This window comes from Streptomyces sp. NPDC002467 (assembly GCF_042889825.1).
GTDB lineage: Bacteria > Actinomycetota > Actinomycetes > Streptomycetales > Streptomycetaceae > Streptomyces.
Genome location: NZ_JBIARJ010000002.1, coordinates 452,066 through 507,398 on the forward strand (window position 1 = coordinate 452,066; position 55,333 = coordinate 507,398).

Here is a 55,333-nt window from a genome sequence, read left to right on the forward strand (position 1 = left end):
CGATGGTGCTGGTGGCACCTATCGCGTCGTACGAAACGAGTGGTGGACGCAAGATGTCAGACGCATGCCCCGGTATGGAAGTACCTTTTACAGCAGTACGGTTCGCACGCCGGTGGCTGAAATTCGACTATTTCAAGCGGTGTCGGAAGATGACGGGGCCGACCGGGCTGGGCACCGTGGGGGCGAACCCTGCCCGGCCGGCCCGTACGGGCGTGCCGGCTAGGCCGGAACGCCGTCCTTGGGACCGCCCGCCGGCTGCGGCACCGCGGCCACCGGCTCCCCGGTCACCGGCTCCGCGGCCGGGTCGCCCCGGTCCGCGGGGGTCGTCACGTGCGCGTCGTCGATGAGCGTGCTCTCGTCGAAGGGCAGCCGTCCCGCGAGGACTTCACCGGCCCGCGCGCGGTCGAACTCCTTCGTCCACGTCCCGATGAGCACCGTCGCGATGGCGTTGCCCGCGAAGTTGGTCAGCGCCCGCGCCTCGCTCATGAACCGGTCGATGCCCACGATCAGGCCGACTCCGTCGACGAGTTCCGGCCGGTGCGACTGGAGCCCGCCCGCCAGCGTGGCCAGACCCGCGCCGGTGACCCCGGCCGCGCCCTTCGAGGCGATGACCATGAAGAGCAGCAGCGAGATCTGCTCGCCCAGCGCGAGCGGCTTGCCCATCGCCTCGGCGATGAACAGCGAGGACATGGTCAGGTAGATCGCGGTCCCGTCCAGGTTGAAGGAGTACCCGGTCGGCACCGTGATCCCCGTGACGGGACGCGAGACGCCCAGGTGCTCCATCTTCGCGATCAGTCGCGGCAGCGCCGACTCCGACGAGGAGGTCGACAGGATCAGCAGGAACTCGCGGCCCAGGTAGCGCAGGAGGGCGAAGACGCTGACCCCCGTGCACACCCGCAGCAGCGTGCCCAGCACCACGAACACGAACAGCAGACAGGTCGTGTAGAAGCCGATCATGATGACGGCCAGGGATTTGAGCGCGTCCATGCCCGTCGCCCCGACGACGGCCGCGATCGCGCCGAAGGCACCCACCGGCGCCGCCCACATGATCATCGCGAGCACCCGGAACACCAGCTTCTGCACGTGCCCGATCCCGCGCAGCACCGGCTCGCCCGCCGAGCCCATGGCCTGCAGCGCGAACCCGCACAGCAGCGCCACCAGCAGCGTCTGCAGCACCTGCCCGCCGGTGAACGCGGACACCAGCGTGGTCGGGATGATCCCGAGCAGGAACTCCGGAGTGCTCTGCGCCCCGCCGGCCTTGGCCTGCGCCTCGCCCGCGTGCTTCACGGCCTCGGTCAGGTGCAGCCCACTGCCCGGTTCCAGGAGGTTCCCGACCAGCAGTCCGATCGCCAGCGCGACCGTGGACATCACCATGAAGTAGCCGAGGGCGAGCCCGCCCACCGCCCCCACCTTGGCGGCCTTGCGGACGGAGCCGATGCCCAGCACGATCGTGCAGAAGATCACCGGCGAGATCATCATCTTGATGAGGTTGACGAAGCCGGTGCCCAGCGGCTTGAGCTCCACGGCGACGCCGGGGGCGGCGAAGCCGACGACGATGCCGAGCAGCACCGCGGCGATCACCGCGATGTAGAGATAGTGCGTTCTGTCGCGCCTGGCGGCCACGATGCCTCCTGGTGGTGAAGTCGTTCCGGGAGACCATCGCCCAGCGCTGTGACCCCGGTCACCCTTGCGTTCATTGAGTTCACGACCCGGTGCACACTGAGCGCCATGTTCCGCTTCCCCCGGCCCCCGCGCAGCCTCGCCGGCCAGCTCTTCGCCATGCAGGTGCTGCTGGTCGCCGTGGTCGTCGCCGGGTGCGCCGTCTTCGCGTACGCCACCGCGCGCGGCCAGGCCGAGGACGCCGCCCGGCGCCAGGCCGGGGCCGTGGCCCACGCGGTCGCCGACTCTCCGTCCGTACGCGAGGCCGTACGGGGGGCCGCGAGCGGAACCGACCCCTCGGCCGCCCTCCAGCCGTACGCGGAGAAGGTCCGCACCGACTCCGGCGTGGACTTCGTGACGATCATGGCCCCCGACGGGCGGCGCTGGACCCACCCGGACCCGAGGCGCATCGGCGAGCCCTACCTCGGCAACACCGCCCCCGCCTTGCGGGGCGAGACCTTCGGCGAGACCTACACCGGCACCCTCGGCCCCTCCATCCGCGTGATCACCCCGGTCACCGACGGCGGCCGGATCGTCGGCCTCGTCAGCTCCGGGATCACCGTCCGGGCGATCAGCGACCGGCTCGCCGCGCAGCTCTCGGCGCTCGCCTGGGTCGCCGGCGGTGCGCTCGCCCTCGGGGGCCTGGGCACCTACGTGGTCAACGCCCGGTTGCGCCGTCACACGCACGGCATGAACGCGGCCGAGTTGAGCCGGATGTACGACTACCACCAGGCGGCCCTGCACGGGGTCCGCGAAGGGCTGTTGCTGCTCGACGGGCAGCGCAGGATCACCCTGATCAACGATGCCGGTCGCGAACTCCTGGGCCTGCTGGGCGAGATGACCGGCACGGCCGTCGCCGATCTGGGGCTGCCCGCACCCCTGACCGGCGCGCTGCTCGCCGACCGACCCCGGGTGGACGAGGTGCACCTGACCGCCGACCGGGTGCTCGTCGTCAACAGCTCGCCCGTGGCGGGCGGCGGCCGCCGCGGCACCGTCGTCACCTTGCGCGACCACACCGAACTCCAGGCGCTGACCGGCGAGCTGGACCAGGAACGGGGATTCACGCAGGCCCTGCGCTCCCAGGCCCACGAGGCGGCCAACCGGCTGCACACCGTGGTCTCGCTGATCGAACTCGGCCGCGCCGACGAGGCGGTGGAGTTCGCCACCGCCGAACTGGAGCTCGCGCAGGCGCTGACCGACCAGGTCATCGCCGCGGTCGGGGAGCCCGTGCTCGTCGCGTTGCTGCTGGGCAAGGCCGCCCAGGCGCACGAGCGGGGCGTGGAGCTGGTCGTCACGCCCGACAGTCGCAGCCTCGCCGAGGGGGGCGATCTGCCGCCGGCCCGCGACCTCGTCACCGTGCTGGGCAACCTCATCGACAACGCGGCCGACGCCGTCACCTGCGTCCCCGGCGCGCGGATCGCGGTGACCCTGCGGCCCGACGGGGACGAACTGCTGCTGCGGGTCGCCGACAACGGCCCCGGGCTGCCGGAGGGCGTCGACGTGTTCCGCCGGGGCTGGTCCGGCAAGGGGGAGGGGCGGGGCCTGGGTCTCGCGCTGGTGCGGCAGGTGGCGCAGCGGTACGGGGGTAGCGTGACCGCCGCCCAGGGCCCGGCCGGGGGAGCCGAGTTCACCGTACGGCTGCCGGCCCCGGGCGGTGCCCGGTGAGCGCGGGCGAGGTGCGGGTGCTGATCGTCGAGGACGACCCGGTGGCCGCCGACGCGCACGCGCTGTACGTCGGGCGGGTGCCCGGATTCACGGCGGTCGGGATCGCCCACTCGCTCGCCGAGGCCACCCGGCACCTGGAACGGACCCGGGTCGACCTGCTGCTGCTCGACCTCGCCCTGCCCGACGGGCACGGACTGCGCTTCGCGCGCGGGCTGCGGGCGGCCGGGCACCCCGTCGACGTGATCGCGGTGACCTCCGCCCGGGACCTGGCCGTGGTCCGCGAGAGCGTCTCCCTCGGTGTGGTCCAGTACGTACTGAAGCCCTTCGCCTTCCCGACCCTGCGCGAACGGCTCCTGCGCTACGCCGAGTTCCGCCAGACGGCGGGCGAGGCGGCGGGCCAGGACGACGTGGACCGGGCGATGGCCGCCCTGCGCGCACCCCGCCCGGCCCAGCTCCCCAAGGGGCTGAGCGCGCCGACCCTGGACCGGGTCGCCGCCCTGCTGAGGGCGGCGACCGAGGGGCTGACGGCTGCGGGGGCGGCCGAGGCGGCCGGGATCTCCCGGATCACCGCCCGCCGCTACCTGGAGCACCTGGTGGACACCGGTCGCGCGGACCGGACCCCCCGGTACGGCCAGGTCGGCCGCCCCGAACTGCACTACCGCTGGCTGGCGGCTCCTCAGGCGTCGAACGTGTAGAACTTCCGGTGGTCCAGCATGTCCGCCGGGGTGACGTCGTTCCACGGCCGCATGGTGTCGTGCAGGTCCACCACGTTCGGGGTCCCCGCCGCCGGCAGGTACGCGGACTGCGGGTGGAGGGCCTGCCAGTCGGCCCACAGCTTGTCCACGAAGGCGTGGTGCATCCAGAAGACCGGGTCGTTCGGGGACACCCCGGTCGACATCTGCCCGCCGACCCACACGTGCACCCGGTTGTGGAGGTTGGCGCCCCGCCAGCCCTCCAGGCTGTTGCGGAAGCCGCTCGAAGCGCTGTTCCAGGGGGCCGCGTCGTACAGGGGGATGGCCAGTACGGCGTCCACCTCCGCCCGCGTCGGCAGCTCGGCGACGCCGGTGCCGAGGGCCCGGCGCAGGTACGCGCGCCCGTCCACCCGTACGTTCACGGCCCACTTGCCGCCCGCGTGGGCGAACGGTCCGTCGAGCACCTGGCCGTCCCGGGCGCGGCCGGTGCCTCCGAGGAAGTCAGCGGCCCAGAGCGAGGAGCGCGAGGTGCGGTCGGCGGTCCAGTCCCAGTAGGGGATCGAGACGTTCTTGTCGACCTTCTGCAGCTCCGCCTCGAACTCCAGCAGGAAGCGGCGGTGCCAGGGCAGGAAGGACGGGGAGCGGTGACCGACGCGGTCGCCGGAGTCCGTGTCGGACATGATGAAGCCGTTGTGGGTGGTCACGAAGCGGTCGTACGTGCCGGTGCGCTTGAGCTCCAGCAGGGCCGCGGTGAAGGCGCGCTTCTCCTCGGCGGTGAGCACGGCCTGGTTCTTGCGGACGGTCATGCCGCACCCCCGAACGGGGCGAGCTCGGAGCCCTGGAGGTCGCGGACAGCGGCGCGGGCGAGGGAGAGCGGATCGGCGAAGGTCTCGTAGTGGTTGACCACGCTGATCCAGGTGCCGTCGGCGTTGCGCATCACGTGCAGTTCGCGGCCGTCTATCCGGACGGTCGGCAGCCCGGCGCCGTGGTGGCCGCCGTGGTGGCCGCCCCCGTCCTGGGTTATCCGGATGCGGCGGCCCTGGTAGACCTCTTCGGTGGCCGTGCCCGAGGTCGTCGGGGTGGTGGCCGGGGTGGCGTTCGCGGCGGTGGCCGCCACGCCCAACGCGGTGAGTGCGCCGGCAGTGGTGCCTGCCAAGGCCTGTCGGCGGGTGATCTTGTTCATGGCGGAAGAGGTATCAGGGCGAAGAAGGCCGATGGCCGATATCCGGACATCAGTGGATAAGTTGCCCATAGAACAAGTTGGATGATCTTCCCGTTCGGACCGGCTCCAGTGGCCCGAACGGGAAGACCTACGGGTAAAACCCTACTGGACGGTAAATCCTCCGGCCGAACCGGCGGGCCATGAAGAAGGTCACATCGCCGAGTCGGCCGGAAGCGGCGGTGCGCGCCGGCCGGCCGACGCCGAGATTCCTTGCCTTCTGTCCCATATAGTCCCGATATGCCTCTTCATGAGACGAAAGACGAAGGCGCACCCGACGCCGGGACGGATGTGTTCGCGTCCGCGCTGAGCAGCCAGATCCTCCCCAAGTACCGGATCCCGGAAGAGCACTCGCCCACCGAGGTGGTCTACCAACTCCTCCACAACGAGCTCCTCCTCGACGGCAACGCCGCCCAGAACCTGGCCACCTTCTGCACCACCTGGTCGGACGACGGCGTGCACCGCCTGATGAACGAGTGCCTCGACAAGAACATGATCGACAAGGACGAGTACCCGCAGACCGCCGAGATCGAGGCGCGCTGCGTCAACATCCTCGCCGACCTGTGGAACGCCCCCGCCGGAACCACCGCCACCGGCTGCTCCACCACCGGCTCCAGCGAGGCCGCCATGCTCGGCGGACTCGCCCTCAAGTTCCGCTGGCGCGAGCGCCGCCGCGCCCAGGGCCTGCCCGTCGACCGCCCCAACCTGGTGTGCGGCCCGGTCCAGATCTGCTGGGAGAAGTTCGCCCGCTACTTCGACGTCGAACTGCGCCCGGTCCCCCTGGAGCCCGGAGCCACCGGCCTGCGCGCCCACCAGCTCGCCGACTACGTGGACGAGAACACCATCGGCGTCGTCGCCATCATGGGCGTGACCTACACCTGCGACTACGAGCCCGTCGCCGAGTTCTCCGCCGCCCTCGACGCGATCCAGGCCGAGCACGGCTGGGACGTCCCCATCCACGTCGACGGCGCGAGCGGCGGCTTCGTCGCGCCCTTCCTCCACCCCGACGTGGTGTGGGACTTCCGGCTGCCGCGCGTGGCCTCGATCAACACCTCCGGGCACAAGTACGGACTCGCGCCCCTCGGCGTCGGCTGGATCGTGTGGCGCACCGCCGACCTGCTCCCCGCCGACCTCGTCTTCAACGTGGACTACCTCGGCGGCGACATGCCGACCTTCGCCCTCAACTTCTCCCGCCCCGGCGGCGAGGTCATCGCCCAGTACTACCTCTTCCTGCGCCTGGGCCGCGGCGGCTACCGGCGCGTCCAGCAGGCCTGCGCCGACACCGCCCAGTACCTCGCCGGCGAGATCGCCGCCATGGGCCCCTTCACCCTCCTCTACGACGGCCAGGGCGGCCTCCCCGCCGTCTCCTACACGCTCACCGACCCGGCGGGATCCCCCTTCACCCTGTACGACCTCTCCGACCGGCTGCGCATGCGCGGCTGGCAGGTGCCCTCGTACCCGCTGCCGCCCGCCCGCGACGACACCGTGATCCAGCGGGTGCTCATCCGGCACGGCGTGACCCGCGACCAGATCGCCCTCCTCGTCGCCGACCTGCGCCGGGCCGTCGAACACCTCACCGCCACGCCCCCGCCCGCACCCGCGGCCGAACCCCGGTCGGGCTTCCACCACTGAGGCCCCGTACCGGCGGCCGGGCCGCCCTCCAGGACGGCTACCAGCGCATGTCCAGCGCGTCGAGCGCCGCCACCCGCTCCGGGGTGAGCGAGCCCGCGCGGGAGCGCTGGTTGGCGATCCAGGCCCCCAGCCGCAACTCCTGGTCCCCGACGAGCTCCACGTGCTTGCGCGGCACCCTCAGGTGCCGCTCGCGCAGGTGGAACTGCCGCGCCGCCTCCAGGTGGTCCGCCCACGCCTCGGCGTGGCTGCGGCGCGGCGCCGGACGCTCCGCCTCGCTCGCCGGGGTCGCGCCGAGCGCGTGCTCCAGCAGCCAGCGCTGCGCCCACGACAGCCGCTCCCAGTTCAGCCGCTGGGCACGGACCCACACGCCCAGGTCCTCGCCCTGGACCAGCACCTCGCCCGGGGCGAGCGGCAACCGGCCGCCCGCGTCCAGGTGCGTCCGGGTCAGGTGGAAGGCGCGCTGCCAGGAGATCTCCCAGTCCGGGCACCAGGAGGCGTCGATGGCCTCCAGCGCCTCGCGCCGCTCCTGCGACAGCGCCCCCGGCCCCTCCCGACGGGCCGCCGCCCGCTGGTTCTTCACCCACACCCCGACCGGGGCGCCGCCCCAGGTGGCGTCCGCCGGCGGCAGCAGGTGCCCGTGCTCCGCCGCCCAGGCGCGGGCCGCCGAGAGCCCTTCCGCGAAGGCCACGTCGAAGTGGCTCCACACCATGCCCAGCGCGTCGAGCTCGGCCGCCCGCTCCCGGCCGAGCGCGCCCCTGCGGTAGGTGCGCCGTACGTCCGCGATCCACTGGCCGAGCGGGAACCGGGCGAGCCCGGGCGGCCAGGCCTCTTCGCCCGCCGGCGCCTTGAAGCCGAACGGGACCTTCAGGTCCCCGGCCGCGGCGGCGTAGATGCGGGCGGCCTCGACCCCGCGCCGCCAGTGCTCGTGCTCCGGGTTCAGGACGCGCAGCCGGACGAAGGCGGCCAGCAGCGCCGGATCCCGGGGCGTGGAGAAGCTCAACAGCCCCTCGGCGCCGCCGCCGGGGCCGCCCGGCGCCGCCGAGACGCCCTGGGTCCCGCCCGGCACCTGCGGCTGGGCCAGAGACTCCACGAGCCGGGTGTCGTGCGCGCGCAGCGCCTCCAGCAGCCGCGCCAGATCCCCGTACGCCCGGGAGGTCAGCATCTCCGCCGGGCTCTCGCCGGGCCCCAGCAGCACCGGCACCACCAGCGAGGCGACCTTCCCCTCCCCGGGGCGGACCCGCAGCGCCCGCCCGACGGCCTGGACCAGGTCGGGCATGGAGCCCCGTACGTCGGCCCAGAAGACGGAGTCGCACTCCTTGGTGTCCACCCCCTCGCCGAGCACCCGGACGCTGCCGAGGAACGCCTTCTCGGCGATCCGCGGATCGGCGAAGGCGCCCAGCACCCGCCGCCGGTGCGCGGCCGAGTGCTGCCCGCACAGCCAGTCCGCCCACACCCGACGGGGGTACACCGGGCGCGGGCTGCGGCTCGTCAGCCGCAGCCGCGCGGCCACCGCCGGCAGGCCGGCCGCGAACGCCTCGGCCTCCTTGGTCAGGTGGTGGAAGACCAGCGTCCGCCGGAACCCCTGGTGGACCGCGGCCTTCACGAGCGCCGTCTGCAGCGCGGCGAGCCGGGCCCCGCGCACCTCGTCCGAGCGCCCGTCACGGCCCATCAGCACGGCCGCCTGAAACCCCGGATCGGTCACGTCCACGCACACCACCCGGTACGGGGCGCAGATCCCCCGGTCGATGGCCTCGGACAGCGAGAGCGTGTAGCAGCGGGCTCCGAACGGCCCCCGCGGGTCGTCCTCCATCGAGGCGACCAGTTCGCCGCCCCCCTTGGCGCCGCTGCCGCCGCGCTCCTCTTCCTCGCTCTCCTCGCCGTCCTGCCAGACCCGTGGCGTGGCCGTCAGGTAGAGCCGGCGGAGCGCGGGGATCCGCGTGTTGTCGTGGACCACCGCCCAGGGCTTGCCGATCCGCCCGGAGGTGCGGTGCGCCTCGTCGACCACGACCAGGTCCCAGCCGGGCAGCCCCGCCAGGTGTGCCCGCTCGACGATGCCGAGACCGAGCGAGGCGTACGTGGCGAACACGGTCACCCGGTCCACCGAAGGGCCGCACCAGCGGGCCAGCTCCACCGGATCGGTGGTCGTGGGCACCCCCGCGTCCTCCCCGCGCAGCGAGCACACGGCGAGGGAGCGCCCGGTGCGGCCGCCGTCCCGCCAGGCCGCGGCCGTCTGCACCAGCAGGTCCAGCGAGGGCACCAGTACGAGGACCCGCCCGGCCCGCAACTCCTCGGCCGAGCGGACGGCGACGAGGGACTTCCCCGACCCCGTCGCCATGATCACCTGGGTGCGCAGCCCGGCCTCCGGGACCCGGCCACCGGCGGGCAGCTCCAAGGCCCGCACCACCGCGTCGACGGCCTCACGCTGGTGCGGGCGCAGCTGCTTCCTCGCCACCTGCCTCACCCCACCCCTGTGATCTGCTGATTCGTCTCCAGCTCCTATCCTGCCCTGATTTTGACGCACGCGCCGCGAGGTGCGTGACACGGCTCACACCAGAGAGCGTCAAGTCCGGTCGGCTTCTCTTGTCCCATGGACATGAACGAGACCAAGAACGTACTGCTGGCCGGGGCGAGCGGAGTCCTGGGACGCCACATCACCGAGGCGCTCACCCGCGACGGATACACGGTGGTCGGCCTCGGCCGGGGCGCGGGCGCCGACGTCCGGGCCGACCTGATGGACCGTGACGGGCTGCTGCGCGCGGTCGACGGCCTCAAGGTCGACACCGTCGTGCACGCCGCGACCGCCCTGCGCGAGGCCCCGATGCGGCACAAGGACGTGTTCGCCACCGACGACCTGCGGCTCACCGGCACCAAGTACCTGATGGAGGCCGCCCGCATCGTCGGCGCCCGCCGAGTCATCTCCGAGTCGATGGTCTTCGGCTACGGCTACCGCGACTTCGGCGACCACGTCATCACCGAGGAGGCCGACCCCTACGCTCCGATCGGCGACCCGGCCGTGGAACGCCACCTCGAAGGGATGCGGGTCAAGGAGCAACTGATCCTCGGCGACCCGGACATCGAGGGGATCGCGCTGCGCTTCGGCCTCTTCTACGGCGCCGGCGGCACCGAATCGTTCGTCGAGCTGCTGCGCAAGCGGAAGATCCCCGCGGTCGCCGACCAGGGCAGGGTGCTGCCGTGGGTCGACCTCGCCGACGCCGGCCGCGCCGTGGCCCTCGCCGTCGAAGGCGGCCGCGCGGGGGAGGCGTACAACATCGTCGACGACACCCCGATGGGCTTCGGCGGGTACGTGAAGAAGGTCGCCGAGGCCTTCGGGACCCCGAAGCCGCTGACCGTGCCCGCCTGGCTGATGCGCCCCGTCTCCTACGTCCACCGGGTCGTCAACACGAACATGCGCGTCTCCAACGCCAAGGCGAGGGCCGGTCTCGGATGGGCGCCGAGCCACCCCGGATGCACCGAAACCCTGCGGGCGCTCGCGGCGAAGTGAGCCGGAAAGCGAGACGGACGCCGGCCGGACCTTGATCGTCCGGCCGGGTGGTGCCACCGTGTCGATCATGACTGACCCCTTCGAGGAGCACCGGCGCCTGCTGTTCGCGGCCGCCTACCGCATGCTGGGCAGCGTCGCCGACGCCGAGGACATCGTGCAGGACGCCTGGCTGGCCTGGCACCGCGCCGACCGGGCGTCCGTCGCGAACCCCAGGGCGTACCTGGTGCGCACCGTCACCAACCTCAGCCTCAACCGGCTGGGGTCGGCCCGCGTCGTCCGCGAGGCGTACGTGGGGCCCTGGCTCCCCGAACCCCTCCTCACCACGCCCGACATAGCGGAGGAGGCCGAACTGGCCGACAGCGTCTCGATGGCGGTCCTGGTCGTCCTGGAAACCCTGAACCCCACCGAGCGGGCCGTGTTCGTGCTCCGCGAGGTGTTCGGCTACTCCTACGCGGAGATCGCCGAGGTCGTCGGGAAGTCCGAGGCGGCCGTCGGCCAATGCGCGCACCGGGCCCGCGAGCACGTACGCACCCGCCGCCCCCGCTTCACCGCCGACGCAGCCGAACAGCGCGCGATCGCCGAGAAGTTCCGCGCCGCGTGCGCAGGCGGAGACCTCGGCGAGGTGCTCGCGCTCCTCGCCCCCGACGTCGTCTCCTGGTCGGACGGCGGCGGCGTCGTCACGGCCGCCCGCCGCCCGCTGCACGGCCCGGACCACGTCGCCCGCTGGTTCCTCGGCGTCCTGGCCAAACCCGAGGTCCAGGGCGTCGAGATGCACCCCGCCGAGATCAACGGCGAGCCGGGCCTGCTGCTGGTGTACGGCGGCGTGAACGCCGGCGCCCTCACCTTCGACGCCGCCGACGGCCGGATCACCGGGCTGCGCCTCGCCCTCAACCCGGAGAAACTGCGCGGTATCCAGGCCTGAGGCCCGCGGCTACCGGGCGCCGAAGTTCTGCGTCCACCAGGGTCCGCCCGCACCCTGGTGGATGCCCACCCCGATGTCCTTGAAGGAGCAGTTGAGGATGTTCGCCCGGTGGCCCGGGCTGTTCATCCAGGAGTCCATGACCGACTTCGCCGTCTGCTGGCCCCGCGCGATGTTCTCCCCGTAGGTCGACCAGCGGTACCCGGCAGCGGTCGTCCGGTCGCCCGGGTCCTTGCCGTCGGGGTTGGTGTGGTCGAAGAAGTTCCGCGCCGCCATGTCGTCGGAGTGCCCCTGGGCGGCCGCCCGCAGCTGCGAGTCCTCCTTCAGCGGGCCGCAGCCGGCCGCCGCCCGCTCGGAGTTCACCAGGGCTATCACCTGCCCGGCCATGCCCTGCGGAGCCGGCGCCGGCGGGGGAGCGGAGGTCTTCTTGGCCGGGGAGGCCGAGGTCTTCGCCGGGGTGGGGCTCGGGCTCGGGCTCGCCGAGGCGGACGCCGAAGCCGAGGGGGAGGGCGAAGCCGAGGCGGAGGCCGACGGGGAGGGCAGCGCGGCGGCGGACTCGGTCGCCGAGAGCGCGGCCAGCGGGGCGGGCGCGTCCGCGTCCTTCTCGCCGCCGGAACCGGGAAGCGTGCCCAGGTACACCAGGCCGCCGCCCGCCACGCACGCCGCGATCACCGCGGCGCCGACGACCCGGCGGCGCTGCCGGCGCCGCTTGCGCAGCCGGCCCCGACCGCCGTCCCCCGTACCGCCGTCTCCCGTACCGCCGGCCGTGGCGCCCACCTGGGCGAGCTCGCCCGGGCCCGCGTCGTAGGCGGCGGCGGTGGGGGCGAAACCGGTCGCCCCGGCCGTACGGGTCCACGCGAGCAGCGCCGCCGAAAGCGGTACGAGCGCCAGCCCGGCCAGCAGCCCCTCCGCCGGGACCAGACCGCTCCACAGCCCGGAGCACCGGACGCACTCGCGCGCGTGGCGGGCTATTCGCTTGCGCCACAGCGCGGACGGCTCCCCGTCCCAGGTCCCCACCACGGCCCGCAGTTCCTCGCACCGCGGCTGTGCGTCCAGCGCCCGCTCGACCACCCGCGCCGACTCCAACTGGGCCTTCATCCGCTGCACCCGCACCGCCGCGTGCTGCGTCGGCAGTTCCAGGGCGGTGGCCACCTCGGCCCGGGTCAGCTCCCCGGCGCACTCCAGCCACCACAGCGACAGCAGCGCCCGGTCGTCGGGCTCCAGCCAGCGCGTGGCGCGGGCCGTCTCGCGCCGCTGGCCCGACAGGTTCAGGCGCGCGACGGTCAGGTCGACGAAGTCGGCCCCCGGGTCGGCCACGTCGTCGGCCGCGTCCAGGGCGGCACTCTGGCCGAAGCCGCTCTGCCGGTCCTGCCAGTGCGCCCGGACCCGGTTCATCGCGATCGCCACCAGCCAGGACCGGAAGCTGTCGTCCGAGCGCAGGCCGCCGAGCCCGTCGAGGGCGCGCAGCATGGTGTCCTGGACCACGTCGTCCACGTCGACGGACCCGTTCAGGGCCCGCCCGACGATGTTGTAGACCAGCGGCAGATGGGTGGCGACGAGCTCGTCCTGCGCCCGCGGATCGCCCGCGCGGGCCGCTGCCACCAGCGCTGCCGTCTGCTGAGTACTCATGTGATGTCCCTGTCCGTACCGGCGGTCGATGATGCCCAATACCTGGGAGACCGTCGAGAGGGGCCCCGATAACAGTTATCCGGAATCTTTTTTCTCCCGACATCCAGGAACCGCCAAAAGGTGCAAATGGGCTAAATCGCCCAATCAACTCCCTTCCTGTCATATGACCCTTGAGGCTGTGTCAGCGGCAATCGTGCGAGGCATAATCGGACCCGTAGCTTCCGGAAGTAGTGGATCCATGGGGGCACGGACCGATCCCCCAGGCGGACTTCCGCACCGACCGACCCCCAAGGCCCTCGTAGATGCCCCTGCCCAGCCGCCCCCGCCTCGCGGCCCTGCTCGCCGCGATCACCGTCGGCGTCGCCGGGACGACGGCCTGGGCCTACGGACACGTGACCGGTCGACAGGCGGACGGCCCTGAGGCGTTCGTCACACCGAGCGTGACCCAGGGCTCCGCGCTCCAGGTCGTCGCACACCCCGACGACGACCTCTTCTTCATGAACCCCGACCTGAGCCGCTCCATATCGACGGGCATCAAGGTCACCACCGTCTACCTGACCTCCGGCGAGTCCGACGGCAGGAACGAGGCCCACAGCCCGCACCTCCAGGACGCCGCCGGCCCCGCCGACCGCGCCGCCTACGCCGAGGCCCGGCAGAACGGCATACGGGCCGCATACGCGGAAATGGCCACCGGCGAACGCACCAGCGCCTGGCGGCGCAGGTCCATACCCACCGCCGGCGGGGGCAGCGCCGAGGTCGACGTGCTCGTCGCCAGGCCCGAGGTCAACCTGGTGTGGATGCAGCTCCGTGAGGCCCGCAGCATCTCCGGGGACAACCCGGACAGCCTGCGCGGACTGTGGGACGGCAAAGTGCCCGCTCTGGGGGCGCAGCTGACCTCCGGGACGCCGGTCAAGCCCTGGTTCTCGTACACCAAGGACCAGGCGGTGGCAGCCATCGCGGACGTGTTCGCGCGGTACGAGCCGACCACGATACGGACGCAGGACCCGACCCCCGGCAGGACCGCGGCCGGCACCTTCCTCGACCACCAGGACCACGTGTACGGCGCCCGCTTCGTGCAGGCGGCCGCCGAGCGCTACGCGAAGTCCGCGGACCGGCCGCACTTCTCGCTCCAGAACTACGTGAGCTACCCGAACAGCTCGCTGCCCCCGACGCTCGACCCGCAGGCCGCCGAGGAGAAGCTCGGCTACCTCAAGACCTACGCCTGGATGGACCACCAGGACTGGTGCGGCAGCCCCGCCGGCTGCGGAGACCGCAAGACCGCGACCCGGCCCACCGGCGCGGGCTGGAGCCAGACCATCCGCTACAGCCGGGGCGACGGCACGTCCTGGCTGACCGAAGGCCCCACGGGCCGGCTGTGGGCCTTCGCGGTACTGGACGGCCGGATGGCGTACTGGTCGCGCACCGGCGCGCAGGCCCCCTGGCAGGGCCCCCGGTTCCTTCCCGGCACCGGCCCCGGCACCGTCGTCGACGCCGGTGCCAAGGCAGTGCGGCTGCCCGACGGCAGGATCGCCGTGTTCGCCACCCGCACGACCCTGGGCACGACGCCCCAGGACTACGGCAGGGACGTCGTGTACGCCGTCCAGGCCGCGGCCGGCGGGACGTTCGGCCCGTGGCGCTCCCTGGGCACCCCCGACACCGCCGACATATCCGGCACCTCGGCCATCGGCGGGCCGGCGGTCGCGGTCGATCCGGCGGGCCGGATGACGGTGTACGTACGCGATTCCGCGCGCACGCTGCGCGCCCGGACGCAGGAGGCCGCGGGCGGCTCGTTCGGAGCCTGGGAGGAACTGGGCGGCGCCGGCCTCCAGGGCGATCCGGTCACCGCGACCGACGGGTCGGGGCGGCGGCACGTGTACGCGGCGACCACCGGGTCCGTCCTGGCCTGGGTACGGCCGGCAGCGGGCGACCCGGGCGACCCGGTCGAGGGCCCGTTCGCGACCGGACTGCCGCAGACCACGGGCGTGCTCACGGCGAGCCCGGAAGGCGCCGGCGTCCGGCTGTTCTTCCGCCGGCCCGGCACGGGCAACATCGGTACGAGCCTGGCCGGCCCGGGCGAACCCGCGCCGGAGTTCTCCCCGGTCGCCGAGGAGGGCGGTCTGGGCGGTTACGGCGCGGTCGGCGTCGCGGGCCATCTGCTCGTGGGCCGTGCGGACTCGGGTACGGCCGGAGCGGCGGTCACGGACGGTCCGCGCTCCTGGCAGCAGTCCCAGATGCTCTACACGGGGGCACCGGCGGCCGTGGCCGAAGCGTCCGGAACGACCGTCGCGGCGGTCCTCGGCCTGGACGCCGAACTCCACCTCGTCAGCGAGCCCCCGCCGGCCGAGCAGCACGGCGGCCGCACCTCCTCCCCGTGGCACAGGGCGGTCCCGCCCCGGCCGCAGGCGCAGGACGGGAGCGCCGATCGCACCGTCGCCGGGGGACCCCCGCTGCGGTGACGGTCTAGGACCGCAGGGGCGGTGTCGGGAGGGCGCCGTCGTCGAGCGCGACCAGGGAGAGGACCAGGAGCGAGCCGGTCCACGCCAGGGGTGCCACCGACGAGGGCCTGCCCTCCCGGTCGACCTTCTCGGGGAGTTCGCCGAGCGTGTTCCGCTTGGCGAGGAGCCATTCCAGGACCTTCCCGGCTTCCGCCGGCCTCCCCGTGCCGGCCCGGGCGAGGGCGAAGAGCGAGGTGCTCGGCGTCCAGGCGTTCCCACCCCAGGGCGCCGTCGGGTCGTTTCCGGGAGTGAGGCCCCCCTGGGGCAGGAGCAGGGCCTCGTACGTGGCGTCGAGCGCGCGGGGCAGGTCGGCCGGGGCCGCGTTGAAGGGCGGCGCCATGAAGGTGACCGCGCTGTCGCGGCCGTGCAGGCCGTCGACGGTGCGCTGGTACCCCAGCGGGGCGAAGCTCCTCGCGATCCCGGCGGAGAGCCGCTGCGCGGCGCCGGACCAGCGTGCCGCGTCGACCGGCCGGTCCAGCTCCCGGGCGAGGTCCGCGGCGGCGTTGAGCCCGGCGAGCAGGGGCGCCGCCGTTCCGATGTTCGTCGTGGTCGTCATCAGCTCCCAGTAGTCCGGCGAGGCCGGGGGCAGCCCGTCCTTTCCCAGGGAGGCCGCCGCGCGGTCGGCCGCCTTGCGGATCATCGGGTAGAGGGTCTCCAGCCGGGCGTGGCGGGTGTTCCGCGGCGCCGTCCGGTACCACTGCCAGGTCGCCCAGGGGACCCAGCCGTTGGCGTCGAGCTGCCACCGCCTGCCGTCCGGCGGACCGGAGCCGTCGAGTTTCGTCCGCGCGTCCCAGGTACCGTCCCTCCGCTGGGTCGCGACGCTGTAGCGCAGGATCCGGTAGGCCTCGGCCTCGTGGCCGGTGTGGGCGAACGCGGCGGAGGCGAAGGCGGCGTCGCGCGGCCAGGAGTACATCCAGCCGGGTGTCCACCCCGCCGCCAAGGCCCCGTTGGGCCGGAGCAGGGCGCGCATGGACAGCAGGGCCCGCTCGGCCGCCGCGCGCTGTGCCGGTGACCTGCCCGGCACCCGGCCGGCGGCCAGCCAGGCGCGGCTCCGCTCGATCTGCCGCCAGGCCTCCGGATCGCCGGCGGGGACCATGACCGAGGCCGTCCGGTCGGCGGGCACGTACCGCCACCGGCCCGACGGCAGCCGCAGCACGTTGCTCCGCTCGACGTACCGCGCGTCCTTGGCGAGTGGCGCCGTGATGCCCTCGACGACGGTCGCGCTGGCCAGGAGGCCGACCGTGGGGGCGGCGAGGAGCGACAGCGGCGCGTAGCCGCCCTCGGCCTCACCGTGGCTCTGGTGTCCCAGGGCCCTGACGAAGAACACCTGCCGCTTCTCGGCGGCGGGCCGGGCCACGGGGATCGCCGCGACGCACACGGGAAGCACGACGCTCGCGAGGGCCGCGGTGACGACCACCCAGCGAACCAGCGGGACAGCAGGCACGACCGCTCCTTCCGCAGGGCTCTCCCCGGCCTCCGGCTCTTCCGGCCTCCGGTCGTTCCGGCCTCCGGCCCTTCCGGGCACGCGGCCCCCCGGAAGGCCCATCGTCGGGCAGGAGCGCTCGGCCCGCCACGACATGACCGCCGCCCGGGTGATCGGGCCGGGCCCGGATGCCGGTCGGCGGCGGACTGTGCACATTGGTGTGATCGGGCCCGCCCTGAGGTGACCGCCGTCGGCAGGCACACCGGCCGTCGGCCCGGCCGGGAGCCGTCGTTGCGGAGGACTGCCGAATGATCACTGCTCCGACCGAGAGCGGGACCGAGGACGAGGACGGGGGCCGCCAGGGGCATTCCTCCGTGGCGGGCCGGGAGAGCGGCCGACGCCACCTCGTCCGCACGATGCTGCGGGGCGCCGGCGCGACCGTGCTCGCCGCGGCCGGAGCCCTGGTCGCCGTGGGGTGCTTCCTCGGGCTCTACCTGCGGCCCACCTCCGATGACTGGTGCGCCGCCTGGAAGGCCCGTGACCTGGGCGTCCTCGGCATCACATCCGACTTCTACATGACCCAGAACGGCCGGATCGCCAACGCCTTCCTGAGCGGCGTCGTCTACGGCGGGGGACTCGGCGGGGGACTCGGCGGGATCAAGATCCTCCCGACCGTCATCACGATCGCCTTCACGGTCGGTCTGGTCCTGCTGGGGAGCCGGTTCGTCCGCCTCCTCGGCGGAAGACCCGGGGTCGTGACGCTGACCGCCTGCGCCCTGGTGATCCAGGCGGTGCTCTACTTCGCCGGCACGCGCAGCTACCAGGTCCTGCTGTGGGCTCCCGCCACGATTTCCCACACGATCCCGAGCGTCATCGGAGTGTGGGCCTTCCTGCTGGCCATCTGGACCATCCGCAGTCCCCGTCCCGGCGCACGCGCGACCGGTTTCGCCGCGGCGTTCGTCATCGGGTTCGCGCTCGGCACCCTGAGCGAGCCGTTCGCGCTCGTCAGCGGTCTCCTCGCGGCGGGAGCGGGGCTGCTGGCGCTGCCCCGCCTGGGGTTGGCACGGACCTGGCGCCCGTTCACCTGGTGCCTGCTCTGGTGCTCCGGGCTCCTCTGCGGCCTGATCGTGCTCTACACGTCACCCGGCGCCCGATGGCGCCGCGCCCAGCAGCCCGAGAAGGAGTCCCCGCTCTCCCCGGGCGAACTCCGGGCGACCTTCCAGGACTGGTTGAACATGTGGGAGTCCGTGACCGGGCAGTGGGCCTACCTCGGTGCCGTCGCCGTGGGCGTCCTCCTCGGTCTGGCGGCGGGGCTGCGCGTCCCGGCCACGCGGCTCGGCCGGCACGATCGGATCCGCGCCGTGCCGCGGGCCACACTGGTCGCGGCGCTGTTGCTCCCGGTGCCGGTGGTGGTGCTGGGCTCGTTCGCGGTGGTGCTGGGCCTGCGCAGCGGCTACGGCCCGAGCGGCTGGACGTACGCCCGTACATGGACGAACTACCTCGTACCGATGGAACTGGCGCTGTGTGCCTACGGTGCGCTGCTCGGGGCGTGGGCCCGCAGGCTCCCGGCACGCGGCCGGACCGCCACGCTCGCCCTGCCCGCCGGCATCGTGGCCGCCGGCGGCCTCGCGCTGGCGGCACTGGCCGCGCTCGTCCCGAGCGTCCAGCAGCTCACCACCACCACGGTGACGCGCGCCGCGGCCTGGGACGCCCAGAACTCCCGCATCCGGAACCAGGCCGCACGCGGCGCCACCGACATCGGATACCGCCCCCTGCACATCGGAAGCCTGGCCGAGCCCTTCTACACGTCCGTCTACGACAAGGACTGGGTCGCCGCGTGCGTGTCGAAGTGGTACGGAATCGAGCGCATCCACCGCCTCTGACGGATCGTCCGGGTAGGGTCTAGACCACATCGTTCTCGCACGACGATACGGCGTTCCCCCGCGTGGAACGCAGGGGAGGGATCCTTGTCCTGCCACCCTTACGAGGTGTTGGCCGCCCAGCGCCTGCTCCCGGTGCTGCGCCACGCCGACGCCGACGAAGCCGTACGAGCCACCCGCGCCCTGCTCGCCGCCGGATGCCGGGCCGTGGAACTGACCACCACCACACCGGGCTGGGCCGAGGCCCTCACCCGTACGGTCCCGCTCGTCGACGCCCACGGCCGCCCCGCCCTCATGGGCGTCGGCACCGTCACCACGGCCGCGCAGGCCGAGACGGCCCTGGACGCGGGCGCCGCCTTCCTGATCTCCCCGTACCCGGCTCCCGAAGTCCGCGGAGTCGCCGCCCGCCGCGGAGCCGTGTTCGTCGAGGGCGGGTTCACCCCCGGCGAGATCGCCGCCGCGGTCCGGTCCTCGGGAGCCGCGAAGGTGTTCCCGGCGCACGTGGGCGGTCCGGGGTTCATCCGTTCCCTCAGGGCCGTCCTCCCCGGCGCGGTGATCATCCCGACCGGCGGGATCGGGCCCGCCGAGGTCGACGAGTGGATCGCCGCGGGGGCCAGCGCCGTCGGCGTCGGCGGCGCGCTGCCCGCCGATCCGGGGGAGCTGGCGGCCCTGTTCGCGGGCACGGCCGGGCCGTGCCGCGCGGACTGCCCAAGCTGCTCGGACCGCTCCGGTCGCTCGGAGGGGCGGTGAGCGGCGGCGGGCGCGGTGGCTACGACGTCCTGGTCCTCGGGGAGGTGCTCGTCGAGATCCACGCCGACACCGCCCTGCGGGAGGCCGCGGACGGCACCCCGGCCCGTATCTCCTACTCCGGGGACGCCCTCAACGCGGCCGCCGCGGCGGCCGCCGCCGGGGCCCGGACCGCGCTGCTCGCCGTGGTCGGCGACGACGAGCTCAGCGTGCCGCTGCTGCGGGGGGCCGCCGAACTCGGCGTCGACGTCTCCCACGTACGCCGCGCCCCGCGCCCCAATGGCGCGTACCTGCTCTCCGCCGACCCTGACGGCGAGCGCGAGTTCGTCTACTGGCGCACTGGCAGCGCCGGTTCCACCCTGGCGCCCGAGCACGTCGAATCCTGGCGCACGCTGCTCTCCGGCTGCCGGGCGCTCGTCACCAGCGGCATCACCGGAGCCCTCTCACCCACCAGCCGCCGGGCCGTACTGGCCGCCGCCCGCCTGGTGCACGGGGCCGGCGGACACCTCTCGTACGACCCCAACTTCCGCCCCCGGCTGACCGGTCGGGCCGAGGCGCGCGAGCTCCTCGCCCGGATCGCGCCGCTGACCGGGCTGCTCAAGACCTCCTGCCCGGCCGACGCGCTGGCCCTGGTCGGCACGGACGACCCGCCCACGGCCGCCGCACGCTACCGTGCGCTCGGCGCCCGGGCGGTCGCCGTCACCGCGGGAGCCGGTGGACTACTGCTCGACGACGGCGTCGCGGCCCGCCACCACCCCGTGCCGTCCAACCCGGCTCCCGTCGACGCGACCGGAGCCGGGGACTGCTTCACCGGGACCGCCACCGCCCGCCTCGCCCTCGGCGACGCCCTCGATGACGCGGTGGCCTACGGCATCGCCGCCGCGTCCCTCTCCGTCTCGGGCCGCGGGGGCACCGGGCGGGTGCCCGCCTTCGCGGAGACGGTGGCCCTGGCCGCTACGAGGGGCGGGCCTCCAGCGCCGAGATCTCCTCGGCCGTGAGGCGCAGGGCACCCGCGGAGACGTTCTCGACGAGGTGGTCGGGATTTCCGGTGCCGGGGATCGCCAGCACGTGCGGGCCCCGGTGCAGGGTCCACGCCAGCCGCAGCTGGGCGACGGACACGCCGCGGGCCTCGGCGGCGGCGCGCAGCCGCCCGCCGTCGTCCGCCACCGATCCGGCTTCCTTGCCGGTGCCGGCGATCGCGAAGAACGGGACGAAGGCGATGCCCTCCTTCCCGCACAGCTCGACGAGGGCGTGGTCCTCGGCGGGCGAATCGATTCCGTACGGGTTCTGCACGCACACCACCGGCGCGATGGACCGGGCCTCCACCAGGTGGTGGGCGCGCACGTTGGAGATGCCGAGGTGCCTGACGAGCCCGGCCGTGCGGAGGTCGGCGAGGGCGCCGAAGTGCTCGGCGAGCGAGTCCTCGGCCGCCGAGCCCGGCAGGCGCAGGTTGACCACGTCGAGGTGGTCCCGGCCCAGCTGGCGCAGGTTCTCCTCCACCTGCCCCCGCAACTGCCCTGGCGTGGCCCAGTGGAAGGCGCCGGACGGATCGCGTCCGGGTCCGACCTTCGTGGCGATGACGAGGTCGTCGGCGTAGGGGCCGAGCGCCCGGTTGATCAGCTCGTTGGCGGAGCGGAGGCTGGAGAAGTAGAACGAGGCGGTGTCGATGTGGTTCACGCCGAGTTCGACGGCGAGGCGCAGCACCCCGATCGCCCGGTCCCGGTCGCCGGCGGGCGCGTTGGTCCTCAGTGCGGGGCCGTCCTGCGTCAGCCGCATCGCGCCGAAGCCGATGCGGTTGACGGTCAGGTCGCCGAGCCCCCAGGTGCCGGCGGCGTCCGCGCTGATCATGTCAGTAGTCATCCCTGGACCGTACCGGCTCGGGTTCGGCGACCCATCCGGCGGCCAGGACCAGCCGCGACGTGCGGTGCACGGCCACGAAACCGAAGGGCCGGTCGTACCGGACGCCCACCCGCCTCGCCCGGTACCGCAGCCGCGGCATGGCGCAACCCGCGACCGCCGCGAACGCGGTGACGGCGGCGGCCTCGAAGCCCTCCGCGTGGAAGCGGGCCAGTGCCGACTGCCGGGCCGCCTCGACGGCCAGCGGCCGCGGACCGATCCCGGGGAAGTGCCCGCTACTGTCGTCGCTCGCCGTCTCCAGCCCGAACAGCCCGGCGCGTTCGAGGAGGTCGTGCTCGGCGCGCACCTCGAAGGCGACCGTCTTGATCGTCAGCAGAGGCTCGGGGGTCTCGGCCCGCTCGGTGCGGACGGTCAGCCCGGGAGCGGCGGTCCCCTCGGGCAGCAGGCTCGCGCCCGTCGACGCGACAGCCCGGGTGACCACGTCGATCCCGGTGCCCAGCACCGCCCCCGGGCCCGCCTCGGGCTCGCCCAGCACGAGGTGGACGTCCACCCCGGCGCTGCCGACCACTTCGAGCACGGTGACCGGGCCCTGCGGTCCCCGGGCCACCGAGACCCGGTCCAGCAGGGTGGTGGTGCGGTGCAGCACGGGCAGTTCGCGCCCGGCCCAGGGGCCTTGGTCGGTGGTGCCCTGGAACTCGTGGAACGGCCGTATCCACCGCAGCCGAAGCGCCAGCGCCGAAGCCAGCACCAGCAGGGTCTCCTCGGTCACCTGCACCGGCATGCGCTCGATCAGCCCACCGGTGCGGTCCGACGCCCACGCGTCCAACGCCTCGCGGTCGCGGTCCGCGTCCCCCGTCAGGGCGCCCCGGGTCCCGGGCGGGAGCTGCGCCGACCAGCGTTCCTCCAATGGGAACTCCGCCCCCGTCCACAGCCCCGTCGCCGCCTGGAGGCCCCGTACGTCGTCGAGCGCGGCCAGCAGCTCGCGCGCGGCACCGGCCGCGGATCCGGCGGACATGCCGAGGGCCCCGGCCAGTTCCTCACGGGCCGCACCGCCCGCGCCGTCCGCAAGCAGTGCCAGCAGCGGCCAGACCCCCGCCGCCGTGAACACCGTGCCCCGCTCGCTGCCCGTGTCCTGCGCGGCCCACCGCCTCGTGAGCCGGTTGACCGCCCGCACCGTCGAGTTCCTCATGCGGGGGAGGGTACGTGGAAGGACGCCGCCGGGCCGGGTCCTTTTCCGCGGCCCGGCGGCGCCGGTCAGTGGCCGCGCAGCCCGCGGTCGACGGCCGTCATCAGCTCGCCGTCCGCGGTGTCCGCGTCCAGCGACCAGAACATCGCCCCGCCCAGGCCGTGTTCGCGGACGTAGCCCGCCTTGGTGCGGAGCACCCGCGGGTCGTCGTACGTCCACAGGGTGCTGCCGTCGAAGAGCCAGGCGTGCCCGCCGCGCCGGTCCCGGTAGACCTCGTACGTCCCCGAACCGGCAAGCTTCTTCAGCGCCTTGTAGTCCTCGTACCCCGCCGACCAGGTGGCCGGCGCGGGACCGGTGGCAGGCTGCCCCATGCCGTCTCCGCCGCCGCTCACACCCGTCCAGCCCTGCCCGTAGAACGGCATGCCCATCACCAGCTTCTGCGCGGGAGCACCGCGCCGCCGCCAGGCGTCCACGGTGCCGTCGACGCTGAAGTCGCCCCGGGCGTACAGCGCGGACTGCTGGGCGGTGCGCGGCTCACCCGACACGTGGAAGTCGTAACCCTGGAGGTTCACGAAGTCCAGGTCCCGCATGATCCGGCGGACGTCGAAGCCCGCGTCGATCTTGGCGGGTGCCGTCGGCACGAAGGCCGTCAGTTCGTACGCCGACTTCCGCTTCCGGTCGCGCGCGTACGCGTCGAGCTGCGTGCGGAACTCCCGGACGAGGGCGGCGAAGTTCTCCTTGTCCTCGGGTCGGAACTTGGTGTCGGTGTCCCCGGCCGAGCCGGGCCACTCCCAGTCGAGGTCGATCCCGTCGAACACGCCGGCGGCAGCGCCCGCGCCGCCGCGGGTGCCGTCCTGCGGGAGGTTGCCCTTGATGTACAGGTCGATGCACGACTCGACGAAGGCCCTGCGGGACGCCGCCGTCAGCGCGGCGTCCGAGAAGTGCGTGGACCAGCTCCAACCGCCCAGGGAGATCAGCACCTTGAGGCCGGGGTGCTTGGCCTTGAGCTCGCGCAACTGGTTGAAGTTGCCCGCGAGCGGCTGATCCCAGGTGTCGGCGACCCCGTCGACGGAGTTCGCGGCGTCGAGCGGGCGCACGTAGTCGGCCCAGGCGTCCGCTTCACCGGGCACGTTCCCGGTGAAGCACTTGCCCTCCGGACTGACGTTGCCGAAGGCGTAGTTGACGTGGGTCAGCTTGCCGGCGGAGCCGTTCGCCTCCAGGTCCTGGACCTGGAAGTCCCGCCCGTAGACCCCCCATTGGGTGAAGTAGCCGACCTTCTTGTAGGCGCGGTCGTGACCGCCGTCGGCCTGCGCGGCGCCGGCGGCGGGCGCGAGGGCGGTCAGCAGGGAGAGGGAACAGACGGCGACGGCCAGTCTGCCGAGCATGCTGCGGCGCATGGGCTTCCTTTGCGGAGGCGGGAGTGAGGAACGTGCGCGTGCGCGGTGCATGCCGGAAGCTATTGGTCTGGACCAGAGCGCGTCAAGGGTGTCGACGCCTCCCGACCCCGATCGCCGCGCCGGACCCCACCGGCCGACGCCGTCGTCGGGCCGGCCGTCCCGCGGGGTGGACATTCGGCCAATTCGTTGGATCTCCGGAGCGGTCCGTGCGATGGTTGGTCTCGCCGAAGGGGCGTAGCTCAGCTGGTCAGAGCGCTGGTCTCCAAAACCAGATGTCGCAGGTTCGAATCCTGCCGCCCCTGCCATGCCGAACAGGTGATGCAGTGTCAAAGGCCCGGGTCAGAGCAGTCTGAACCCGGGCCTTCCTGTTTCCGGACAATGCCGCCGCCGTACGGCGCGGGCGGCGAGGTGGAGGGGGCCCGGACATGGCTCCGCCCGTCGGTCGCTGTCCCCGAAGGGCCGACGGGCGGGATTCGAGTAGCTGCCGCAGCCACGGGGCAATCGCTCGAATGTGATGGTCCGACCGTACTGCCGACCACTGACAACGCCGGGGCGATCCGAGGCCCGATTCGAACGTTCGTGCGTTCGTACGTTACGTCTGCCTCGCATCTCGCCTGGCTCCGCTCCCTGGAGGCGGTACGGCCCGACGACCGCGAGCGCACCCGGGACGGATCCGGGACGAGGAGGAGCGGAATCCGTGCCGCCTGCGCCGTCCCGATGCCCGGCTCGGCGTGCTGGACCGACCGGCTCGGCCCAGGCTGGAGGTATGGCCGATCACGTCTACGTCGTTGTCCACCCCGTCGTCGCCGGTGGCCGTTCCGTGGTGGCGCACGTCCATGCCGAGGACCAGGCCCTCGGGATCGCGCACACCTTCACCGGAGTCATCGACCTCCTCCGCGCGGCCGGACTGGAGACCGCCGACGGCCGGCCACCCATCCGGTGGCTCGGCGGCGGCCCGGAGGAGTGGGGCGTCTGAGCCATGGACCACGCGCCGATCCTCGTGCACCGGATCTCCGCGACGGGCGGACGTCGGGTCGTGATCCGCATCCGCGGCGTCGACACCGTCCTCGGCGTCGCCCACTCCGACCGTGATCTGATCGAGTTCCTCAGACGCCTTGAGGTACCGGACCCGGAGGAGCTGGTCCTCGGCGACTCCGAGGTCATCGCCTGGCAGGGCGGCCGGCCGCACGTGTACGAGGACGACCACGATGCGTGACCGCTCCACGACGGCGTGACCGTCACCGGGCGTGGGCTGCCAGGCGCGCGACGGCCCTCCCGGGGGGAGGGACGGGAGGGGCGTCGCTCGGGATGGCCCCTGGCCGGGGCGTCACCCCCGCTCGTCTTGCTCCCAACGCGCAAGGATCTCGGCCACGCGCGGGTACCGCTCGAGTAGCTCGGCGTCCGTCAGATCCATTCCGGCTGCCCCCAAGATCGCGGCAGTGCCGACCGGCAGTGCCCGTTCTCTGGTGCGGTACTCGTCGGTCACAGGACCTCCAGCGTTCGTTCGGCTGAGGCGCCTACGATCCGCTTGGCACATGCCTCCGTCAACCCCTGCGGACGGAGTCGTTCCAGATGGAGCGCAAAACGTCCCCCATTCGTTCACGTCAAGGTCCGAGTTCCTCCTGTCACCGCTGCAAACCGAGGGTGCGGGTCAGTCGTCGACGAGCCTCCAAGCCGCCTGTGCCACCTCTTGGCGGGTCAGCCGCCACACCTGCTCTTCTCCCGTCCCGGCCGTGCCCCCGCGCTCTGCGGGCCGGCGCAGGAGCTCGGTGAAGCCGAGCCGGGCCGGGACCGCGCCGCTCGCGCGGTTGGCCGGGTCGTGGACGACCTCGACGTGGTCGACGCCCGGAAGGCGGAAGGCCTCGTCGACGAGAGCGCGCGCGGCCCGGGTCGCCACGCCGCGGCCGGTGGCGGCGGGGTGCAGCCAGTACCCCAGCTCGCGCCGGTTCTCCGGAGCACCCTCACGCCGGAACAGCTGACAGGCGCCGACGATGGCCCCGCCCAGCACGATGGCGTAGGTGAACTCCCGCCCGCCCTCCCAGGCTTCGTGGCGTCGCCCCAGGAACTCGGCGGTCCTGGAACGGCTGTGGTCGGCGACGAACGACATCCACGGGCCCAAGTGCTCCAGCGACTCCTCGATGACCCTGTCCAACTCCGGGAGGTCCGCCTCCCGGTCGAAACGACGGAGGGTCAGATCACCCAGTTCGATCACCTGCCGCGGAAGGTCCATGTGCGGAGCATCGACCCCGCAAACCCGCGATGGCAAAGGGATTTGGCCTGCCCCGTCATGTGCCGTCGCCGGCAGTTCCCGTGATCGTCGGGGCCGGTCCGGCCGGCAGGAGTTCCACGGCGAGCGCCACGGCCCCTTCGGCGGTGTCCATCGGATGTCTTACGGTTCGGGTCCACGGCCACAGTGTGACGCTCGGGCCTGCCGACTACGAGGGCCAGTCGACGATGCCGTCACGCACGACCAGCGGCTCCGCCCGGCGTGATTCATGGAACCGGGTCCACCCGAGGTCCACACTGCCGTCGAAGCCTCGCTGGTGGTCGGCGGCCTTGCTCGCCAGCCAGCCGAGGAGCTGACCGGTGAGATCGAACTCGTCGGGGTGGATCTCCTGCCGACTGGTCAGAGCCCAGGTGCCGCGCGAGGTCCGCTCTCGGCGAGCGAGGACGGAGACGAGCGCGCCTTCCACCTTCCAGGCCTCGCCGTGATGGCCCAGAAGGGGGTGAGGATCGTCTTCGACGACGAGTTCGCCGTCCTGGTCCACGCCCACGAACGGAAACTCGGCCACGATCCGGAGGACCCCGGGCTTGGGGCCGAGCCCGAGATGCCATCGGAGCTCGGCGAGCTCCTCCTCGGGCAACTCGTCGCGCAGGTCCAGAGTGAGCATGAGCTCGAATATGTCAGCCATGGTCGCCCACGCTAAGGCCCGCCCCCGACATTCGGGCCGAGTACGGTGGGGCAGGATGCTCGGCATGACGACTTGAAGAGCACCGGCCGGGCACTGGCACTGGCGGAAGACCGCGACCTGGGACACGGTCCCCGATGGGGATCGTCGAGTCTGCGCCGCCTGCGGAACGTCCGTACGCTCCTATCGGTACCGCTTCCATCCGCCCGAGTCCTGGATGTTCGAGCGCTGCATCGGGCTGTCCTGGTGTTCCGGTTGCAGGATCTACACCAGCAGCCTGGTGTTCGTCCCACGGCAACACGCCCTGGTCGACGCCCTCGCCGCGCTTCCTCCCGAGCAGGCCGAGCGGATTCGGCGTTCGGAAACGAGGCTGATCGACTTCCTGGACCGTCAGGCACGCGGCGGCCGAGGTCCCTGCGGTTGAACGTGGGCCTGAGCCCTGCGGGTTCAACGATGCGGGGGAGCGGCGAGGACCGCTGGACGGTCAGCCGAGCGGTGGCCAGGGGCCCGCGAGCAGCCGTTCGGCCTCCGCTGTGATCGCTCGGGCCCACTGCTCGCGGGTGCCGCCGCGCCGCGCCTCCCAGTTGTCGTACTCGTACACGTCGTCGGCCAGGGGCTTGAGCGCCTCCGGTCGGCCCAGCGCATCCCAACCCTCGTAGGTGATCAGATCACCGCCGGCGCCCGGGGTCGTGCTCCCGTTCACGATCAACCGCAGCCACCAGCGCACGAGTTCCCAGCGGGCCGCCTCCCGGGGGATGTCGGTGTCATCCGGGGGAAGGCCCTCGGGCAGCCCCAGCTCCGTCAGTACCCGTTCGAAGAGCGCGTCGGCGCGCTCGTGTTCGGTGCGCGTCAGGCCGGCCAGCAGCGGAAGCGACTCCGTCTCGACGTCGAGTACCAGGGCCGCGAGCCCGGCCTCGATCAGTTGGTGCGGGTGGTGCGGGCGACCGATCAGACGCTCCAGCGCGAGCATCCGCAGGTACTCGACGGCCTCCTGCGCGCTGACGGCGTAGGGGATGTGCGGGGTGGGCGCGGTGACGTCGATGCCCGGACCGGCCTCGACGAAGTACGACCAGAAGTCGACGGTAGCGCGGGCCGGGACGCCGCTCGACCGGCCGGTGAACTCGCGGCGTACGTAGTCTGCGAGGTCGTTCCCGTAGAAGATGATGTCGGTCTGGTGGACGGACAGTACGGGGTGTCCCCACTCGCCCGCCGTGCCGGGCAGGTAGCGGTGGCCGAAGACGGGTACCAACTGCGGTACCGTCGCCAACTCGCGGCGTGCGACCTCCAGCGGATGGGAAGTGATCGCCTGCCTCGGTGGCCAGGCGGGGTGCCAGAAGCCGTTGTGCTCGACGTCGAAGAGCACGCCCTCGACCGGCCGGGCGAGCCACTCGGCCAGGTCCTCCGGGTCACCGTCGCGCCAGTCGGGCCAACCCGGTGACCCGTGCGGGAGCCCGGCGGCGAGGAAGACCCTGTGGTCCGCCGAGAAGGCGAAGCCGAACCGGGCCTCGACCGCGTCGAGTTCCCGCTCGTCGAGCCCCGGCCCGATGTCGGCTCCCAGCACGCTCTGGAGGCTCCTGGCGACTTCCGGAGTCAGCGGTGCGGGTGGCTGTGCGGTCATCTCGGGAGCATAGCGACCGGTACGCGGTCGCTACGGGGCCGCTCACCGGCCATCCCGTGACGGGCCCGGGCGTCCGAAGCCGTCAGCCGTCAGCCGTCAGCGAGTGCGCGCCGTGCCCGCCCCGGGTCCGGCCGGGGTCAGGACGGCGGACGCGAGGTGGTCGCGGAACCAGCGGTGGGCCGGGTCGGCGGAGTTGCGGGGGTGCCAGGCCATCCCGAGGTGGAGGGGTTCCAGGTCGAGGGGGACGGGGAACGTCCGCAGGCCCATGGCCGAGACGGTGTCGGGGAGCCAGCCGGCCAGGCTCAGCGCGACGAGGTCGGTCTCCCGGGCGAGCATCATCGCGCTCGTGTGGCTGGGTACGACGACCGCGGTGCGGCGGCGCAGTCCGAGCTCCGCCAGGGCGGTGTCGATGGGCCCGAGGCGCTTGCCGAGCCGGGAGATGCCGATGTGGTCGGCTTCGGCGAAGCGGCGGGCGTCGATCCGCCCGTCGAAGAGGGGGTGCCCGCTGCGGGCGATGCCGACCAGCGGCATCCGGGTGAGCTGCCGGGTCAGGATCTCCGGGTCCAGGTGTCCCAGGACGCCCAGTTCCACGTCCACCGAGCCCTGCCGCAGCCCCGGGCCGCCCTCCATCGCCTCCGGCAGGAAGACGACATCGACTCGCGGGGCTTCCGCGTGGATCCGTTCGGTGAGGCCGCCGGCCACGCCCGCCAGCAGCAGGTCGGTGGCCTGCACCGTGAAGGTGCGCTGGAGGTGGACGGCGTCGAACCCGGCGCCGGGCCGCAGCACGTTGTCGCATCCGCGGAGCAACGAGGCGACCTCCTCGCGGAGTTCGGTGGCGCGCGGGGTCGGAACCAGGCCCTGGCCGGCCCGGACGAGCAGCGGGTCGCCGACGGTGCGGCGGAGGCGGGCCAGGGTGCGGCTGACCGCCGCCGGCGACGTGCCGAGGCGCTCGGCGGCGCGGGTCACGCTGTTGTCCTGGAGCAGGGCGTCCAGGACGCGCAGCAGGTTGAGATCCATCGGCGAACAACTCCTGAACTGCATCTTTGCGTCTTAGACAATGATTGGGTGCCCATCTTTGCATTGCTGCCGCATCCGTCGACACCGGAGAGTGAAGACGTCCGCCAAGACATCCGCGAAGACGCCCGCGAAGACGCGTGGCGCATCCGCTTCGCCCCGTTCAAGGAGCCCCTGTGCAGCAGTCCCCCCGTACCGGCCGGGAAGGCGACGTACTCGCCGTCGTCAGTCAGAGCGGCCCGACGGTCTCGTTCTTCGACGCCGTGTCGGACCGACACCTCGGCGACGTACAAGTCCCCTCCGAACCCCACGAGTTGTGCTACGACCCGACGCAGCGACTGCTGTGGTGCACGCTCACCTACCACTCGGGCTACTACCACGCGAACGGCGGCCGCCGTACCGAGCTGGCCGTCATCGATCCCGACAGCCGTCGCATCGTCGAGATCGTCGACCTCGCCCCGGAACACGGGCCGCACGGGTTGGCACTGGACAGCGCGCGCGGCCGGCTCTACGTCAGCGTGGAAAGCGGCCGGGACCGACCCGGCGGTGTCGTGGTCCTCGACACCCGGACCCGCCGGCCCCTGGGCAGGATCGACACGGACGCGCCCGGCCCGCACTGGTTCGCGATCGATCCGGCGGGGCGGACGGGGTACGCCACCAACAAGGAAGCGCCGTTCGTGTCCGTCGTGGACCTCGAACGGGGCGTCCTCACCGCCAAGGTCGAGGTGCCGGGCAGCGAGGGACTCGCCGTCTCACCCGACGGTGCGCACGCCTTCGTCGCCGCGCCGTACGGCAACTTCTCCGGCAGTCCCGAGGAGCGTCCGGCCGCCGGCATCCGCGTCATCGACCCCCGGACGGCGTCCGTCGTCGACACCCTGCCCACGGAGAACGTCGTCCTCCCGGTGCACCTGACGTCGACGGGCAAACTCCTCGCGGGCGAGCTGCGCATGACGGCCGAGCCGGGGGCACGCCTCGGCCGCCACGCACCGGGCCGACTCGCCGTGTTCTGCGCCGACACGCGCAAGCCGCTGGGCGAGGTCGAGGTCGGACTCTTCCCGCTGACCATCACCTCGTCCCCGGACGGTCGGCTCGGCTACGTGGCCTGCGTCATCTCCTCCACCGTCGACATCGTCGACCTGGAAACGCTGGAGCGCCTGGCCCGCCTGGACGTCGCCAAGCTCGGCGAGGCCGGCGCGCACGGGATGGCGTACGTTCCGCGCAGCGCCTGACGTGGTCGTGGGCCGGGAAGCCCGCTGTCAGAGGGGTGTGTCAGAGTCGGCACATGATCGAGATCGTGGTGAAGACGGAGAACGAGGAGCGACACGTCCGCGTGTCCGCCGAGGAGTTGGGCGCCCTCGTCCGGCGCATCGGCGGTGACGACGACCGGTTCCTGGTGGTCCAGCGGATACCCGACCTGCCGGACGTCTTCGCCCAGGTCTGGCACGAGGCAGGTGGCGATGGCGGCGACGGCGAGGGCGACGGCGACGGCAACTACACGTTGGAATACCGTGACGGGGCCGCCGACCGGCACTTCCAGGCGACGGTCGACGGTCCCGAGGCCGTGATCTCGGCGCTCGCCGGCTGGGCCCGTCAGGAGCCGGGATGGGACGACGGGCCCGCCTGGTCGCTGCTGGACATGGGCGCCGTCCGGGAGGTGCCGCCGCTCGACCTCGACGAAGAAGAGCGCGAGGAGCTGGAGGAACACGTCCGCGAGGTGTTGATCGGCGGCTACTCGTCCCGCTCCGAACTGGCCGAGCTCGCCGAGGACTACCTGGTCACGGGGGACCATCGGCCCGTCTCGCCCGAGCAGGCGGAGGCGCTGGTGGACAGGTTGTGGCTGGAGCGGGTCGCGGAGCAGGCCGGTTGGGAGGGCGAGACGGACCCCGAGCGGCTGACCCGCGCGTTCACCGCGCTGGAGGAGGCCGGCATCACCGCCCGGGAGAACTTCACCTGTTGCGGCAGCTGCGGCCAGTCCGAGATCGAGGATGAGGGCGGGCCCGACGCCCGCGGCTACGTCTACTTCCACACCCAGTGCACTGACTCCGCCGCGGCCGGCCACGGCCTGATGCTGTTCTACGGCGGCTTCGACGACTCGTCCGAGACCACCGTGGCCGTCGGCCACGAGGTCGTGGCCGCCCTCGAAGCCGCCGGCCTCCACACCGAGTGGGACGGCGACCCCGGCCGCGCGATCACCGTCACCCGCCTGGACTGGCGCCGCCGCCTGGTCGGCTAGGGCGTCTCGTCCCGATCGGCGGAGCATCGCCCCGAGGGGCACTCCGCACCCCGGAAAAGAATCTTCGAGGAGGATGTCGAGAACCCGGAGTCGGCTCCGTCCCAGGTGTGAGCGCGGCCAGAATGGACGCGTCGCAACGGATCGAGGAGAACCGTCATGGCCAAGTACCTGCTGCTCAAGCACTACCGCGGCGCCCCGGCCCCGGGCAACGACGTCCCCATGGATCACTGGACCCCGCAGGAGGTTTCCGCCCACATCCAGTACATGCGCGACTTCGCCGCGAAACTGGAGGAGACGGGTGAATTCGTCGACGCGCAGGCGCTCGCTCCGGAGGGCACCTGGGTCCGGTACGACGGTGAGGGGCGCCCGCCCGTCACCGACGGCCCGTTTGCCGAGACCAAGGACCTCATCGCCGGCTGGATGGTGATCGACGTGGACACCCACGACCGGGCCCTGGAGCTCGCCGCCGAGCTGTCGGCGGCCCCCGGCGCCGGCGGCCGGCCCATCCACGAGTGGCTGGAGCTGCGTCCCTTCATGGCCGAGCCGCCCACGATCACGGAGTGACCGACCCCCGATGACCGCCCCCACGCCCGACTCCCGCCCCGCCCAGGACCCCGCGGTCCCGGGCGGGGCGCGGCCGTCCGCGTCACTGCCCGAGTCACCGTCCGCGTCAGCGTCCGCGCCGCCGTCCGCCGTCGACGAGGCCCTGCTGCGGGAGCTCACCCCGGCCGTCCTCGGCATCCTCGTCCGGCGCGGAGCCGACTTCGCGGCGGCCGAGGACGCGGTTCAGGACGCCCTCGTCGACGCCCTCCGCGTCTGGCCCGCCGACCCGCCCCGCGACCCGCGGGGCTGGCTCGTCACCGCCGCCTGGCGCCGCTTCCTCGACGCGACCCGCGCCGACACCGCCCGCCGGCGCCGAGAGGACCTCGTCGACCGCGAACCGGAGCCGGGCCCCGCGTCCGATGCCGACGACACCCTCGGCCTCTACTTCCTGTGCGCGCACCCGGACCTCTCCCCGTCCTCGGCCGTCGCCCTCACGCTGCGGGCCGTCGGAGGCCTCACCACCCGCCAGATCGCCCGCGCCTACCTGGTGCCCGAGGCGACCATGGCGCAGCGGATCAGCCGCGCCAAGCGGACCGTCTCCGGCGTCCGGCTCGACCGGCCCGGCGACGTCGCCACCGTCCTGCGCGTCCTCTACCTCGTCTTCAACGAGGGCTACTCGGGGGACGTGGACCTTGCCGCGGAGGCCATTCGCCTCACCCGCCGGCTCTCCGCGTCCGTCGACCACCCGGAGCCAGCCGGCCTGCTCGCGCTGATGCTCCTGCACCACGCCCGCCGCCCGGCCCGCACCGCCCCCGACGGCAGCCTCGTCCCCCTCGCCGAACAGGACCGCAGCCGCTGGGACACGGCCGCCATCGCCGAGGGCATCGGAATCCTGCACGGCGCTCTGGCCCGCGACCGGCTCGGCGAGTACCAGGCCCAGGCCGCCATCGCGGCGCTCCACGCCGACGCCCGCACCGCCGAGGAGACCGACTGGCCGCAGATCGTGGAGTGGTACGACGAACTCGTCGCCCTCACCGACAGCCCCGTCGCCCGTCTCAACCGGGCCGTCGCCCTCGGCGAGGCCGACGGGCCGCGCGTCGGCCTCGCCGCCCTGGCCGAACTCGACCCGGACCTGCCCCGCTACACCGCCGTCAACGCCTGGCTCCACGACCGAAACGGCGACCGCGCCGAAGCGGCCCGCCTCTACGCGGAAGCCGCCCACCAGGCCCCGACCCTGGCCGAACGCACCCACCTCACCCGCCAGGCGGCCCGCCTCAACGCGGAGCCACCGGCCACCCCGTGAAGCAGACCGAGGCAGGCAGGCCGTGTGCTCCGGCACCGTCGCTGGTATCAGCCGTGGGTGGGGAGCACCTGGTAGCAGTGGCCGGCGTACGCCTCGAAGCCGGTGTCAGGGCCGACCACACCGTCGGGCGACAGGCCGAAGTCGTGCTGCAGCTGCTGCAGTGCCCCCAGCGCGGCCGGGCCGAACTTGCCGTCCTGCGAGACGAGGTCGGCGGTCGTCTGACGGTCGGTGCGCGCGTGGTCGACGCCGACCTGCACGCAGTAGGCCGTGATGCCGCTCGCGCCGTATCGGATGGACGGTGCTCCCGGCTTCGCGCCGGCGGTGCCGACCGCGAGCAGCGCGGCGGAAACCGTGGCCACCGTGCTGACCGACAGGGCGCGCTCGCGTATCGACATGTGTCCCCCGTGAAAGTGTCGTCGGCGGGCAGCCGCCGCCAAAAGGTGGCGGTGGATCAAGAACGGGAGCGGGCGTTCCTGAAGACGCCGCAGTAGCCCCCTACCCCTACGGCTTCCCGGAGGCATACGGCTCCGGCGCTACGGCCGGGCGAGGACCGGGGCGACTGCGGTCGTAGGGTTCGGGATCATGACGAGGACCACGCCACCGCGCCCGCTCGACGTCGAGGGGCTCTTCCCCGCGCTCGCCGCCCACCGCGGCACCACCACCCGGCTGCACCCGCGGCCGGGCAGCCCCGACGCGTCGGTGAGCTCCGTGGGCGGGCCGATGCTCTGGCCTGCGGACGAGCCGTGGCCGGTGTGCACCGATCCGCATCCCCACGGGCGCGGCCGACGCCCCGCGGACATCCGCCGAGAGCGTCGGCTGTTGACCGACGCGTGGGCCCGGAACCCGGACTCCGGCCCCACGGACGAGGAGAGGCGACTCCTGGAGGAGCTCAGGCGCACGCACCGGGTGGAGGGGGAGAACGGGGAGACGGACCCGCTCCCGATGATCGCCGTGGCCCAGCTGTACCGCCGGGACGTACCCGACCTGCTCGCCGGCCCGGAGGACCACGATCTGCTCCAGGTGTTCTGGTGCCCCTTCGACGCGCACGGCGACAACCGGACCGGAATGCTGCTGGACCTGCGCTGGCGCCGCTCGTGGGAGGTCGTCGAGACGATGGCGCAGCCGCCCGTGCCGGAGGTCGTGGGTTTCGAGGGCTACGTACCCGAGCCGTGCGTGCTGCACCCCGAGCAAGTGGTCACGTACCCCTTCGCGGGGCTGCTGCCCGAAGAGCTGTGCGCCCGGATCGACGCCAGGGAAGAGGCCCTCGAAGAGGAGGCCGAGGAAGCAGAGGCGGAGGAATGGGACTGGCCGACCTACCAGTTCGACTTGTCCATCCCGCCCGGCTGGCGCGCCGGGGGCTACGCGTCGTGGAACCTGACCGACGCGTCCGCCGTGGACTGCCCGGCCTGCTCGGCCCCGATGGAGCTGCTGCTGACCATCGACAGCAAGGAGTGGGACGGCGGAAGCGGCAGCTGGATGCCGCTGGAGGAACGGGATCCGGCCATCGGAAAGGACAGCGAGCCCACCCGGGTCACGGTGGGCCGTTGGGGCAAGCTGAACGTCTTCGCCTGCCCCGTCGACCCGGGGCATCCGCATCTCAGGAGCATCCAGTAGCCGCTGTTCGGGAGGCGGACCTGCAGACCTCAGGCGCACCCTCGCCAAGGCTCCCGACGGCCGAGGTCGAGGGGCGATGGCGGACCTCCCCGGCCGACGACGGCAGCTGACCCACGGTTGGCCGACCTGCGGCGCCGACCTCGGCGGGGCTGACCTGACCGGCTCCTGGTTCGACCACGCGGACCTGCGTGGGGCGGACTTGAACGCAGGGAGGCCCGAGACGTGGACGCGTACCGCTCACGCGGGTTCCCGCCTGAGCGGCGTGATCGTGGCTGCAGGCCTTCCGCCGAGAGCTTCTGCCGGCAGTGAGGCCCGATGGCGCCCTTCCGGCCGACGGCGGCGACGTTGCCAGGTGTCGGCCCCCATGTGCGGCCTGCCCATGCGATCGCGCAGCCCGCCCTGGAGGAGCCGGTGCCGTTCGAGGTCGGCGTAGAGCCAATCCGCTGATAGCACCACACGATATTCGGGAAATGCCCTGGTTTGATCCGAAAATGCGTCAGAGTTCGATCATGCTGTCGGTCCTGATCGTTCCTTCGTTTCCGGTTGGCAAGGAGTAGGTGGATGAACGGAAGGCGCGCAGTGCGTCTTGGTCCACTCCCGCGGCGGCAGAAGTGGCTGGGCGCCGGGGCCGCCGCCGCACTCGCCCTCGTGTGTGTCGGGATGGCGGGGCCGCCTGCGGTTGCGGCTCCACAGGCGGGCGCGTACGGGGGTACCGCCGATGTGCTGGGCGGCGGTGACTGCAAACCGGGGGCGAAGCCCTCGCGACCCCACGAGAAGCCCCGAGGCCCTGCGCCTCGCGGCGATCAGGGCCGTTGCCCCGACGGCACCGGGCCCACGGGCCCGCAGGGCCCGACCGGTTCGGTCGGCGCCACGGGCCCCAGGGGGCCGGCGGGTGAGACCGGTCCGATGGGCCCCTCCGGCGCGGTGGGCCCCGCAGGCGCCACGGGTCCTGTCGGGCCAACGGGTCCCGCCGGTCCGACGGGACCAACGGGCGACACCGGCGCGACGGGCCCACACGGCGACAGCGGCTCCGTCGGCCCGGAGGGCCCGACCGGCGCAACGGGTGACGGCGGCGCCACGGGTCCCACCGGTCCCACAGGTGAGACGGGCTCCACTGGCTCCACCGGAGCCACGGGTCCCACGGGTCCCACGGGCGCGACCGGTGCTTCCGGTTCTGCCGGCCAGATCGGCCCCACGGGAGCTGCCGGAGCAATCGGCAACACGGGCGCCACGGGAGATGCGGGCCCTACAGGGGCCACCGGGGCCACGGGTCCCACCGGCCCCTCGGGCACTGCCGGGGTAACCGGTGACACCGGGGCGACGGGCGCAACAGGCGCCACCGGAGCAACGGGAACCACCGGGCCGACGGGCGCAATCGGAGCTACCGGAGCAATTGGCGATACCGGGGCGACCGGCGTAACTGGCGACACCGGGGCGACTGGAGCAACAGGCGGCTCTGGAGCCACTGGCGCAACTGGAGTATCCGGAGTGACGGGGGCGACCGGGGCGACTGGCGAGACCGGAGCTGCTGGGGCAACGGGCGACACCGGAGCCACGGGAGCGAGTGGCGTAACCGGCGACACCGGGGCGACTGGAGCAACAGGCGGCACTGGAGCCACGGGTGCGACTGGAGTAGCAGGCGCGAGGGGGGCTACTGGGGCAACTGGTGACACGGGTGCAACTGGTGACACGGGAGCAACTGGTGACACGGGAGCAACTGGTGACACTGGGGCGACCGGAGCCACCGGAGCCACCGGTGTGACCGGGGCTACAGGGCCGACGGGCACAACCGGGGCTACAGGCGTAACTGGCTACATCGGTGCGACCGGGGCAACTGGTGACACCGGGGCTACTGGGGCAACTGGTGACACGGGAGCAACTGGTGACACCGGGGCGACCGGAGCCAGGGGGGCGACGGGCGCAACCGGCAACACCGGGGCAACTGGTGTAACCGGGGCCACCGGTGAGACCGGAGCCACGGGGGCGACTGGCGTAACCGGCGACACCGGGGCGACTGGGGCAACCGGCGACACCGGGGCGACTGGGGCAACCGGCGACACCGGGGCGGCTGGGGCAACCGGCGACACCGGGGCGACTGGCGCGACCGGGGCCGTCGGCCCGACCGGAGTCGCTGGGGCAACAGGTAGCACCGGCGACACCGGGGCGACCGGAGCTACGGGGCCGACGGGCGTAACCGGCAACATCGGGGCAACTGGCGTAACCGGCGCCACCGGCGCGACCGGAGTCACTGGTGCGACAGGTAGCACGGGAGCTACCGGCGCGACAGGTGCCACCGGAGCGACAGGCGCGACAGGTGCAACGGGTGCCACCGGGGCGACAGGCGCCACGGGTGCCACCGGTGCCACCGGGGCGACAGGCGCGACTGGAGTGACAGGTGCGACCGGGCCCGCCGGGTCCGGCGGGTTGGGGGCGATCACTGAGGTGCTCGGGCCTGTTGTGACAGTCGGTGACAACGGCGGGACCAACACCAGCATCGCCGTGTGTCCCGGTACGCAACGGGCAGTGTCCGGCGGGTTCAGCGCCAGCTCGTCATTGATCTTCCCCTCTTCGAGCAGCCGGTCCGGAACCAGCAGCTGGACCGTCTCGTTCCGGAACACCTCTTCCAACGTGGAGGGGACGGCTCGGGCCATCGTCTACTGCGTCACCTGACGCGAGCCGCGGCCGGCACTCCGACCGTTGTCGGTTCTCCCCGCGTCCGTGGGGTGAACCGGCACCGGCACGGCACCGGCAACAGACGCGGGCGACGGTCGGGAGGACGTCTTGATGCCGTTTCAGCGACGCACGTCGCTGATCTGGCCCGGAAGTCCGTCGGAACGAGGATGTGAGAGTCCGCTGTGGGGCGCGGCGCGTGGCGGCCGTCCGGGCTCGGGCTGGGGCTCCGGGTGGGGCTCGGGCTGGGCCTCGCGCTCGCCCAGGCTCGCGAGCAGCCGCAGGCCGTCCTCGGCGGGAGAGCCGGGGGCCGCGGACAGCACCAGCAGTTCCGTGCCCGATGCGTCCGGGAGCGCGAAGTTCTCCTGGTGCAGTTCGAGGAGTCCGACCAGCGGGTGGCGGTACGCCTTGAGCCCATGCGTACGGGCGCGCACGTCCGCGCGGGCCCACAGGCGGCGGAACCGCTCGCTGCCCATCGCCAACTCGCCGATGAGCGAGGCCAGGCGCGGGTCCTCCGGGTACGTGCCGGCGGCCAGGCGCAGGTGCCCCACCACGTCGAGGGTGCAGCTGTCCCAGTCCGCGTACAGGCCGCGTTCGGCCTCTTCGAGGAAGAGGTGCCGGGAAATGTTCAGGCCCGGCATCGGCCGACCGAAGAGGAGCCCGGCGAGGTGGTTCCCGGCGAGCACGTCCAGCCGGTGGTTCATGATCATCGCGGGTGCGCCGGTGACCAGGTCCAGTACGCGCAGCAGCTCCGGCCGAAGCCGCCCGCTCGGCTCCTTCGCGCGGCGGCGGGGCTGCCGGGCGAGCCGGTCGAGGTGTCCGCGTTCGGTCTCGTCCAGACCGAGGACGCGGGCGAGCGCGTCGAGGACCTGTTCGGAGGGCTGGGTCGCGCGGCCCTGCTCCAGGCGCACGTAGTAGTCGACACTGACCCCCGACAGGTGCGCGACCTCTTCGCGGCGCAGTCCCGAGACCCGGCGGCGGCTGTCGACGGGTATGCCGACGCCTGCCGGGTCGACCCGGGAACGCCGGGTGCGCAGGAAGCTCGCAAGATCGTCCATGCTCCCAGTATGGCTTCGGCGGAACCGGCGAAGGTGGCCCTGCCATTACCAGGAAGTCCCGTCCTACGGACGAAGCGTCCCTGAACGCGGAGCGCTGTCGCGGCCAGGATCGGAGGCAGGCATCCGATCCGAAGGAGTTCCCATGAAGACGCTGATCGTCCACGCCCACCCGGAGTCGAGGTCGCTCAACAGCTCGCTGAAGGACCTCGCGGTGTCCACATTGGAGGCCGCCGGGCACGAGGTGCGGGTGAGCGACCTGTACGCGATGAACTGGAAGGCGGTCGTGGACGCCGCGGACTACGGCGACCACGCGTCGAGCCCGCTGAAGGTCGCTCTGGACTCGGGCCGGGCCTTCGACGCCGGGACGCTCACCCCGGACGTCCTCGCCGAGCAGGAGAAGCTGCTGTGGGCGGACACGATCATCTTCCAGTTCCCGCTGTGGTGGTACTCGATGCCCGCGATCCTCAAGGGCTGGGTGGACCGGGTGTTCACCTACCGCTTCGCGTACGGCGTCGGCGAGCACAGCGACACCAAGTACGGCGAGCGCTTCGGCGAAGGCACGCTGGCGGGCAAGCGGGCCCTCCTGTCCGTGACCACCGGCGGCCCGGAAGCGCACTACGCCGCCCGCGGGATCAACGGCCCCATCGACGACCTGCTGTTCCCGATCCAACACGGCATCCTCTACTACCCGGGCATCGAGGTGCTGCCGCCCTTCGTGCTGTACGGCACGGACCGGATGACCGCGGAGGAGTACCCGGACGTCGCCAAGGCCTGGGAGCAGCGCCTGCTCACGCTGGAGTCGACCGAGCCCATCGCGTTCCGGCGGCAGAACTTCGGCGACTACGAGATCCCCTCGCTGCACCTGAAGGAAGGACTGGAACCCGCCGGCCGCACGGGATTCGGGCTGCACGTGCGCGGCTGATCGCCGAGGCGCGACGGCCGTCGAACGAGCCGGGTCGGGTGGGAGGAAGGGCACGGACTCTTGCCGTCGGAGAAAAGTCCGTGCGCCCCGTTCGAGATGGTGCCAGCCTGTACGGCATGACGAACTCCCGAACGGCCTGTGCCGCGTAGACGGCCGCGGCAGGTGCTACCTGCCCCACGCAGGAACCGGCACGTCCGGCGCCCGACCCCCTCCATCGACGGACTGTCCGCGCGGGCGATGGGCGAGATACTCCGGCTCGAATACACGCGGAACGATCTGAGCACGGCAGATGTCGCTCTCGCCCTCGAACGCTGGAAGAAGTTCGTCCGCAGCCCGGAGAGCGCGGACCGGGATTTCTGCACATGGGGCAGCGTGCACTGGTACTGCTGCGGCAATCCGCTCGAAGGTAGACGGCTCCTCGAGGCGGTGATGCGAGCCCTCTCACGTCGAAGTGCTCGCGAACTCCGCGCGCTCATCGCCAAGTCCGACTCCCTGGCCGTCCACCCCGCTCTTGCCCTCGTGGACGGAGGCTGACGGCCCACTGCCGGCCATGGAGGCGGCCTGGACGGCCCCTGCGCATCCGGCGCACCGCCGCTCGACAGGGGCTCGGTCGGTGTGGGGTGCGCTCACCTGTGCCGAGGCTGGAAATCAGGGGCCTCGGGGGAGTCCGGAACGGGGTCGTACGCGGCTCTGGCGGGGGCGGGCCGCGTCCCGGCCGGGGTGGTGAAGCTGCCCGGGGCGACCATGTCCCGGCAGGGGCTCACGCACCCGTTCGAGACATCGACGCATGGGGTCTGACCTGGCGTTTTTCGGAGATTCGCCTAGGCTGCGGGGGTCTGCTGGACACCGCCGAAGGGGGACATGGTGCGCGAGGAAACCAACAGCTACGACGCCAGTCACATCAAGGTGCTGGAGGGGTGGGAGGCCGTTCGGAAACGGCCCGGGATGTACATCGGCTCGACCGGTGAACGCGGCCTGCGTCAAATGGTGTTCGGGGTCGCCGACCGGGCGGTGAACGAGGTCTCGGCCGGTCGAGCCGGCTCCGTCGAAGTCGTCCTCACCGTTGACGGAGGCGTGACCGTCACCGACGACGGGCCGGGCATTCCCGTCGATGGAGGGGAGGGTGCCGACGGCCCCGGTTCCGGCCCGGGCCTTGAAGTCCTTCTGACGCAGATGAAGTTCCGGGGGAGGTCCGGTGGCCGTCACGACGTGATGCTCGGAATCCTCGGAGCGGAGCTGTCCGTCGTCAACGCCCTGTCGGGCCGCATGAGGGCCGAGGTGCGGTGCGAGGGGGTCCGTTGGGTGCAGGAGTATGCGCGTGGTGTGGCCGTCACCCCGCTCACCGAGGCCGGGAAGACCGCCGGAAGGGGGACCACGATCGGCTTTTGGCCCGACGCCGAGGTGTTCGAAACCGTGGAGTTCTCGTTCGAGACGCTGGCCGAACGGTTCCGGGAACTGGCCCTGCTGAACCGGGGTCTGGAGATCTCGCTGACCGACCGACGTCACCCGGGCGAGCCCCGCTCACAGCGGTTCCGGTTCGAGGGCGGGGCGCGGGACTTCGTCGACTTCCTCGACGACCGCGGGGCTCCCGCGTCCGAGGACACCTTCGGTTTCGAGTACGAGGACCCGCGGATGGAGGGAACGGTGGACGTGGCCTTCCGCTGGTGCGGCTCCCATGAGGGACGGATCCTGGGCTTCGCCAACAGCCGTCCGACCGCGGGCGGAACCCACGAGCGGGGCTTTCGCGAAGGAGTGGCGGAGGCGATCGACGCCCATGCCCGGGAACGGCTCCTGCCGGCCGCGACCGCCCCGGAATCCGGGGTCGATCCGATCGGGGAGGGGATGACGGCCGTCGTGTCGGTGAAGCTGGACCATCCCGAGTTCGAGGGCGCCGCGCGCAACGTGTTGGTCAACTCCAGCGTGCGGGTCTGCGTCAGGGAGGCCGTTCAGGAGCGGCTCGGTCGATGGCTCGAGGAAGACCCGGAGCGGGCGGCGGCCTTCGTGGGCCGACTGCGCACGTGAGCGTCTACGCGACCCGGCAGTAGACGTCCTGGCCCTCGCGTCGGGCGCTGCCGGCGAGTGCGGCCAGGTCGCTCAGGATCACTTCGGCGATGCCGGTGTCGATGGCCTCACCGTCAGCGGCGCGCTGCGCGGCCCACGAGACGGCGGCGTCCCGCAACTCGGACTCTTCGGCGTCGGCGAGTGCGGCGGACAGACGGGGCGAGACCGCGAGGACGACGCGCTCGTCGTTGTCCTGCTCGGCGACGATGCGAGGCTCGCCTGCCTCGACGAGGTCCTCGAAACCGCCGCCCGCGAGGAGGCATTCCCACTCGACCACGGCCCCTTCGGGATCGAAGTTGCCGAAGGAGAGCGACCCGGCACGTCCCGGCCCGGTCTTGAGAACCGAAGCCGCGGACGCGTCGCTCGGCGCCATGAAGAACTCCACGATGATGCTCACCCGGGCATCATGCCCGACCGCCCGTGTCCGTGATCCGCGGGCGCGGGCGTCGGTCGCCTGCCGCAGGTCGCCGACTGCGCGGTGGCTACGCGGACATCACGTAGAGCGCCAGTGCGATCGGGGCGGGGCAGGCCAGGGCGCCCAGCAGGGTGAAGCGGGCCTCGCGCGACAGGCGTCGGACGCCGGGGGCGAAGTACAGCAGGGTGAGGAGTCCGCCCGCCCCGGCGAGCACGACCACCGGCCAGAGCAGCAGTGCGGTCACGTCCGCCCCGGAGGAGGCGCTCCAGACGGCGATCATCAGCACGAAGAACGCGATGAGGGAGAGCGCGGAACACGTGATGCCCCACAGCAGCGCGGCCGCCACCACGAGCGCCCTGTTCGTCGGCGCGGGCGCGGGCGCGGCGGCGGGTGCGGGGGCGTACAGGGCGGCGTACGCGGCGGAGTACACGGGGGTGGGGGTGGAGTTCGGGGCGGACATGGCGGGTGGCTCCCTGTCGGTGGCTGACCTGCGGTGACACACCCAGTTTGTGGGACCGACGGCCCCTGGGGATGAGTGCGGATACTCATCCCCAGGGGTGTTGCCTACTCGGTCGTGTCCTCCTGGTAGCCGTACGGGCGGCTGATGATCTCCATCCCGTGCCCGCTCGGATCCGTGAAGTAGACCCCGCGGCCCCCGTCGTTGTGGTTGATCTCGCCGGGGAACCTGCCGTGCGGATCGGCGAAGTACGGGATCCCCGCCGACCGGATCTTCTCGAACGCCGCGCTGAACTCCTCCTCGGAGACGAGGAACGCGTAGTGCTGCACGGTGATGGACCCGGCCGGGATGGTCGCGAAGTCCAGGGTGACGCCGTTGGCGGTTTCGACGGGGATGAAGGGTCCCCACTCCGTCCCGACCTTCAGGTCGAGGACGTGCGCCAGGAATTCGGCGGACTCCCGGTTGTCACGGGAGTGGATGATCGTGTGGTTCAGTTCGACCGACATGGGTGAATGCCTCCGAAAGGCACGTCACGGGCACCTCCATGCCTCACCCGGTCGGTGACCGACACGCGATGCCGTGATCGCGATCGTAAGTGGTCGTTCGGGGCGAGTCCAACGGGTTTCGGAGTCGGGCGTCGGAGGTCGGGCGTCCGAGGTCGGAGGTCCGAGGTTCATGACCTCCGCCCCCGGGCCTCCGACTCTCCGCCCCCGACTCCGGGCCCCCGACTGGCCCCCGGCGTCATCAACCCCCGTACACGGCCCTGACGTTGTCCTGCGCCGGATGCGTCCGGCCCGCCGGGCCCGCCGCGAAGACGCGTAGGAGGTTCTCCGTCACGCGGGTCGTCAGTGCGCCGGAGCGGGCGTCGAGGCCGTGGTTGCGGCCGCTGCGGCCGTCGCCCGCCGCGTCCAGGGCCTCCACCCACCGCATCGTTCCGCTCGCGAAGACCCCCGCCCCGCTCGTCGTCGTGTAGTACGCCGTGTCCTGGTGGCTCGGGCGGCCGTCGCACACCACGGGGGAGTGCGCCAGTATCTCGATCGGCCGGGGCGTCGTGAACCCGGTGTTCACCTTGTCGTACTCCACCCCGACCAGGTGCGCGAAGCGGTCGCCCGCCTTCGCGCCGGTGCCCTCGAACAGCCAGTGGCCGGGGTTCGTCACCACGTACGGGGCGTCCACCGGGTAGCCGTCGTAGATCACGCCGAGCAGCGAGCTCTCCGGGTCCGCGCCGGGCGGCGAGCGGAAGTCGACCGTCGCCGGGTGGCCGCGTTTGATCGCCGGATCCTGGTCGTAGGAGGACTTGTAGCAGACCACCGTACGGTCAGGACCGAGGTCGGAGGCTTCGAGGCGGATCCGGCGGAAACAGCAGTTCGCGCCCAGGACCGCGAGGTTGGTGCCCGCGTCGCGCGCGGCCGTTATGTGCGCCCGCTGTTCCGGCGACCAGTACTCGTCGTGGCCGAGGGAGAGGACCGCCGACGCCCCCTCCAGCAGCCGCTTCTCCCGTGCCACGTCGCTGGTGGTCGCGTAGGCGAGGGGGATGCCGAGCCGCTCCGCGAGCGCGATCAGCGGGGCCTCGTACACCAGGAACAGTCCGGCGCCGTCGTCGTAGTCGTACGGCCGGTCGAAGGTCACCGCGAGGGAGCGCGTGCCGTAGCCGCCGCTGGGGCCGTCGTAGCTGCTGTAGCCGCCCCACTTGTTGTAGGCCTGCCAGGTGGCCACGGCGTTGACCACGACCGTACGGCCGGCCGTCGACGCCGACCGGATCGTCACCGGTACGAAGCGCTGCCCCTCGCCGCCCTGCGCGTCGAGCCGCAGCAGGTAGCTGCCCTCCGGCCAGTCCTTCGTCTCGACCGTGGTGGTGCGGGCCCACCGCGTGCGGACCATGCGGGTCCCGGAGTCCACGGTGTGCTCCGGCTGTCGCACGCCAGGGAGCGCCTCGGAACGCCACACCAGCCGGGCCCGGGCCCCGCCGTACCAGCCCATCCGGTAGGCGGAGACGGTGAACCGGGGCGCCGTCGTCGACACGTACAGCCCGAACGACTCGCCGGGCAGCACGCTGACCTTGTCCGCGAACCCCTCGACGGCGCGGTCCGGGCCGGCCTTGGTCACCGGCCAGTCGGCGTTGCCGGGGCGGGCGTTCTCGGCCTTCACGTCGAAGCCGTGCGGCGCGGTGGGTGAGGACTTCCCACCGGGGGTGCCCGACGCGTCCTGCCGGTCCTCGCCCTTCAGCGCGGCGTTGCCGTCCGCGCCCGCGCAGCCGGATACGGCCGCCCCCAGCCCGGCCACCGTGGCCGCCCCCGTCGCGATCGCGAGGAACCGCCGCCTGCCCGCCCCGTTGCCGCTCCCGCTCGCCCCGGCCATGTGCTCCTGATCCATGGACGGCACGTTATGTCACGCTTCGAACCTGCTTTCGGCCACCCCGTCCGCCGTCGTTGACCTAGGCTGGCGCCCGTCGGTTCCGTTGCACCAACCGAGCCTGGGGGAACGCGAGATGACGTACGACGGAGCACACGACCTGGGTACGGTCCGGCAGCTGTGGCAACTGCTGGAACCCGTCCACGCCCTCGTCTACTTCGCGCCGGAGTCCTACCAGGAGGCGGGCGCCCTCGGATACGCCACCGACGACCGGTGGCCGATGTACTTCGCCTTCCGGTCCGCTCCGCTCGGGCCGGTGGAAGCGGAGCTCGTGAACGCCCTCTTCTACAGCTTCAGCCCGAGCATGGTCCGGCGGTACGCCGACCGGTCCTGGCGGGCCGCCCCGCCGGCCCGGGTCCTGGAGGCCCGTGCGGCGGCCACCGACCGGTCCCTGCGGGCCGCGCTCGGGGAGCGCACCGCTTCCCCCGAGGTCGCCGAAGCGGCAGGGCTCGCCCGCCGCGCGGCGGAGGCCGCCGTCACCGCCGGGCGCCCGCTGGCCGCGGCCAACGCGGCCCTGCCCTGGCCCGAGGCCCCGCACGCGGTGCTGTGGCACGCGGCCACGATCCTGCGCGAGCACCGCGGGGACGGCCACCTCGTCGCCCTCCAGGCCCACCACCTCGACCCGATCGAGTCGCTGGTCCTGCACGCCGGAGCAGGAGCCGCGCCGGCCGAGGCCTTCGACAGCCGCCAGTGGTCCGCCGGTGAATGGCACCGGGCCCACGGCCGCCTCGCCGCCCGGAACCTCCTGTCCGAAGACGGCACGGCCACCGAAGCGGGCATGGCGGTGCGCACCGCCGTCGAGAAGCTGACCGACGAACTGGCCGCCGCCCCGTGGTCCGCGCTGAGCGGTCAGGAGGCGGCCCGGCTCACAGACCTGCTCCTCCCTCCGGTCCTCGACATCGTGGCCACCGGACTCCTGCCGTCCCAGAGCACGCTGGGCATCGGCATGAAGTACGACTACTCGGACTCCTGACTCCTGACTCCGCAACCGGGGGGACGGGGGCGCGAGACCAACGCGGCGACCCGCCTAGACTGGCCGTTTGGTCGATCTTCATCTGACGAGTGCGGAGGAACGAATCGCATGCGCCATCTCCCGCTGGGCAGTTCAGGGCTTCAGGTTTCCGCCGTCGGCCTGGGCTGCAACAACTTCGGCGGCCGCCTCGACGCACGTGCCACCCGCGCCGTGGTCGACGCGGCCCTCGACGCCGGCATCACCCTCCTCGACACCGCCGACATCTACGGCGGACTCGGCGGCTCCGAGAGCCACCTCGGCCAGGCCCTCAAGGGCCGCCGTGACCAGGTCGTCCTCGCCACCAAGTTCGGCTTCTCCGGCATGGACATGAAGTACGGGCCCGCCGCCGGCTCCCGGGGCGGGCGCGCCTACATCCGGCGGGCCGTCGAGGAGTCCCTGCGCCGCCTGGACACCGACCACATCGACCTCTACCAGTTGCACAGCCCCGACCCGGCCACTCCCATCGCCGAGACCCTCGCCGCGCTCACCGAGCTCGTCACCGAGGGCAAGGTCCGTTACCTCGGCCACTCCAACCTCACCGGCTGGCAGCTCGCCGAGGCCGCCCACGTCGCCCGCGAGACCGGCGCGGCACCCTTCGTGTCGGCGCAGAACCAGTGGTCGCTGCTGGAGCGGTCGGCCGAGCGGGAGCTCGTCCCCGCCGCCCTGCACTACGGCGTGGGCGTGCTCCCGTACTTCCCGCTCGCCAACGGCCTGCTCACCGGCAAGATCCGCCGCGGGGCGGCCGTCCCGCCCGGCTCCCGCCTCGAAGGACGCGACGGCTACGTCACCGAGGAACGCCTCGACGTGGTCGAAGCGCTCGCCGCCCTCGCCGAGAAGCACGGCCGGACCGTCCTCGAACTCGCCATCGGCTGGCTCTCCGCCCAGCCCGGCTGCGCCTCCGTCATCGCCGGGGCCACCTCCGCCGAGCAGGTGCGCGCCAACGCGGCCGTCGCCGACCGCCCGCTGGACGCCGAGCTGCTCGCGGAGATCGACGCCATCGCCCCGGCCGTCGCATGACCGGCGGCCCGCAGCTGCGCTGCGCCCTCATCGACGACTTCCAGGGCGTCGGCACCACCGTCGCCGACTGGGCACCGCTCGCCGGACGCGTCGAGGTGGTGAGCTTCCCCGAGCACACCGACGACGAGGACGAACTCGCCGCCCGCCTGGCCGACTTCGACATCGTCGTCACCCTGCGCGAGCGCGTGCCCTTCCCGGGCTCGCTGCTCGACCGGCTGCCCCGCCTGCGCCTGCTCGTCGCCTCCGGCATGCGCAACTCCGTCATCGACCACGCGGCCGCCGCACGCAACGGAGTGACCGTCTGCGGCACCGCCAGCTCCTCCACCCCACCCGTGGAACTGACCTGGGCCCTGCTGCTCGGCCTGGCCCGCGGCCTGGTCCAGGAGTCCACGGCGCTGCGCGACGGCGGCCCCTGGCAGCAGACGGTCGGCGCCGACCTGCACGGGCGGCGGCTCGGACTGCTCGGCCTCGGCAAGATCGGCAGCAAGGTCGCGCAGGTCGGGCTCGCGTTCGGCATGGACGTGGTGGCCTGGAGCGGCAACCTCACCAAGGAACGCGCCGACGAGGTGGGCGTCGCCCTCGCGCCCTCCAAGGAGGAACTGCTGGCGAGCAGCGACTTCGTATCCGTGCACCTCGCGCTCGGCGACCGCAGCCGGGGCCTGATCGGCGCCGCCGAACTGGAACTGATGCGGCCGACCGCGTACCTGGTCAACACCTCCCGGGCCGCCATCGTCGACCAGGACGCGCTCCTCGCCGCCCTGCACGCGGGCCGGATCGCGGGCGCGGGCATCGACGTCTTCGACGTCGAGCCGCTGCCCGCCGACCACCCGATGCGGACGGCGCCGCGCCTGCTGGCGACCCCGCACCTGGGGTACGTCACCCGCGCCAACTACGCCACGTACTACGGCGAAGCCGTCGAGGACGTCATCGCGTTCCTCGACGGCTCACCCGTACGACTGCTCGGCTAGCTCGGGACGATGGTTCTCCCGCTCGTGACCGTCACGAGACGATGTCCTTGCGGGAGAACCCCCGGAACGCCAGGGCGAACAGCACCAGCGCGTACGACACCGACACCGCCGCGCCCTTGACCATGCCGCCCCACTCCAGGTGCGGCTGCAAGGCGTCCGCCCACGCGAACTGCCAGTGCGCCGGCAGGAACTCCCGCCACGACCCGAGCGCGGTCACCGCGTCCAGCACGTTGCCGACGATGGTCAGCCCGACCGCCCCGCCGACCGCGCCCAGCGGCGCGTCCGTCCGCGTGGACAGCCAGAACGCCAGCCCGGCCGTCACCAGCTGCGACACGAAGACGAACGCCACCACCAGCGCGAGCCTCGGCAGGGTGTCCCCGGCCGGCAGTACCCCGCCCGCCGGGAGCTTCAGCGGCCCCCACCCGTACGCGGCCGTTCCCACGGCGAGCGCGACCACCGGCAACAGGACCATCGCCGCCAGGCTGAACGCGAGCGCCACCACCAACTTGCTCCACAGCAGCCGCGCCCTCGGCACCGGCGAGGCCAGCAGGTACCGCAGCGAGGACCAGCTCGCCTCCGAGGCCACCGTGTCCCCGCAGAACAGCGCCACCGGCACCACCAGCAGGAAACCGGCCGACACGAACAGGCAGGTCGCGGCGAAGTTCGCCGCCGAGGCCGTGGCCGTGTCGACCAGGGTGATCCGGCCGTCGCCGCCGCCCCGGCTGCCCGGCCCGCCGCCCACCGCGAACGCGATCATCAGGATGAACGGCAGTGCGGCCAGCACCCCGCCCATCACCAGCGTCCTCCGCCGGCGCCACTGCCGCAGCGCCTCCACGCGCAGCGGCAGAGTACGGCTCGCCCGGTACCCCGGGGCCACCTCCTGCGCCGGGCTCCGCCCGAGGCTCCGCTCCGGGCTCTCCGGGCTCTCCGGGCTTCGCACCGTGCTCATGCCGGACCTCCGATCAGGGTGAGGAACGCGTCCTCCAGCCGCCGGTGCGGACCCACTCCGGTCACCGGCACCTCCAGCCGTACGAGTTCGGCGATCAGCCCCGCGGCCGTCGCGCCCTCCAGCCGTACGAGCAGCCCGTCGTCGGTGGCCGCCACCGAACCCACTCCCTCCAGCGCCGCCACCTTCTCGACGCCCGTCTCGTCCACCGGCTCCGCCAACGTCACCAGCAGGGTGTCCCCGCCGCCCGTGATCTCGGCGACCTCACCCGCCGCCACCCGGCGGCCCCGGTCCATGACGACCAGGTGCGTGCAGGACTGCTCCACCTCCGACAGCAGGTGGCTGGAGACGATGACCGTCCGCCCGCCCGCCGCGTAACGGATCATCACGTCCCGCATCTCCCTGATCTGCGGCGGGTCCAGACCGTTCGTCGGCTCGTCGAGGATCAGCAGGTCCGGCATCCCGAGCATGGCCTGCGCGATCGCGAGGCGCTGGCGCATGCCCTGCGAGTAGGTGCGCACCGCCCGCTCCAGCGCGTCGCCGAGCCCCGCGATCTCCAGGGCCTCCGCCATGTGGGAGTCCTCGGCGGGACGGCCGGTGGCCTGCCAGTACAGCTCCAGGTTGGCCCGGCCGGTCAGGTGCGGGAGGAACCCGGCGCCCTCCACGAACGCCCCGACCCGCGACAGCACGGGCGCCCCGGCCCGCACCGCGTGCCCGAACACCCGGATCTCCCCGGCGTCCGGCGAGATCAGTCCCATCAGCATCCGCAGGGTGGTGGTCTTCCCGGCCCCGTTGGGTCCGAGGAGCCCCAGCACCTGCCCCTTCTCGACACGGAACGACAGGTCCCGGACCGCGTACCGGTCCTGCGACCCGGCGTACCGCTTCGTCAGGCCGGTGATCTCCAGCGGTACGTCGGCCAGGCCGGCGTCCGGCGGCGGTGCGGCCGGGGTCCGGCCGGTCCGCCGGATCCCGAGCAGCGCCGCGGCCAGAGCGGCGGCGCCCAGCGGCAGTCCCCACGTCCAGGCGGGGAGCCCGGCCGCGGCCGTCCGCACCGCCGGGGCTTCGGGGACGGCCAGCGCGCTGCGCGCCGAGACGGTGTAGGTGGCCGGTGCGGCCGGGGTCGCGTAGCCGAGGTCGGTCGCGGCGACCACCAGCCGAAGCCGGTGTCCGGCCGCCACGGAGTGGTCGATCGCGGGCAGCCGCAGGTCGACGCTCGTGCCCTGCTGGGCGTTCTCCACCCGCACCGGGGCGACGAGCTGGCTGGGCAGCACCTGCGTGCGGCCGTCCGGTCCGACGTCGTACACCTTGCCGAACAGCACGGCCGATCCGTCCGCGGCCGTCGACCTCACGTTCAGGGTTACGGTCGGCGTCCCGGTGATCCGCAGCTCGCGGTCGAGGGGCTCCGATTCGAACCGGGCGTTCTGGCCGGGGAAGTCGAGCGAGAGACCTGCGCCGAGGGCCGAGAGCTGCCCGCCGAACCCCGGCAGCGAGGACAGCGCGGGAGGCGCCCCGCCCGCCGGGTTCGCGAAGCTCTGCTCGCGCCCGGCCAGGGCGAACTCCCGCGGGCCGGAGGTCAGCCCGGGGTACTGCCCGCCGCTCGCGCCGCGCAGCTTCACCTCGCCGTCGGTGGAGTCGATGCCGCCCGAGCGGGAGACCCGGAACACCGGGCCGGTGTCCGCGCCCGCGTCGTCCTTGAGGTAGCGGTCGAACCAGGCCTCGACCCGCGCCTCCACCCGGTCCGCCTCGCGCATGCCGCCGTCGTGGCCGCCGGCGGCCCAGTCCACGGACACGGGCGCGCCGTTCGCCGCGATGGCCTTGGCCATGGCGTCGGCCTGGTCCAGCGGGAAGAGCGAGTCGTCCTGCCCCTGCACGATCAGCGACGGCACCTTGATCCTGGCGCCCACGGCCGACGGACTGCGCTGCTCCAGCAGGGCGCGCGCCTCGGCGTCCGGCTTCCCGGCCACCGCGACGCGCTCGTACATGGCACACAGCTCGGGCTGGAACCGGCCGCAGCCGGGGGCCGCGGGGGCGCCGCCGGGGGCGGCCCGCTGCGGTCCCGCCTGCTGCTGCATCCCGCCCGCCGAGCCGGTGGTGAAGAAGATGCCGGACCACAGCTTCTTGAAGACGCCCCCGGGGAAGAGGGAGTCCGCGAGGTTCCAGTAGGCGATCTGCGGGGCGATCGCGTCCACCCGCCGGTCGTAGCCGGCGGCGAGCAGCGAGACGGCCCCGCCGTAGGAGGCCCCGGCGACGCCGACGCGCGGATCGCCCGCCGCGTCGAGACGCACCTCGGGGCGGGCCGCGAGCCAGTCGACGAGCCGCGAGACGTCCTTGACCTCGTAGTCGGGGTCGTTCAGGCCGATCCGGCCGCCGGAGCGGCCGAAGCCGCGCGCCGACCAGGTCAGGACGGCGTAGCCGTCACGGGCCAGCCGTTCGGCCTGCGCGCGGACGTCGTCCTTGCTGCCGCCGAAACCGTGCCCGAGGAGCACCGCGGGGCGTTTCTCCCCGCCGCCGGTGGTGAAGTACGAGATGTCGATCCCGACATCGCCGGTCTGCTGTCCGGGCACGGCCGGATCCGGCGCGGTCGAACCGGGCACGGCCGGATCCGGCGCGGTCGGGCCGGCCATCTTCAGGACCTGGTCCTCGCGGTGCACCGCCGGACCGTCGTCGCCGCTCGCGGCCGACCACGTCCCGGCTCCCGCGACGACGACGAGGGCTGCGGCGCCCGCCAGCAGGCGGTCCCGGCGGCGCCGTGGCAATCGGAGCTTCATACGGGAACCCTAGACGCCCGGATGCCCCTCGCCCGAGCGCCCGGAGGGGGATGTCCAGCACTTCTCGAGGAGTACGCCGAGCGCCGCGCATACCGCACCTGCGGTACGGGCCCGCTCCGCGTGTCCGTACCTGCGCGTCCGACCTGCGGGGCGCGCCGGGCGGCGGGAGGATGGCCGCATGCTGCTGGCCGAGCTCGCGCGCGTGTCCCGGGAGGTCGCCGACACCTCCGCCCGCTCCCGGAAGACCGCCCTGCTCGCGGAGGTCTTCGCCGCCGCCCCGCCCGAGGAGGCCGGGCTGGTGATCTCCTACCTCGCCGGGCGCCTCCCGCAGGGCCGCCCCGGCATCGGTTGGCGCGCCCTCGCGCAGGACACCCCTCCCGCGCGGGAGCCCACCCTCACCGTCCTCGACGTGGACGGGGCGGTGACCGCCCTCGCCGCCGCCACGGGCACCGGGTCGCAGGCGGAGCGCCACCGGATCATCGGCACCCTGCTGGGCGCGGCCACCGAGGCGGAACAGGCCTTCCTGCGCGGTCTGCTCTCCGGGGAGGTGCGTCAGGGCGCGCTCGACGCCGTGGCGCTGGAGGGCGTGGCCGCGGCCGCCGGAGTACCGGCCGCCGGTCTGCGCCGGGCGGTGATGCTGGACGGCTCGCTGCCCCGCGTCGCGCGGGCCGTACTGGCCCGGGGCGAGGGCGCCCTCGGCGAGTTCACCCTGCGCGTCGGGCAGCCCGTACAGCCGATGCTGGCGAACACCGCCGGATCGCTGGCCGAGGCACTGGAGGCGCTCGGGCCCTGCGCGGTGGAGGAGAAGCTCGACGGGATCCGGGTGCAGGTCCACCGCGAAGGGGACGACGTACGGGTGTACACGCGCTCCCTCGACGAGATCACCGACCGGCTCCCGGAAGTGGCGGAGCTGGCCCGGGCGCTGGAGGGGGCGCGGTTCATCCTCGATGGCGAGGTGATCGGCCTCGCGCCGGACGGCCGCCCGGTCCCCTTCCAGGACATCGCGAGCCGGGTCGGCTCCCGAGTGGACGTCGCCGCGGCCCGCCGGACGCTCCCCGTCGTCCCGTACTTCTTCGACGTCCTGGCCAGTGGCGAGGACGTACTGCTCGACCTGCCGGTCCGCGAGCGGTACGCGGCCCTGGCCGCCCTCGTGCCCGAGCACGCCCGGGTGCGCCGGCTGGTCGTGGAGGACCGGGCGGCGCAGGCGGCCGAGGCCGAGGAGTTCCGGGCCGAGACCCTGCGGCGCGGCCACGAGGGGGTCATGGTCAAGGCCCTCGACTCCTCCTACGCGGCGGGACGGCGCGGGAAACACTGGCTGAAGGTGAAGCCGGTCCACACCCTCGACCTGGTCGTCCTCGCGGCCGAATGGGGCCACGGCCGGCGCACCGGACTGCTGTCGAACCTCCACCTGGGGGCGCGGGCCGCCGACGGCACCTTCGTCATGCTCGGCAAGACCTTCAAGGGACTGACCGACGAGATGCTGCGCCGGCAGACCGACGCGCTGCGCGCCCTCGCCACCTCCGACGACGGCTTCACCGTCCGGGTGCGGCCGGAGCTGGTCGTGGAGATCGCCTACGACGGCCTCCAGCGATCCCCGCGCTACCCGGCCGGCGTGGCCCTCCGCTTCGCGCGGGTGCTGCGCCACCGCCCCGACAAGACCGCGGCCGAGGCGGACACCGTGGAAACGGTCCTGGCGTCCCACCTCCGGTAGGCCGCCCGCCCGGTCTACTCGTCGTCGAGGTCGCTGTCGTCCTCGCGCAGTCTGCGCCAGAGGTCGGTGCGGTGGAGGACGTACAGTGCCGCGACCAGGAAGAGCACCTGCAGGCCCACCGCGAGGATCCAGAAGATGGCGCGGCTCTCCAGCTCGTCCGTCAGATAGGCGAAGTTCATGCCGAAGAACCCCGTCACGAAGGTCAGCGGCAGGAAGATCGTCGAGACCACCGCCAGCCGGTTGATCACGCCGTTCTGGTCGCCCGAGACCAGCGAGGAGTAGCTGCCGAAGGCCCGCCGGGCGCTCTCCTGGAGGGACTCGATGTCCGCGAGCACGAGATTCCCGGTGCGCCGGTACTCGCGGACCAGCTGCCCGCGCTCTTCCCGGAAGCCCCGGTTCAGCACCCGGCGCGTCACGCTCTCCTCCGCCACCCGGTGGTAGGGGAGCAGCGTGTGGTGGAGCAGGGCCGCGGTGCGCCGCAGCCGTGACAGGCGGTAGAGCTGCTCGGGCTCGCGCCGCCGGAACATGGCGTCCTCCAGGTCCTCCACCTCCAGCAGGGCCTGGACGGTGGCCCGGCGGTAGGTCTCCATGGCCTCGTCGAGGAACAGGAAGACCATGGCCACGGAGTCCGACGGGGAGTCGAGCGGGAAGCGGTCGATGACGTCCCCGATCACGGGCGCCGGCCCGCGGTGGACCGTGAGCAGGTACCGCTCGGTCACCAGCACGTGGACGTGCACGACCCGGTCCTCGTCGACCGCGGGCACGACGAACGCGCCCCTGTCCCCGACGATCTCCGCGCGCGGGGATTCGTCCTGCCGCCCGAGCCACGGCACGCCCTCCAGCCCGAGGAGCCGCGCGAGGGGCGGTTCGTCGGGTGCCCCCTCCTCGGGCAGTTCCACGTCCACGAACAGGAAGGGGGAAGTGGCGAGGAGCTCGCGGGCCTCCGACACGTCGCCACGGGTCGGGGCGCCGTCCGGCATGGACAGCATCGATACGATCATCGTCCCTCGCCGTAGGTCATCCGGTGCCGTGGCTCCCAGCCTGTACGGCGCGGGACCGCGCGCAACCGCGGTGGCTCATTCGCCCGGCAACCGGCCCTCGAACAGGTGAGGCCGAGCCGCTCGGCCACAGCGTTTTGCCTCAGAGGCAAGAAGGTTTGCCATGGGGGCAATCCTCTGGCTCAATCGGCGTATGACTTCCGGATCCACCGGCCCCGAGGACGCGGCCGGTACCGACGCCCTGGCGGACGAGCTGCCCGCCGTGGCCCCGCAGCTGCGCGAGCTGCGCCGCCGCGCGGGCCTCACCCTGGAGGCCGCCGCCGCCCGGGCCCGGCTGTCGCCCGCCCATCTGTCCCGCCTGGAGACCGGCCGCCGCCAGCCCTCGCTGCCGCTGCTGCTCGGGCTCGCCCGCACCTACGGCACCACGGTGTCCGAGCTGCTCGGCGAGACCCCGGCCGTCGCCGATCCCATCGTACGGGCCGGCGGACCCGGCGCCCGCGAGGCCGACGGGTGGACGTACTGGCAGGCCGGCGGCTCCGGGCGCGGGATGCAGGCACTGCGCGTGCACGTCCCGCACGGGCGCAGCCAGGGCGAACTGGTCCGGGTACATCCCGGCGAGGAGTGGCTCTACGTACTCGACGGGCGGCTGCGGCTGCACCTGGGGGACACCGAGCACTTCCTCGAACCGGGGGACAGCGCCCACTTCGACTCGCTCACCCCGCACCGGATCGGAGCCGCCTCGTCGGGCGGGGCCGATCTGCTGTTCGTGCACACCCTGCTCC

47 protein-coding genes and 1 tRNA gene (1 of these 48 only partly in view) are annotated in these 55,333 nt (G+C 72.9%); 26 read left to right on the forward strand and 22 right to left on the reverse strand.

Annotated features, from left to right (window positions below; genetic code table 11):
- Nucleotides 1-219 precede the first annotated feature (219 nt).
- Entirely contained in the window at nt 220-1,623 is a 1,404-nt protein-coding gene (locus ACFYYJ_RS05420; RefSeq protein ID WP_385365997.1) for a cation:dicarboxylate symporter family transporter, read from the reverse strand.
- A gap of 105 nt (nt 1,624-1,728) precedes the next feature.
- Between ACFYYJ_RS05420 and ACFYYJ_RS05425 the strand changes: the two genes are divergently transcribed.
- Nucleotides 1,729-3,324 carry an ATP-binding protein gene (locus tag ACFYYJ_RS05425; RefSeq protein WP_389128695.1) on the forward strand — a complete coding sequence of 532 codons (1,596 nt, stop codon included), beginning with the start codon at nt 1,729-1,731 and terminating at the stop codon, nt 3,322-3,324.
- Entirely contained in the window at nt 3,321-4,019 is a 699-nt protein-coding gene (locus ACFYYJ_RS05430; protein ID WP_389128696.1) for a response regulator, read from the forward strand. Before ACFYYJ_RS05425 ends, ACFYYJ_RS05430 begins: the two co-directional genes overlap by 4 nt.
- Here the strand turns inward: ACFYYJ_RS05430 and ACFYYJ_RS05435 are convergent.
- On the reverse strand, nt 4,001-4,822 hold the full coding sequence (locus ACFYYJ_RS05435; protein WP_389128698.1) for a tyrosinase family protein: 822 nt from the start codon (nt 4,820-4,822) through the stop codon (nt 4,001-4,003). The genes ACFYYJ_RS05430 and ACFYYJ_RS05435 overlap by 19 nt on opposite strands.
- Nucleotides 4,819-5,199: a tyrosinase family oxidase copper chaperone gene (locus ACFYYJ_RS05440; protein WP_385365995.1), complete on the reverse strand. Its 381-nt coding sequence runs from the start codon at nt 5,197-5,199 to the stop codon at nt 4,819-4,821. Before ACFYYJ_RS05440 ends, ACFYYJ_RS05435 begins: the two co-directional genes overlap by 4 nt.
- A gap of 276 nt (nt 5,200-5,475) precedes the next feature.
- Here ACFYYJ_RS05440 and ACFYYJ_RS05445 point away from each other — a divergent pair, with 276 nt between their 5' ends.
- Entirely contained in the window at nt 5,476-6,867 is a 1,392-nt protein-coding gene (locus tag ACFYYJ_RS05445; RefSeq protein ID WP_389128701.1) for a glutamate decarboxylase, read from the forward strand.
- Between the two features lie 37 nt (nt 6,868-6,904).
- Here the strand turns inward: ACFYYJ_RS05445 and ACFYYJ_RS05450 are convergent, their stop codons facing one another.
- On the reverse strand, nt 6,905-9,319 hold the full coding sequence (locus ACFYYJ_RS05450) for a Helicase associated domain protein (RefSeq protein ID WP_389128704.1): 2,415 nt from the start codon (nt 9,317-9,319) through the stop codon (nt 6,905-6,907).
- A gap of 135 nt (nt 9,320-9,454) precedes the next feature.
- On the opposite strand from ACFYYJ_RS05450, the gene ACFYYJ_RS05455 reads away from it, so the two are divergent.
- Both ACFYYJ_RS05455 and ACFYYJ_RS05460 read left to right on the forward strand, forming a co-directional pair.
- Entirely contained in the window at nt 9,455-10,369 is a 915-nt protein-coding gene (locus ACFYYJ_RS05455) for an NAD-dependent epimerase/dehydratase family protein (protein ID WP_389128707.1), read from the forward strand.
- Nucleotides 10,370-10,436: 67 nt separating this feature from the next.
- The gene (locus ACFYYJ_RS05460) at nt 10,437-11,291 is read left to right on the forward strand and encodes an RNA polymerase sigma-70 factor (protein WP_389128710.1); all 855 of its coding nucleotides are present in this window, start codon (nt 10,437-10,439) and stop codon (nt 11,289-11,291) included.
- A gap of 9 nt (nt 11,292-11,300) precedes the next feature.
- Here ACFYYJ_RS05460 and ACFYYJ_RS05465 read toward each other — a convergent pair whose 3' ends face one another.
- Nucleotides 11,301-12,917 (reverse strand): sigma-70 family RNA polymerase sigma factor, encoded by a 1,617-nt coding sequence (locus ACFYYJ_RS05465; RefSeq protein ID WP_389128713.1) that lies wholly within the window; start codon nt 12,915-12,917, stop codon nt 11,301-11,303.
- Between the two features lie 302 nt (nt 12,918-13,219).
- Between ACFYYJ_RS05465 and ACFYYJ_RS05470 the strand changes: the two genes are divergently transcribed.
- A complete protein-coding gene (locus ACFYYJ_RS05470; RefSeq protein WP_389128716.1) occupies nt 13,220-15,373 on the forward strand; it encodes a PIG-L family deacetylase in 2,154 nt (717 codons plus the stop codon).
- A gap of 4 nt (nt 15,374-15,377) precedes the next feature.
- Here ACFYYJ_RS05470 and ACFYYJ_RS05475 read toward each other — a convergent pair whose 3' ends face one another.
- Nucleotides 15,378-16,856: a hypothetical protein gene (locus ACFYYJ_RS05475; RefSeq protein WP_389128719.1), complete on the reverse strand. Its 1,479-nt coding sequence runs from the start codon at nt 16,854-16,856 to the stop codon at nt 15,378-15,380.
- A gap of 287 nt (nt 16,857-17,143) precedes the next feature.
- On the opposite strand from ACFYYJ_RS05475, the gene ACFYYJ_RS05480 reads away from it, so the two are divergent.
- The 3 genes from ACFYYJ_RS05480 (at nt 17,144) to ACFYYJ_RS05490 (ending at nt 20,460) form a co-directional block, all read left to right on the forward strand.
- Entirely contained in the window at nt 17,144-18,718 is a 1,575-nt protein-coding gene (locus tag ACFYYJ_RS05480) for a DUF6056 family protein (RefSeq protein ID WP_389128721.1), read from the forward strand.
- 84 nt (nt 18,719-18,802) lie between these two features.
- Entirely contained in the window at nt 18,803-19,465 is a 663-nt protein-coding gene (locus ACFYYJ_RS05485) for a bifunctional 4-hydroxy-2-oxoglutarate aldolase/2-dehydro-3-deoxy-phosphogluconate aldolase (RefSeq protein WP_389128724.1), read from the forward strand.
- Nucleotides 19,408-20,460 (forward strand): sugar kinase, encoded by a 1,053-nt coding sequence (locus tag ACFYYJ_RS05490; RefSeq protein ID WP_389128727.1) that lies wholly within the window; start codon nt 19,408-19,410, stop codon nt 20,458-20,460. Before ACFYYJ_RS05485 ends, ACFYYJ_RS05490 begins: the two co-directional genes overlap by 58 nt.
- Here ACFYYJ_RS05490 and ACFYYJ_RS05495 read toward each other — a convergent pair.
- The 3 genes from ACFYYJ_RS05495 to ACFYYJ_RS05505 form a co-directional block, all read right to left on the reverse strand.
- Nucleotides 20,417-21,322, reverse strand: a complete 906-nt coding sequence (locus ACFYYJ_RS05495) for an aldo/keto reductase (RefSeq protein ID WP_389128729.1) — start codon at nt 21,320-21,322, stop codon at nt 20,417-20,419. The two genes, ACFYYJ_RS05490 and ACFYYJ_RS05495, sit on opposite strands and share 44 nt — an antisense overlap.
- Entirely contained in the window at nt 21,312-22,508 is a 1,197-nt protein-coding gene (locus tag ACFYYJ_RS05500; protein WP_389128732.1) for a serpin family protein, read from the reverse strand. The genes ACFYYJ_RS05495 and ACFYYJ_RS05500 overlap by 11 nt, the downstream gene beginning before the upstream one ends.
- Before the next feature lie 65 nt (nt 22,509-22,573).
- Complete coding sequence (locus ACFYYJ_RS05505; protein WP_389128734.1) at nt 22,574-23,902, reverse strand: glycoside hydrolase family 18 protein; 1,329 nt, start codon at nt 23,900-23,902, stop codon at nt 22,574-22,576.
- A gap of 228 nt (nt 23,903-24,130) precedes the next feature.
- Between ACFYYJ_RS05505 and ACFYYJ_RS05510 the strand changes: the two genes are divergently transcribed.
- The 3 genes from ACFYYJ_RS05510 to ACFYYJ_RS05520 all read left to right on the forward strand — a co-directional run bounded on the left by ACFYYJ_RS05510 (nt 24,131) and on the right by ACFYYJ_RS05520 (nt 25,118).
- Nucleotides 24,131-24,207, forward strand: a tRNA-Trp gene (locus tag ACFYYJ_RS05510).
- Between the two features lie 461 nt (nt 24,208-24,668).
- On the forward strand, nt 24,669-24,878 hold the full coding sequence (locus tag ACFYYJ_RS05515; RefSeq protein ID WP_385123763.1) for a hypothetical protein: 210 nt from the start codon (nt 24,669-24,671) through the stop codon (nt 24,876-24,878).
- Nucleotides 24,879-24,881: 3 nt separating this feature from the next.
- The gene (locus tag ACFYYJ_RS05520) at nt 24,882-25,118 is read left to right on the forward strand and encodes a hypothetical protein (RefSeq protein WP_384755478.1); all 237 of its coding nucleotides are present in this window, start codon (nt 24,882-24,884) and stop codon (nt 25,116-25,118) included.
- Between the two features lie 435 nt (nt 25,119-25,553).
- Here the strand turns inward: ACFYYJ_RS05520 and ACFYYJ_RS05525 are convergent, their stop codons facing one another.
- The 4 genes from ACFYYJ_RS05525 to ACFYYJ_RS05540 form a co-directional block, all read right to left on the reverse strand.
- Complete coding sequence (locus tag ACFYYJ_RS05525) at nt 25,554-26,132, reverse strand: GNAT family N-acetyltransferase (RefSeq protein WP_389128738.1); 579 nt, start codon at nt 26,130-26,132, stop codon at nt 25,554-25,556.
- Between the two features lie 205 nt (nt 26,133-26,337).
- Complete coding sequence (locus ACFYYJ_RS05530; RefSeq protein WP_389128741.1) at nt 26,338-26,814, reverse strand: hypothetical protein; 477 nt, start codon at nt 26,812-26,814, stop codon at nt 26,338-26,340.
- A gap of 481 nt (nt 26,815-27,295) precedes the next feature.
- Nucleotides 27,296-28,429 carry a hypothetical protein gene (locus ACFYYJ_RS05535; RefSeq protein ID WP_389128744.1) on the reverse strand — a complete coding sequence of 378 codons (1,134 nt, stop codon included), beginning with the start codon at nt 28,427-28,429 and terminating at the stop codon, nt 27,296-27,298.
- A 96-nt stretch (nt 28,430-28,525) separates the two neighbouring features.
- Nucleotides 28,526-29,446, reverse strand: a complete 921-nt coding sequence (locus ACFYYJ_RS05540) for a LysR family transcriptional regulator (protein ID WP_385365915.1) — start codon at nt 29,444-29,446, stop codon at nt 28,526-28,528.
- Between the two features lie 173 nt (nt 29,447-29,619).
- Here ACFYYJ_RS05540 and ACFYYJ_RS05545 point away from each other — a divergent pair, with 173 nt between their 5' ends.
- The 4 genes from ACFYYJ_RS05545 to ACFYYJ_RS05560 all read left to right on the forward strand — a co-directional run bounded on the left by ACFYYJ_RS05545 (nt 29,620) and on the right by ACFYYJ_RS05560 (nt 33,522).
- A complete protein-coding gene (locus tag ACFYYJ_RS05545) occupies nt 29,620-30,672 on the forward strand; it encodes a YncE family protein (protein WP_389128747.1) in 1,053 nt (350 codons plus the stop codon).
- A 53-nt stretch (nt 30,673-30,725) separates the two neighbouring features.
- On the forward strand, nt 30,726-31,676 hold the full coding sequence (locus tag ACFYYJ_RS05550) for a DUF6891 domain-containing protein (protein ID WP_389128749.1): 951 nt from the start codon (nt 30,726-30,728) through the stop codon (nt 31,674-31,676).
- A gap of 156 nt (nt 31,677-31,832) precedes the next feature.
- Nucleotides 31,833-32,240 (forward strand): YciI family protein, encoded by a 408-nt coding sequence (locus ACFYYJ_RS05555; protein WP_385123784.1) that lies wholly within the window; start codon nt 31,833-31,835, stop codon nt 32,238-32,240.
- Between the two features lie 10 nt (nt 32,241-32,250).
- Nucleotides 32,251-33,522 (forward strand): RNA polymerase sigma factor, encoded by a 1,272-nt coding sequence (locus tag ACFYYJ_RS05560; protein ID WP_389128752.1) that lies wholly within the window; start codon nt 32,251-32,253, stop codon nt 33,520-33,522.
- 47 nt (nt 33,523-33,569) lie between these two features.
- On the opposite strand, the gene ACFYYJ_RS05565 is transcribed toward ACFYYJ_RS05560, so the two are convergent.
- The gene (locus tag ACFYYJ_RS05565) at nt 33,570-33,917 is read right to left on the reverse strand and encodes a peptidoglycan-binding protein (RefSeq protein ID WP_389128755.1); all 348 of its coding nucleotides are present in this window, start codon (nt 33,915-33,917) and stop codon (nt 33,570-33,572) included.
- Nucleotides 33,918-34,104: 187 nt separating this feature from the next.
- On the opposite strand from ACFYYJ_RS05565, the gene ACFYYJ_RS05570 reads away from it, so the two are divergent.
- Together ACFYYJ_RS05570 and ACFYYJ_RS05575 are read left to right on the forward strand one after the other, a co-directional pair.
- On the forward strand, nt 34,105-35,136 hold the full coding sequence (locus ACFYYJ_RS05570) for a hypothetical protein (RefSeq protein ID WP_389128758.1): 1,032 nt from the start codon (nt 34,105-34,107) through the stop codon (nt 35,134-35,136).
- 76 nt (nt 35,137-35,212) lie between these two features.
- Nucleotides 35,213-35,569 carry a pentapeptide repeat-containing protein gene (locus tag ACFYYJ_RS05575; protein WP_389128760.1) on the forward strand — a complete coding sequence of 119 codons (357 nt, stop codon included), beginning with the start codon at nt 35,213-35,215 and terminating at the stop codon, nt 35,567-35,569.
- Nucleotides 35,570-37,928: 2,359 nt separating this feature from the next.
- Here the strand turns inward: ACFYYJ_RS05575 and ACFYYJ_RS05580 are convergent.
- Nucleotides 37,929-38,864, reverse strand: coding sequence for a helix-turn-helix transcriptional regulator (locus ACFYYJ_RS05580; RefSeq protein WP_389128763.1), 936 nt, complete (start codon nt 38,862-38,864; stop codon nt 37,929-37,931).
- A 142-nt stretch (nt 38,865-39,006) separates the two neighbouring features.
- Between ACFYYJ_RS05580 and ACFYYJ_RS05585 the strand changes: the two genes are divergently transcribed.
- The 3 genes from ACFYYJ_RS05585 (at nt 39,007) to ACFYYJ_RS05595 (ending at nt 41,808) form a co-directional block, all read left to right on the forward strand.
- Nucleotides 39,007-39,786: an NAD(P)H-dependent oxidoreductase gene (locus tag ACFYYJ_RS05585; protein ID WP_385365785.1), complete on the forward strand. Its 780-nt coding sequence runs from the start codon at nt 39,007-39,009 to the stop codon at nt 39,784-39,786.
- 237 nt (nt 39,787-40,023) lie between these two features.
- Nucleotides 40,024-40,320, forward strand: a complete 297-nt coding sequence (locus tag ACFYYJ_RS05590; protein WP_389128767.1) for a hypothetical protein — start codon at nt 40,024-40,026, stop codon at nt 40,318-40,320.
- A 327-nt stretch (nt 40,321-40,647) separates the two neighbouring features.
- On the forward strand, nt 40,648-41,808 hold the full coding sequence (locus ACFYYJ_RS05595; protein ID WP_389128770.1) for an ATP-binding protein: 1,161 nt from the start codon (nt 40,648-40,650) through the stop codon (nt 41,806-41,808).
- A gap of 4 nt (nt 41,809-41,812) precedes the next feature.
- On the opposite strand, the gene ACFYYJ_RS05600 is transcribed toward ACFYYJ_RS05595, so the two are convergent.
- The 4 genes from ACFYYJ_RS05600 to ACFYYJ_RS05615 form a co-directional block, all read right to left on the reverse strand.
- Nucleotides 41,813-42,244: a hypothetical protein gene (locus tag ACFYYJ_RS05600; protein WP_389128773.1), complete on the reverse strand. Its 432-nt coding sequence runs from the start codon at nt 42,242-42,244 to the stop codon at nt 41,813-41,815.
- Nucleotides 42,245-42,329: 85 nt separating this feature from the next.
- Nucleotides 42,330-42,722 carry a hypothetical protein gene (locus ACFYYJ_RS05605; RefSeq protein ID WP_389128775.1) on the reverse strand — a complete coding sequence of 131 codons (393 nt, stop codon included), beginning with the start codon at nt 42,720-42,722 and terminating at the stop codon, nt 42,330-42,332.
- Between the two features lie 104 nt (nt 42,723-42,826).
- Nucleotides 42,827-43,225 (reverse strand): VOC family protein, encoded by a 399-nt coding sequence (locus ACFYYJ_RS05610; protein ID WP_389128777.1) that lies wholly within the window; start codon nt 43,223-43,225, stop codon nt 42,827-42,829.
- A gap of 238 nt (nt 43,226-43,463) precedes the next feature.
- Nucleotides 43,464-45,092, reverse strand: a complete 1,629-nt coding sequence (locus tag ACFYYJ_RS05615; RefSeq protein WP_389128780.1) for a N,N-dimethylformamidase beta subunit family domain-containing protein — start codon at nt 45,090-45,092, stop codon at nt 43,464-43,466.
- A 115-nt stretch (nt 45,093-45,207) separates the two neighbouring features.
- Here ACFYYJ_RS05615 and ACFYYJ_RS05620 point away from each other — a divergent pair, with 115 nt between their 5' ends.
- The 3 genes from ACFYYJ_RS05620 to ACFYYJ_RS05630 all read left to right on the forward strand — a co-directional run bounded on the left by ACFYYJ_RS05620 (nt 45,208) and on the right by ACFYYJ_RS05630 (nt 48,128).
- Nucleotides 45,208-46,104 (forward strand): hypothetical protein, encoded by an 897-nt coding sequence (locus ACFYYJ_RS05620; protein WP_389128783.1) that lies wholly within the window; start codon nt 45,208-45,210, stop codon nt 46,102-46,104.
- Between the two features lie 108 nt (nt 46,105-46,212).
- Entirely contained in the window at nt 46,213-47,160 is a 948-nt protein-coding gene (locus ACFYYJ_RS05625) for an aldo/keto reductase (RefSeq protein ID WP_389128785.1), read from the forward strand.
- On the forward strand, nt 47,157-48,128 hold the full coding sequence (locus ACFYYJ_RS05630) for a D-2-hydroxyacid dehydrogenase family protein (RefSeq protein WP_389128788.1): 972 nt from the start codon (nt 47,157-47,159) through the stop codon (nt 48,126-48,128). The genes ACFYYJ_RS05625 and ACFYYJ_RS05630 overlap by 4 nt, the downstream gene beginning before the upstream one ends.
- A 31-nt stretch (nt 48,129-48,159) precedes the next feature.
- Here the strand turns inward: ACFYYJ_RS05630 and ACFYYJ_RS05635 are convergent, their stop codons facing one another.
- Nucleotides 48,160-49,077, reverse strand: coding sequence for an ABC transporter permease (locus ACFYYJ_RS05635; protein ID WP_385365775.1), 918 nt, complete (start codon nt 49,075-49,077; stop codon nt 48,160-48,162).
- A complete protein-coding gene (locus tag ACFYYJ_RS05640; protein WP_389128791.1) occupies nt 49,074-51,842 on the reverse strand; it encodes an alpha/beta fold hydrolase in 2,769 nt (922 codons plus the stop codon). Before ACFYYJ_RS05640 ends, ACFYYJ_RS05635 begins: the two co-directional genes overlap by 4 nt.
- A gap of 178 nt (nt 51,843-52,020) precedes the next feature.
- On the opposite strand from ACFYYJ_RS05640, the gene ACFYYJ_RS05645 reads away from it, so the two are divergent.
- Nucleotides 52,021-53,553: an ATP-dependent DNA ligase gene (locus ACFYYJ_RS05645; RefSeq protein WP_389128793.1), complete on the forward strand. Its 1,533-nt coding sequence runs from the start codon at nt 52,021-52,023 to the stop codon at nt 53,551-53,553.
- 14 nt (nt 53,554-53,567) lie between these two features.
- Here the strand turns inward: ACFYYJ_RS05645 and ACFYYJ_RS05650 are convergent, their stop codons facing one another.
- On the reverse strand, nt 53,568-54,554 hold the full coding sequence (locus tag ACFYYJ_RS05650) for a CorA family divalent cation transporter (RefSeq protein ID WP_389128796.1): 987 nt from the start codon (nt 54,552-54,554) through the stop codon (nt 53,568-53,570).
- A 190-nt stretch (nt 54,555-54,744) separates the two neighbouring features.
- On the opposite strand from ACFYYJ_RS05650, the gene ACFYYJ_RS05655 reads away from it, so the two are divergent.
- Nucleotides 54,745-55,333, forward strand: the 5' portion of a protein-coding gene (locus ACFYYJ_RS05655) for a helix-turn-helix domain-containing protein (protein WP_389128798.1). 62 nt of this gene lie beyond the right edge of the window; the window shows 589 of its 651 coding nt (coding positions 1-589); its start codon is at nt 54,745-54,747; its stop codon lies beyond the right edge, outside the window.

What these genes read in the sequence shown, in the direction of transcription:
- ACFYYJ_RS05625 (WP_389128785.1), top strand. Translation starts at nt 46,213, where the DNA reads ATGCGCCATCTCCCGCTGGGCAGTTCAGGGCTTCAGGTTTCCGCCGTC.
- ACFYYJ_RS05565 (WP_389128755.1), bottom strand. Translation starts at nt 33,917, where the DNA reads ATGTCGATACGCGAGCGCGCCCTGTCGGTCAGCACGGTGGCCACGGTT.
- ACFYYJ_RS05460 (WP_389128710.1), top strand. Translation starts at nt 10,437, where the DNA reads ATGACTGACCCCTTCGAGGAGCACCGGCGCCTGCTGTTCGCGGCCGCC.
- ACFYYJ_RS05525 (WP_389128738.1), bottom strand. Translation starts at nt 26,132, where the DNA reads ATGGACCTTCCGCGGCAGGTGATCGAACTGGGTGATCTGACCCTCCGT.
- ACFYYJ_RS05555 (WP_385123784.1), top strand. Translation starts at nt 31,833, where the DNA reads ATGGCCAAGTACCTGCTGCTCAAGCACTACCGCGGCGCCCCGGCCCCG.
- ACFYYJ_RS05440 (WP_385365995.1), bottom strand. Translation starts at nt 5,199, where the DNA reads ATGAACAAGATCACCCGCCGACAGGCCTTGGCAGGCACCACTGCCGGC.
- ACFYYJ_RS05595 (WP_389128770.1), top strand. Translation starts at nt 40,648, where the DNA reads ATGGTGCGCGAGGAAACCAACAGCTACGACGCCAGTCACATCAAGGTG.
- ACFYYJ_RS05645 (WP_389128793.1), top strand. Translation starts at nt 52,021, where the DNA reads ATGCTGCTGGCCGAGCTCGCGCGCGTGTCCCGGGAGGTCGCCGACACC.
- ACFYYJ_RS05535 (WP_389128744.1), bottom strand. Translation starts at nt 28,429, where the DNA reads ATGACCGCACAGCCACCCGCACCGCTGACTCCGGAAGTCGCCAGGAGC.
- ACFYYJ_RS05520 (WP_384755478.1), top strand. Translation starts at nt 24,882, where the DNA reads ATGGACCACGCGCCGATCCTCGTGCACCGGATCTCCGCGACGGGCGGA.
- ACFYYJ_RS05560 (WP_389128752.1), top strand. Translation starts at nt 32,251, where the DNA reads ATGACCGCCCCCACGCCCGACTCCCGCCCCGCCCAGGACCCCGCGGTC.
- ACFYYJ_RS05570 (WP_389128758.1), top strand. Translation starts at nt 34,105, where the DNA reads ATGACGAGGACCACGCCACCGCGCCCGCTCGACGTCGAGGGGCTCTTC.
- ACFYYJ_RS05465 (WP_389128713.1), bottom strand. Translation starts at nt 12,917, where the DNA reads ATGAGTACTCAGCAGACGGCAGCGCTGGTGGCAGCGGCCCGCGCGGGC.
- ACFYYJ_RS05435 (WP_389128698.1), bottom strand. Translation starts at nt 4,822, where the DNA reads ATGACCGTCCGCAAGAACCAGGCCGTGCTCACCGCCGAGGAGAAGCGC.
- ACFYYJ_RS05505 (WP_389128734.1), bottom strand. Translation starts at nt 23,902, where the DNA reads ATGCGCCGCAGCATGCTCGGCAGACTGGCCGTCGCCGTCTGTTCCCTC.
- ACFYYJ_RS05530 (WP_389128741.1), bottom strand. Translation starts at nt 26,814, where the DNA reads ATGGCTGACATATTCGAGCTCATGCTCACTCTGGACCTGCGCGACGAG.
- ACFYYJ_RS05610 (WP_389128777.1), bottom strand. Translation starts at nt 43,225, where the DNA reads ATGTCGGTCGAACTGAACCACACGATCATCCACTCCCGTGACAACCGG.
- ACFYYJ_RS05425 (WP_389128695.1), top strand. Translation starts at nt 1,729, where the DNA reads ATGTTCCGCTTCCCCCGGCCCCCGCGCAGCCTCGCCGGCCAGCTCTTC.
- ACFYYJ_RS05495 (WP_389128729.1), bottom strand. Translation starts at nt 21,322, where the DNA reads ATGACTACTGACATGATCAGCGCGGACGCCGCCGGCACCTGGGGGCTC.
- ACFYYJ_RS05585 (WP_385365785.1), top strand. Translation starts at nt 39,007, where the DNA reads ATGAAGACGCTGATCGTCCACGCCCACCCGGAGTCGAGGTCGCTCAAC.
- ACFYYJ_RS05455 (WP_389128707.1), top strand. Translation starts at nt 9,455, where the DNA reads ATGGACATGAACGAGACCAAGAACGTACTGCTGGCCGGGGCGAGCGGA.
- ACFYYJ_RS05615 (WP_389128780.1), bottom strand. Translation starts at nt 45,092, where the DNA reads ATGGATCAGGAGCACATGGCCGGGGCGAGCGGGAGCGGCAACGGGGCG.
- ACFYYJ_RS05445 (WP_389128701.1), top strand. Translation starts at nt 5,476, where the DNA reads ATGCCTCTTCATGAGACGAAAGACGAAGGCGCACCCGACGCCGGGACG.
- ACFYYJ_RS05550 (WP_389128749.1), top strand. Translation starts at nt 30,726, where the DNA reads ATGATCGAGATCGTGGTGAAGACGGAGAACGAGGAGCGACACGTCCGC.
- ACFYYJ_RS05575 (WP_389128760.1), top strand. Translation starts at nt 35,213, where the DNA reads ATGGCGGACCTCCCCGGCCGACGACGGCAGCTGACCCACGGTTGGCCG.
- ACFYYJ_RS05470 (WP_389128716.1), top strand. Translation starts at nt 13,220, where the DNA reads ATGCCCCTGCCCAGCCGCCCCCGCCTCGCGGCCCTGCTCGCCGCGATC.
- ACFYYJ_RS05480 (WP_389128721.1), top strand. Translation starts at nt 17,144, where the DNA reads ATGATCACTGCTCCGACCGAGAGCGGGACCGAGGACGAGGACGGGGGC.
- ACFYYJ_RS05580 (WP_389128763.1), bottom strand. Translation starts at nt 38,864, where the DNA reads ATGGACGATCTTGCGAGCTTCCTGCGCACCCGGCGTTCCCGGGTCGAC.
- ACFYYJ_RS05540 (WP_385365915.1), bottom strand. Translation starts at nt 29,446, where the DNA reads ATGGATCTCAACCTGCTGCGCGTCCTGGACGCCCTGCTCCAGGACAAC.
- ACFYYJ_RS05515 (WP_385123763.1), top strand. Translation starts at nt 24,669, where the DNA reads ATGGCCGATCACGTCTACGTCGTTGTCCACCCCGTCGTCGCCGGTGGC.
- ACFYYJ_RS05650 (WP_389128796.1), bottom strand. Translation starts at nt 54,554, where the DNA reads ATGATCGTATCGATGCTGTCCATGCCGGACGGCGCCCCGACCCGTGGC.
- ACFYYJ_RS05500 (WP_389128732.1), bottom strand. Translation starts at nt 22,508, where the DNA reads ATGAGGAACTCGACGGTGCGGGCGGTCAACCGGCTCACGAGGCGGTGG.
- ACFYYJ_RS05620 (WP_389128783.1), top strand. Translation starts at nt 45,208, where the DNA reads ATGACGTACGACGGAGCACACGACCTGGGTACGGTCCGGCAGCTGTGG.
- ACFYYJ_RS05590 (WP_389128767.1), top strand. Translation starts at nt 40,024, where the DNA reads ATGGGCGAGATACTCCGGCTCGAATACACGCGGAACGATCTGAGCACG.
- ACFYYJ_RS05640 (WP_389128791.1), bottom strand. Translation starts at nt 51,842, where the DNA reads ATGAAGCTCCGATTGCCACGGCGCCGCCGGGACCGCCTGCTGGCGGGC.
- ACFYYJ_RS05635 (WP_385365775.1), bottom strand. Translation starts at nt 49,077, where the DNA reads ATGAGCACGGTGCGAAGCCCGGAGAGCCCGGAGAGCCCGGAGCGGAGC.
- ACFYYJ_RS05630 (WP_389128788.1), top strand. Translation starts at nt 47,157, where the DNA reads ATGACCGGCGGCCCGCAGCTGCGCTGCGCCCTCATCGACGACTTCCAG.
- ACFYYJ_RS05605 (WP_389128775.1), bottom strand. Translation starts at nt 42,722, where the DNA reads ATGTCCGCCCCGAACTCCACCCCCACCCCCGTGTACTCCGCCGCGTAC.